Source organism: Cupriavidus sp. FW305-F7 (assembly GCF_058782875.1).
The window spans coordinates 55,431-110,649 of record NZ_JBYSYC010000012.1 but is presented as its reverse complement, the minus strand read 5'-3'; the positions used below and the strand labels follow the sequence as shown (position 1 = coordinate 110,649).

The window sequence follows — 55,219 nt, the reverse complement described above, 5'->3', positions numbered from 1 at the left end:
CGCGGTCCACGGCCGCGCCCACCACGAACGCCGGCCGGCGGCTGGCATCGAGAGCGTCGCCGATCTGCGCCAGCAGTGCCGGCTGCACGCGGCTTTCAGTGCTGACCGTGCGCGGCAGCACCGGCTCGCATGGCCGGGCCCAGTCATCGGCGGGAATCGAGATCAGCACCGGCCCGCGCGGCGGCTGCATGGCGATGTAGTAACCGCGCGCAATCGCCAGCGGCACGTCTTCGGCCCGCGCCGGCTCGCAACTCCACTTCACGTAGGGCTTGGGCAGTTCGGTGGCCTGAGCCGAGAACAAGAAGGGCTCGAACGGCAGGATCGAGCGCGCCTGCTGCCCGGCCGTGATCACCATCGGGGTGCGGTTCTTGTGGGCGGTGAAGATGCTGCCCATGGCATGGCCGACGCCGGCCGCCGAGTGCAGGTTGACGAAGGCCGCATTGCGGGTGGCCTGGGCATAGCCATCGGCCATCCCCACCACCACGGATTCCTGCAGGCCGAGGATGTAGCGGAAGTCGTCGGGGAAATCGAGGAACAGCGGCAGCTCGGTCGAGCCGGGATTGCCGAAGATGGTGGTCATGCCGAACGCGCGCACCAGGTCCAGCACCGCGGTGCGCACGGTGGTGGGAGTGGCGGAGGCGGCAGGCGAGGCAGAACTGGCCATGGTCGAGGAAGCTCCAGTGCGGAATTAGAGACAAAGCTTGCCGACCAGTATGGACAATCAGGCCTTGCCCAGAAATTGCCGTTTCGGGGCAAAGTCATTACGATTCGGCATGACCCTCGATCTGCGCCAGCTTCTTGCCTTCCTTGCGGTGTGCGAACACGGCAGCCTGGGCCGTGCGGCCACACAGCTGAACGTGACCCAGCCGGCACTGAGCCGCACCATCCAGCGGCTGGAAGCCCAGCTGGACGCGCCGCTGTTCGAACGCTATGCCACCGGCATGGTGCTGACCGCCTGCGGCGAGGCCCTGCTGCCGCACGCCAACCTTTTGCGCCACGAGGCCGAGCACGCCACCGAGGCCGTGCGCGCGCTGCGCGGGCTGGCCGCCGGCACCATCCGCGTGGGCACCGTCGCCAGCGTGGCCAGCGTGGTGCTGCCGGAGGCGATCGAGGCGGTGCTGGCACGCTGGCCCGGGCTGCGCGTGCGCATCGTCGAAGGGGTGGGAGATTTCCTGGCCGATGCGCTGCTGCGCCGCGAGATCGACCTGGTTATCGGCATCGCCTTGCCGGAGAACGAGGAAATCTGCGCCGTGGCGGATGTGGGCTGGAGCGACAGCAGCTTCGTGGTCGCCGCCGCCGGGCATCCGCTGATGGGCCGGCCGGCGCTGCGGCTGGCGGATACGGTCGGCTGCCGCTGGGTCATGCCGCCGCGCGGCACAGCGCCATTCGACGAACTGCAGCGGCTGTTTGCACGGGCCGGGCTGCCGCCGCCGGAGATCGTCGCCGAAACCCGCTCGATCATTGCGCTCAAGGCGCTGGTGGCACGCGCGGGCTTCCTCAGCTGGATGGCCGCGCCGATGTACGAGGCCGAGCAAAAGGCGGGCATGATCCAGCCGCTGCCCATTGAAGGCGCCCAGGCGCCGCGCCGGCTGGCGGTGTACCGGCGCCGCCAGGGCATCCTGCCGGCGCCGGCAGCGAAGCTGCTGGAGCAGTTGCGCCAGTTGACATCGGACGTGGGCTGAACGTCAGGCGGGCCGCGCCAGGTCGGCCCCTTCCATCACCCATGCGCGGAATGTGCGCAGCGCCGGCAGGTGCTGCTTCTGCTCCGGATAGCACAGGTAATAGCCCTTCTTGGCCAGCACCTGGGCCGGATGCGCCACCACCAGCGCCCCGGTGGCCAGTTCTTCCTCGATCAGGCAGCGCGGGATCAGCGCGATGCCCAGACCCGACAGCGCGGCTTGCGTGAGCAGCGAAAACTGGTCGAAGCGCGCGCCGCTCCAGGCCTCGCGGGTCGGCACGCCCAGCGTGGCGAACCAGTCGGGCCAGGCTTCGGGAACGGTGGTGTGGTGCAGCAGCGGATAGCGCAGCAGCGCGGCGGGCGTGGGCGCCACGCCGCCGGGCTCGGACGCCAGCAGGCCCGGGCGGCACACCGGCAGCACCTCGCGCCCGGTCATGTAGTCGGCCAGGCTGCCGGGCCAGACGCCGTCGCCGAAACGGATCGCGGCGTCCAGGTCCGGCTCGGAAAAATCGTAGCCCTGCGCGTGCGGCACGAATTCCAGCGTCACCTCCGGATGGCGCGCGAAAAACTGCGGCAGGCGCGGGATCAGCCACTTGGCGCCCAGCGTCGGCATGCTGGCGATATGCAGCACGCCGCCCCGCCCCTGCCGCGCCATCAGCTCGACGGTGGCGGCCTCCAGCTCGTTCAGGCTGGGGCCGATGCGCTCGAGGTAGCGCTCGCCCGCCTTGGTCAGCATCAGGCGCTGGCGCACGCGCTGGAACAGCTCCACGCCCAGGTAAGCCTCCAGGCTGCGCACCTGCTTGCTGACCGCGCCTTGCGTGACATGCAGTTCACGCGCGGCTACGGTAAAACTGTTATGACGCGCCGCAGCCTCGAAGGCCTGCAACTCGGTCAGCGACGGACATAGGCGTCGCATAAATCACCTCTACTTTACGACCAAATGGAATGAGCTAAGGATTTTATTTCGTTTGCGGCACGCTTGCCCGGGCGCGCAGAATCGTGAAATCCACTTTATTCCTCCCCTTCCCCTGGACCCCGTCATGCAACGTCGCCATCTTCTCCGACTCCTGGCCGCCGCTTCGGCCGCCGCCGCTGCCGGCATCTCCTTCAGCGCCTTCGCCCAGGCCGGCTACCCGACCAAGCCGATCACGCTGGTGGTGCCCTTCCCCGCAGGCGGCACCACCGACATCGTCGCGCGCATCGTCGCCGACAAGCTCGGCCAGCAACTGGGCCAGGCCGTGGTGGTGGACAACCGCGGCGGCGCCGGCGGCAGCATCGGCACCGCTTTCCTGTCCAAGGCGGCGCCGGACGGCTACACGCTGGGCATTGCCACGGCCTCGACCCATGGCATCAATCCGGCGGTCTACCCGCGCCTGTCCTACGATGCAACCAAGGACTTCACCACCATCACCAACCTGGCCTCGGTGCCCAACGTGATGAGCATCAACCCGGCGGTCAAGGCCACCGACATGAAGTCCTTCATCGCGCTGGCGCAGTCGCAGCCCAACAAGCTTGCCTATGGCTCGGCGGGCAACGGCAGCGTCTCGCACATGATGGGGGAACTGTTCAAGATGAGCAGCAAGACTGAACTGCTGCACGTGCCCTACAAGGGCGTGGGCCCGGCGCTGAACGACGCGCTGGCCGGCCAGGTGCAGGTGCTGTTCGACAACCTGCCGTCGTCGCTGCCGTTCATCGAAGGCGGCAAGCTGCGTGCGCTCGCCGTGGCAGCGCCCAAGCGCGTGGCCGCGCTGCCCAACGTGCCGACCTTTGCCGAACTGGGCCTGGGCGAAGTCAACGACGCCGCCTGGTTCGGCCTGATCGCACCGGCCAACCTGCCGGCGGATATCCAGACCAGGCTCCACACCGCCGCGGTCAAGGTGCTGGCACTGCCGGAAGTGAAGGCCAAGCTCGAGAAGCTGGGCGCGACCCCGGTGGGCGATACGCCGGCGCACTTTGCCGCCCAGATCAAGAGCGAAGTGGCCAAGAACAAGCGCGTGGCCGCCGCCGCCAAGATCTCGCTCGACTGATTCCACAGCAACACCATGACCGACACCGACCGAACCACCGCGGACAGTCCGTTCTACCTGTACCAGCCCGAGGGCGAGCCCGCGGCGCTGTTCCTGGACTCGCCGCACAGCGCGACGACCTACCCGACGGACTTCCGCCCCGACCCCGCGCTACCGCTGGAACTGCTGCGCCAGGCCGAAGACACCTTTGTCGACGAGCTCTACGCCGGCGCCCCGGCGCGCGGCATCCCGCTGCTGTGCGCGGGCTTCCCGCGCAGCTATCTGGACGCCAACCGCGCGCTGGAAGAAATCGACGAAGCCCTGCTCGACACACCGTGGCCCGGCGCCAGGCAGGAGACCTCCAAGACCCGGCTGGGCAAGGGCCTGGTCTGGCGCGTGCTGGACACTGGCGAGGCCATCTACGACCGCAAGCTGAGCGTGGAAGAAGTGCAGGCGCGCATCAACCGCTGCTACCTGCCCTATTACGCGCAGCTGCAGAAGCTGGCCGACCGCGCCGTCGCCAGCCACGGCAGCGCCTGGCATATCAACTGCCATTCGATGCCGAGCCACGCCGCGCCATTCGCCACCGAGTTCCCGGGGCTGGAGCATCCGGACTTCGTGGTGGGTGACCGCGACGGCACCACCTGCGACAAGCGCTTCACCGACCGGGTCGAGGGCGTGCTCAAGGAGATGGGCTACGACGTCTGGCGCAACCACCCGTACAAGGGCGTGGAGATCGTGCGCGTGGTGGGACAGCCCCAGGCCGGCTGCCACAGCCTGCAGCTGGAGGTCAACCGCAAGCTCTATATGGACGAGGTGGGCCTGACGCATACCGCGGGCTTTGCCAGGCTGCGCCATGACCTGAACCTGCTGCTCGACGAGCTGCTGCGCTTTACGCGCTCGATGCCGTCGCGCGTGGCCTGACCCGGGCCGGGGCTGCGCCACGCAGCCCCGCATACGCTGCGGGTTCACCGCAGTTGTGCGAGAGAAGGGATTCCTGCTAGTGCACAAGTCACTTGCTGCACGACCTCAAGCCTTGGAAGAATGGGTAACAAGATTTAGGAACTTTGTCAGATAGGTTTCCTCTATCATGGCATTCCTTGCGAACCCATCTTGCCTGCCGGCCCCTGCGGCCCCGCGGGCAAAACCCAAGAACGCACACACCGCTCACACCGTGATCCGACGAATCTCCGAACTGCTCGGCAGCCGGCTCCGCATGGTGGCTGCCGCAGTGGCCGGTGCGATCGCGCTGGCAGGCTGCGCCAATATGCCGGCCGATGATGCCAGCGCCGGCCCTGCCCCGGCACCCACCGCCGCGCCCGCCCGACCTGCCGCCGCCCCGGCACCCGCCACTTCCACTCCGCCCACCAAGACCGTCACCCTGCCCGACCGTGGCCGCGTCAGCCTGTCCGAGTACCGGACCCGCATGCGCGAACAACTGATGAAGACCGAGAACGCCACCAGCGACGTGGCGGACTGCGCCGCCCACGCCAGCTGGGTGGTGCCGCGCTCGGCCAGCTACGATGCATTGAAGATCCCCACCGGCGCGCTCGCCGCGGGACAGGCCACGACCGAGCCATGGAACGGACGCTTCTCGCCCGGCAAGCAGGCCGTGCCGGTCAGCTCGGTGGTCACCTTCGCCGCTACCGCGCACAAGCGCCGCGGCAGCGACGACTGGCAGCCGGTGAAGGTGCGCTGCGGTTATGACGACGGCATGATGCTGGCGTATGAGCTGCTGGACAGCGGCGGCGCCACCATCAGCGAACCGGCTGCCGAGCCGGCCGTGCCTGCTGCTACGCACACTTCGGCAAGCAAGAGCCGCAAGGGGGCCAAAGGCAAGAGCACGGCGTCGAAGTCGGACAAGGCGTCGGCGTCCAAGTCGTCGAAGTCAACGACCGCCAAGTCCACCTCCGGCCCGGCCAAGACGACCAGCAAGACCAAGAAGAAGCAATAGGCGCAAAGCGGGCGCACCGCGTCCGCGCCAAGGCCGTTCCGGCCCACCCGGTTTCGTCCGGTTGGGCCGTTTGCGCTGGCTCAGCCCAGGTAGTCCAGGATCGCCTGCAGCATCGCCGTCCCCAGCAGCGCGCTGCGCGCGCCGTTCCAGCCGACCGCCGGATCCGGCAGATCGGCATTGTCCTTGAACGGCATCTCCAGCGTCAGCGCCAGGCAGCCGAAGGTATGGCCGATGTACTTGGACGCCAGCTTGAGTGCATCCGCGTTGTACTTGCTGGCCGCGTAGCCGTGCACATCCTGGAAATCCGGCGAGGCCCGCTTGAAGGCCTCGATAAAGCGCTGCTGCTCGCGCCGGCGCGCCTCGGTAAAGCCCGGCAGCATCTCGCTGCCGGCGACGAAGTTGTACGGCAGTCCCTCGTCACCATGGATGTCGAAGAACATGTCGCAGCCGCTGGCCTCGATGGCGCGGCGCACGTGGTAGACCTCGGGGCTGGTATCCGGGCTCGGCGCCATCCACTCGCGGTTCAGGTTGGCGCCGGCGGCATTGGTGCGCAGGTTGCCGCGCGCCGAACCGTCCGGGTTCATGTTCGGCACGATATGGAAGACCGCGCGCTCCAGCAGCTTGCGCGCGACCGGGTCGCCCGCCCACATGCCGGTGCCGGTCAGGCGCTGCAGCACGCCTTCGACAAACCATTCGGCCATGCTCTCGCCCGGGTGCTGGCGCGCGATCATCCAGACGGTCTTCTTGCCGGGGCCGGGCTGGCCCAGCGTGACGCGGGTCATGTCGCGCCCGTCCACGGTGCTGCCCAGGTGCGACAGCCGCGCCAGCGGCGAGCGCTGGCAACTGGCCAGCAGCGACAGGTGGCGCTCATCCGGATACGGCTCGAAATACGCAAACCAGATGCTGTCGTGCTCGGGCGTGCATTCCACCGTCATCACCTGGCCGTCGAAGCGCGTCGGCACGCGGAACCAGTTGGCGCGGTCGTACGAGGCCACCGCGCGGTAGTCGCGCCATCCATCCGGATAGGTGCAGTCGCCGGCGTTCAGGAAGTGCATCCGGCACGCCTGCCCCGCCGCGCCCTGCAGGCGGAAATGGAACCACTGGCGGAAGTCGGCGTGCGAGTCGGCGCGGATGCGCAGGCGGATATCGTCGGCGCGGTCGAGTGCCTCGACCTCGATGGCGCCGGAGTCGAATTGCGAAGAGATATGCATGTCGGCAGGCATGGCTGGCAGTCTCGTGGCGATGGGTTTCAGTCTTCCAGGCGGCGGCGGAACACCCAGCGGGTGGCATCCGAGGCCGCGGCGTCGAAGGCGTAGCCGTCCTCGGCAAAGCGCTTGAGCTTTTCCGGCTCGGTCACGCGCTGCGTCACCGCGTAGCGTGCCATGGTGCCGCGCGCGCGCTTGGCGTGGAACGAAATGATCTTGTAGCGGCCGCCCTTCCAGTCCTCGAACACCGGCGTGACGATGCGCGCCTGCAGCACCTTGGCCCGCACCACCTTGAAATACTCTTCCGAGGCCAGGTTGACCAGCACCGGCGCGCCTTCCTGCTTGAGCGCGGCCATGTCGGCGTTGATCATCTGCGTAACATCGTCGCCCCAGAACGCGTACAGGTCCTTGCCGGCAACGTTATCGAGGCGCGTCCCCATCTCCAGACGGTAGGGCTGCATCCAGTCCAGCGGGCGCAGCACGCCGTACAGGCCGGACAGGATGCGGATGTGCTTCTGCGCAAAGCCGAGGTCATCGGCCGACAGCGTCTTCGCGTCCAGGCCATCGTAGACGTCGCCATTGAAGGCCAGCACCGCCTGCTTGCTGTTGGCCGCGGTGAACTCCGGCGACCAGTCGCCGTAGCGCGTCACATTGAGCACCGCGAGCTTGTCGGAGATGTCCATCAGCGCGCCCACATCCTGCGGCGCCAGCTTGCGCAGGCGCTCGATCAGCGTGGCGGAACGGTCGATAAAGCGCGGCAGCGTATGGGTCTTGAGGCGCGGAGGAGTCTCATAGTCCAGCGACTTGGCGGGAGACAAAACGATGAGCATGGCAAAATCGCGGCAGTAGCCAAGGACAAACAAGCCAAGATTGTAGCGAATGCGCCTCGACACCACCGGAACCACCCTCTTCGCCAGCCCCGCCGGCGTCACATCAGCGCCGCGCGTGGTGCTCGACTCCAACATCTGGGTGGACCTGCTGGTCTTCCGCGACCCCCATGTGGAGCCGATCCGCACCGCGCTTGAGGCCGGCACCATCGCCCCGGTGATCCGCGCCGACTGCCGCGAGGAACTGCGCCGGGTGCTGGCCTATCCGCAATTTGCCCGCTTTGACGTCGATATCGATGCCGCGCTGGCCACTGTCGACCGCCTCGCCAGCCTGGAAGCCGCGCCGCCGCAGGCCGACTACGACGCCATCAGCCTGCCGCGCTGCAAGGACACCGACGACCAGAAGTTCATCGAGCTGGCCCACTTTGCCGGCGCCGCCTGCCTGGTATCGAAGGACAAGGCCGTGCTCAAGCTGCGCAGCCGCCTGCGCCGCAGCAGCGGCGTGGAAGTGATGACGCCACCGGCCTTCGGCGCCTGGCTGGCCGCGCTTGGCGCCGCCAGCGCCGCCGATCCGCTTTAGAATGTCGGCTCCCGGCGCCGCCTACGTGGTGGCGCCGCACGCCTGATCGCACCCCGTCCCCACCGCATCGACACGTTCGCATCATGTCCGCAGACACCACCCACACCCAGTTGACGCCGCTGACCCCGCCGCCTTCGCGCCTGCCCGCCGTCGGCACCACCATCTTCACCGTGATGTCCGCGCTGGCCACCGAGAAGAACGCCGTCAACCTGGGCCAGGGCTTCCCAGACTTCGACTGCGACCCCAGGATCGTCGATGCCGTGACCGCTGCCATGCGTGCCGGCCATAACCAGTACCCGCCGATGGCTGGCGTGCCGCGCCTGCGCCAGGCCATCGCCGCCAAGATCGCCAGCCTCTATGGCCACCAGTACAGCTGGGACACCGAGATCACCGTCACCGCCGGCGCCACCCAGGGCATCCTGACCGCGATCCTGTGCGCGGTGCATCCGGGCGACGAGGTGATCGTGCTGGAGCCGTGCTACGACAGCTACCTGCCCGCGATCGAGCTGGCCGGCGCCACCGCCGTGCCGGTCACGCTGGAAGCGCCGGAATTCCGCGTGCCCTTCGACAAGCTGGCCGCCGCGATCACGCCGCGCACGCGCATGGTCCTGATCAACACGCCGCACAACCCCACCGGCACGATCTTGCGCGCGGCCGACATGGACCAGCTGGCGCAGATCCTGGCCGGCACCGACATCCTGCTGCTCTCGGACGAGGTCTACGAGCACATGGTCTACGACGGCCAGCAGCACGCCTCGGTCTCGCGCCATCCTGAGCTTGCGCGCCGCAGCTTCGTGATCTCGAGCTTCGGCAAGACCTACCACGTGACCGGCTGGAAGGTCGGCTACGTGGCCGCGCCGGCCGCGCTGATGGCCGAGTTCCGCAAGGTGCACCAGTTCAACGTGTTCACCGTGAACACGCCGGTGCAGCACGGCCTGGCCGACTACATGGCCGATCCCGCGCCCTACCTGCAGCTGTCGGCGTTCTACCAGGCCAAGCGCGACTTCTTCCGCGCCGGGCTGGCCAACAGCCGCTTCAAGCTGCTGCCGTCGGACGGCACCTACTTCCAGTGCGTCGACTACTCGGCCATTTCCGACCTGAGCGAGGCCGACTTCGCCATGTGGCTGACGCGCGAGATCGGCGTGGCCGCGATCCCGGTCTCGGCCTTCTACACGCAGCCGCGTGAATCGGGCGTGGTGCGTTTCTGCTTTGCGAAGAAGGAAGAGACACTGGCGCTGGCGCTGGAGCGGCTGGGCAAGCTGTAGGCGCAGGCCTGGCCTCTGCGCCAACGAAAAACGCCCGCGATCCAATCGCGGGCGTTTTACCTTGTGCCGCCGGTTTTGTGGCCGGCTTGTTGCCGGTTACTTGTTGCTGCGGCTCGCCATCAGCTCAAGATTGGCCTTGCGGTCGGCATTGACCTTCTGCACCGATTCGCGCGCCGACAGCGTCTTCAGGTAGTCCTTGACCGGCAGGTCGGCCAGCAGATCGGTGCCGTAGATGATCTTGGTGCACGACGACACCAGCGGCAGGTGCGCCGCGGCGGCGCAGTCGGCCAGCGTGAAGGTGTCGCCGGCGATATACGGCGAGAACTTCGCCAGCTTGGCGAAGGCGGGGACATAGCGCGTCAGCAGCTTGTGCTGGCGTTCCTTGACGCCATCGCTGACCTTGCCGCCGAAGAATGCCTCGGGGTACAGTTCGCGCGCGGTCAGCTCCAGGTACAGTTCCATGAAGACGACGATCTCGCGCACCTTGGCGGCCTGGTACGGGTCGCCCGGCAGCAGCGGCGTCTGCGGATAGGCCGCCTCTACGTAGTCGACGATGGCTTCGGACTCGCACAGCGGGCCGGATTCGGTGATGATGTAGGGCACCTTGCCCGCGGGCGTGGCTGCCGGGTCGGTCTGGCCGATCCAGGCCAGCACCTCTTCGAACGGCACGTTCTTTTCCAGCAGCGCCAGCTTCACTTTGTTGTAGTAGTTGCTGGCGGCAAAACCGCAGAGCTTCAGCATGTCGTCTCTCTCCGTTATTGGAATGATCCCCGCATCGCCCGGTGCGGATGTCGGGTGATTGTGGACCATCCGGGGTCTGCAGTGTACCGGCTGGCCGATCAGCGCACGCCGCCTGCCCCGCTGGACTGTCGCGGAAGGTGCAAAAAACGTACGATCGTGCTAATTTAACCACAACTTCTGGGACGAATGATGAGCACTTTCACCATCGATACGCTGGGTATCGTCGGCACCGGCGCCATGGGCCGGGGCATCGCGCAGATCGCCGCGCAGGCGGGCCTGACCGTCAACCTGTACGACACCAACCCGCAAGCGGTGGCCGCCGCGCGCCAGTACCTGCAGGACACGCTGGCGAAGCTCGCCGACAAGGGCAAGATCAGCGCTGCCGACGCCGAGGCCACGCTGGCCCGCGTCAAGCCCTGCGGCACGCTGGAAGACCTGGCCGGCTGCGACATGGTGCTGGAAGCCATCGTCGAGAAACTGGAAGTCAAGCGCGACCTGATCGCCAAGCTCGAAGCGGTCCTGCGTGAAGACGCCGTCATTGCCTCCAACACGTCGTCGCTGTCGATCACTGCCATCGCAGTCGGCGCCAGGCACCCGGGCCGTATCGCCGGCTACCACTTCTTCAACCCGGTGCCGCTGATGAAGGTGGTCGAGGTCATCGACGGCCTGTCGGGCAACCCCGCGGTGGGCGACGCGCTGATGGCATTGTCGCGCCGCATGGGCCATACGCCGGTGCGCTGCAAGGACATGCCGGGCTTTATCGTCAACCATGCCGGCCGCGGCATGAATATCGAAGGCCTGAAGGTCGCGCAGGAAGGCGTGGCCGGGTTTTCCGACATCGACAACATCATGCGCGAGCAGGCCGGCTTCCGCATGGGGCCGTTTGAGCTGATGGACCTGACCGGGCTGGACGTGTCGCACCCGGTGATGGAATCGATCTACAACCAGTTCTACCAGGAACCGCGCTACCGCCCCTCGCCGATCACCGCGATCCGCGCGGTCGGCGGGCTGATCGGCCGCAAGGCGGGTGCTGGTTTCTATTCGTACGCCGATGGCCAGAAGAAAGTGCCGGCCGCTGCCGCGGTGCCGGGCGCGCGCCCGTCGAGCGTGTGGGTCAGCCACGCCAGCGAGCGCGGCCACGCCATGGTGAGCAAGCTGCTGGGCGCGCTGGGCGTGACCCCGGAAGGCGGCAACAAGCCGTCGGCCGATGCGCTGATCATCGTCACCCCGCTCGGCCTGGACGCCACCACCAGCGCGCTGCAACAGGGCCTGGACCCGGCCCGCACCGTCGCCATCGACACGCTGCTGCCGTTCGAGGCCACCAAGCGCCGCACGCTGATGACCACGCCGGCCACCAGCGCCGCCGCCCGTGATGCCGCGCACGGCCTGTTTGGCAGCGACGGCGTGCCGGTCACGGTGATCCGCGACTCGGCCGGCTTCGTCGCGCAGCGCGTGCTCTGCTGCATCATCAATATCGCCAGCGATATCGCGCAGCAACGCATCGCCACGCCGTCGGACATCGACCTCGCCGTCAACCTGGGCCTGGGCTATCCCAAGGGCCCGCTGGCGCTGGGCGATGCGGTCGGCCCGCAACTGGTGCTGGAGACGCTGCGCAACATGGAAGCGCTCACCGGCGACATGCGCTACCGCCCGAGCCCGTGGCTGTGGCGCCGTGCCGGCCTGGGCCTGTCGCTGCTGGCCGAAGAGCAGTAAGCCCGCCACCGCCCCACCGACCGAGCCACGCCCATGCCCGCACAGTTGCTTTCCCACCGCGTCGATTCGACGCTGGTGCTGACCATCTCGAACCCCGAGGCACGCAATGCGCTGCACCCGGACATCTACGCGGCCTCGCAGCAGGCGCTGGATCAGGCTGCGGCCGATGACTCGGTGCGCGCAGTCATCATCACCGGCGCCGACGGCATTTTCTGCGCCGGCGGCAACCTGAACCGGCTGCTCGGCAACCGCAGCCAGCCGCAGGAGGTGCAGGCCGCCAGCATCGCCCTGCTGAACGGCTGGGTCGAGTCGCTGCACGCCTTTCCCAAGCCGATCATCGCGGCGGTGGAAGGCGCGGCCGCGGGCGCGGGCTTCTCGGTGGTGCTGGCGTGCGACTTTGTAGTGGCGGCCAGCAATGCCAAGTTCGTGATGGCCTATGTTTCCGTGGGGCTCACGCCCGACGGCGGCGGTTCGTACGAGATCGCACGCGCGCTGCCGCGCCCGCTGGCCAGCGAACTGATGATGGAAGGCAAGCCGGTGGACGCGGCGCGGCTGGCGCAGTTCGGGCTGGTCAACCGCGTCACCGAGCCGGGCCAGGCCCTGGACGAGGCCCTGCGCCTGGCCGCCGGCCTTGCCCGCCAGTCGCCGCACGCCGTGGGCCGCATCAAGGATCTGATCAACCACGCGGCCACCGCATCGCGCGCCGAACACCTGCTGGCCGAGCGCGACAGCTTCGTCGCCGCGCTGCATCACCCCGACGGCGGCGAAGGCATCAGCGCCTTCCTGGAAAAGCGCAAGCCGCAGTACCGCTGAAGCCGGGCGCCGGACGCCTGGCTTTACCCGAACGGCCAGCCCGCGGCAGACGGGCATGCCGGCACAATGCAAGGAGACAACGCATGGAATTGCCGCCGTCCTCGCGTCGCCGCATCTACCTGATGCGGCATGGTGCCGTTTCATATTTTGACGAGGCCGGGCGCCCTGCCCTGCCCGAGATGGTGCCCCTGAACGAGACCGGCCGCATGCAGGCCACCGCCGCCGGGCGCGCCTTTGCCGCCGAACAGATTCGCTTCGACCGCGTCATCGTCAGCGGCCTGCCGCGCACCGTCGAGACGGCTGAGCGCGTGCTGGCCGAACTGCCCGGGATGGACGACGTGGTGCCGGAAGTCTGGCCCGCGCTGCAGGAAATCCGTGGCGGCGACCTGTCCACCATCGCCGACCACGACCTGCGCGACGCCTTCGTCGGCGCCTTCGAGGGCGAAGTCCCCGAAGACAAGCGCTTCCTCAACGGCGAGACCATCGGCCAGTTCCTCGACCGCGTGCTGCCCGCGCTGGAGCGCCTGCGCGCCGATCCCGACTGGGACACCGCGCTGATGGTGCTGCATGGCGGCACCAACCGCGCCATCCTGTCGCAGGCCATCACCTGCGGACGGCGCGTGTTCTTCGGCTCGCTGCTGCAGACCGCGGGCTGCATCAATGTGCTCGACATGGGCGACGATCCGCTCGACTGGGTGGTGCGCATGACCAACTACTCGCCGCCCACGCCCGTTCACAGCGGCACGCGCCACACCACCATGGAAGTGCTGCTGCACCAGTATTTGCGCGGACGCCAGCCGCAGGGCTGAGTGCGCCGCGGACTTGATCGAATCCCAACCGATACCGAACAGAAAACCAACGGAGACAGCATGACGAGCAACGTATCGCACTTCGAGGGCACGCGCCCGGTGGCGGACCAGCAGCGCTTCGACACCGACGCGCTGGAAGCCTGGATGCGCCAGCACGTGGAGGGCTTTGCCGGCCCGCTGACCGTGGAGCAGTTCAAGGGCGGCCAGTCCAACCCGACCTTCAAGCTGGTCACGCCGGGCCAGACCTACGTGATGCGCGCCAAGCCCGGCCCCAAGAGCAAGCTGCTGCCTTCGGCGCACGCGATCGAGCGCGAGTACCGCGTGATGGCCGCGCTGGCCGGCAGCGACGTGCCGGTGGCGCGCATGTACGCGCTGTGCGAGGACGAGTCCGTGATCGGCCGCGCCTTCTACATCATGGAGTTCGTCGCCGGCCGCGTGCTGTGGGACCAGTCGCTGCCGGGCATGAGCACCGCCGAACGCAGCGCCATCTACGACGAGATGAACCGCGTCATCGCCGCGCTGCACACGGTCGACTACAACGCCATCGGCCTGGGCGACTACGGCAAGCCCGGCAACTACTTCCAGCGCCAGATCGAGCGCTGGACCAAGCAGTACAAGCTGTCCGAGACCGAATCGATCCCGTCAATGGACGCGCTGATGGACTGGCTGCCGCAGCATATCCCGCAGGAAGACGCCGACCTGACCTCGATCGTGCATGGCGACTACCGGCTGGACAACCTGATGTTCCACCCGACCGAGCCGCGCGTGCTGGCGGTGCTGGACTGGGAACTGTCCACGCTGGGCCACCCGATGGCGGACTTCAGCTATCACTGCATGAGCTGGCATATCGCCCCGGGCCAGTTCCGCGGCATTGCAGGCGTGGACTTCGCCGCACTGGGCATCCCCGACGAAGCCAGCTACCGCCGCCTGTACGAGCAGCGCACCGGCCGCCCGATCACCGGCGACTGGAACTTCTACCTGGCCTTCAGCATGTTCCGCATCGCCGGCATCCTGCAGGGGATCATGAAGCGCGTGGTGGACGGTACCGCGTCGTCGGCGCAGGCGCTGGACGCGGGCAAGCGCGCGCGGCCGATGGCGGAGATGGGGTGGCAGTACGCGCAGAAGGCGAAGGGCTGACGCAGCAACGGCTGCGGCAAGAAAACGGGCGCCGAGGCGCCCGTTTTTCATCCGCGTCGCGCGGCGCTCAATCCCCCAGCGCCACCCCTTCCCGCCGCGGGTCCGCACCACCCGCCCACACCGCCTTGCCGTCAGGCCCCTGCTTGCGCATGATGGCCTGCGTGCCGCTGGTCATCTCGATCTCGGCCACCTGGTGGCCGCGCTGCTGCAGTGCCTGCACCAGGCCCGGCGACACCAGCCCCTTCTCCACCTCGGTCGGGCCGTTGCGGCTGCCGAAGTTGCCCATGCCGATGGCGGCCTGCACGTCCATGTTCCAGTCCAGCATGCCGACCAGGGTCTTGGACACGTACTCGATGATCTGCGAGCCGCCCGGCGAACCGACCGTGGCGACCAGCTGGCCGCTCTCGCGGTCGAACACCAGCGTCGGCGCCATCGACGAGCGCGGGCGCTTGCCCGGCTCCACGCGGTTGGCCACCGGCTTGCCGTTCTCGCTCGGCACGAAGGAGAAGTCGGTCAGCTGGTTGTTCAGCATGAAACCGCGCACCATCAGATGCGAGCCGAAGTACGACTCGATCGTGGTGGTCATCGAAATCGCCCCGCCGCGGTCATCGACCGCAACGATCTGCGAGGTGGAAACGCGCGGCGGCGAACGGTCGGGCGCGTAAGCCATCGCCGTGCCCGGCGGCACCCCTGGCTGGGCCTTGCCCATGCTCTTGTCGCCGATCAGCTCCGCGCGCGTGGCAAGGTAGGACGGGCTGACCAGGCCGGTCACGTTGACCGGCACGAAGTCGGTATCGGCCACGTACAGGCCACGGTCGGCATAGGCCAGGCGGTCAGCTTCGGAGATCGCGTGGACCGCGTCGGGATTGGCCTCCATCACCGCCGGCGTGTTCACGCCCTGTGGCTTGAGCGCGGCCAGCGCGTACTTGGGATTCTTGGTTTCGAGCGCCTGCAGCGTGCCCAGGATCTGCGCGATGGCGATGCCGCCCGACGACGGCGGCGGCATGCCGCAGATCTTCCAGCGCTTGTAGTCGGTGCAGACCGGCACGCGCTGCTTGGCCCGGTAGCTGCCCAGGTCAGCCAGCGACAGCGAGCCGGCATTGCTGCCATCGTTCACCTTGGCGACGATATCGCGCGCGATCGGTCCGCTGTAGAGCACGCCGGCACCGCGCCGGGCGACATCGCGCAGGGTCTGCGCCAGCTTCGGGTTCTTCAGCACCGTGCCGGCCGGCTTGGGCTTGCCCTGTGCATCCAGGAAGTACGCGGCCATCTCCGGCGAATTGGCCAGGAACTTGTCGGCCGCCACTTGCGTGTACAGCCGCTCCGAGATCGGGAAGCCCTTCTCCGCCAGGTCGATGGCGGGCTGGAACAGCTTGGCCCAGGGCAGGCGGCCGTGCTTCCGGTGCGCCATTTCCAGCGCGCGCATCACGCCGGGCGTGCCGACGGAGCGTCCGCCAATCTGGGCCTCGCTGAACTCCATGGGCTTGCCGTCGGAACGCAGGAACAGGTTTTCGGTGGCGCCGGCAGGGGCGGTCTCGCGGCCGTCGAAGGCCTGAACGTTCTTGCCATCCCAGTACATGATGAAGGCGCCGCCGCCGATGCCGGTGGCCTGCGGCTCGACCAGCGTCAGCACGGCCTGCATCGCGATGGCGGCATCGATGGCCGAGCCGCCCTGGCGCAGGATGGCGCGCCCGGCCTCGCTCGCGAGCGGGTTGGCCGCGGCCGCCATATGGCGCTGCGCGTAGGCCGTGGACATGCCGGGGCGATAGCCGGACGACACTTCCGGTGCCGGCGGCATGGCGGCCGGTGGCGTGGTCGCGGTCGGGGCGGCAGGCGCGGCCGGCGTGGCGGTCCCTCCGCCCTGGGTACCACAAGCACCGAGCAGCGCCGTCAGGGCAAGGGCCAGCGCGCCGCGCCACGCCATCGAAGAGAGGTCAGGGTGAGCCATGCGATATCTCCTGGGGGAAGGATCAAACGATTGTAGTGGCGATCGGCGCATTCTGGGGCAAGAAAGTCTGACTGCCGCCACATGCGGGGGCCACATGAAGGCGCAGCAAAAAATTCTCCCGGTTTAACCCCGATCGCTAATCTGCGCCGTTTCATCGACAGGCCGTCATGACCGGGAACCCGCCCCGCGGCCGCTCAGGAGAAAAACATGCAACTTCGCGCACCGGCCGTCATTTCCAGTCTTGCTGCCGCACTGGCGCTGTCGGCCTGCGGCGGGCATTCGCCGTCGCTTCCCCAGGAAGTGGCACAGCCTGTGCCGCCACCCGCAGCGCCGGCGCCCACGCACGACCAGGCCGCCAAGGCTGGCCAGGCAACGCCCGCCATGGAATTGCATGCCGTCGCCCCGCGCGCCGCGCTGGCCATGCCCTACCACCTGCCGCCGCCTGCGCCGGCCGAGCGCGAACGCTACGGCGTCATCGAGGAAAACGGCGTCAGGCTGGTGGCGCAGGCGCCGGTATCCACCTTCAGCATCGATGTCGATACCGGTAGCTACAGCAATATGCGCCGCATGCTCAATGCCGGGCGCGTGCCGCCGGCCGATGCGGTGCGCGTGGAAGAGCTGCTGAACTACTTCCCCTATGACTATGCCCAGCCCGCCGACGGTCGCCCGTTCGCCGTGCATGCCGCGCTGGCGCCCGCGCCCTGGCACCCGGCCAATGTGCTGCTGCGCATCGGCATCAAGGGCAAGGACATGGCCAGCGGCGCGCTGCCGCCTGCCAACCTGGTATTCCTGGTGGATGTATCGGGTTCGATGAACTCGCCGGACAAGCTGCCGCTGCTGAAGTCTTCGCTGAAGCTGCTGGTGAACAAGCTGCGCCCGCAGGACCGCATCACGCTGGTCACCTATGCCAGCGGCACGCGCGTGGCGCTGCCGCCCACGCCGGGCAGCGACAAGACCGCCATCAGCGCCGCCGTCGACCAGCTCGTGGCCGGGGGCAGCACCGCCGGCGCCAGTGGCATCGCGCTGGCCTACCAGGCCGCGCAACAGAGCTTTATCGCCGGCGGCATCAACCGCGTGCTGCTGGCCACCGACGGCGACTTCAACGTGGGCGTGACCGACTTCCGGCAGCTCAAGAGCATGGTGGAAGAGAAGCGCAAGTCCGGCGTGTCGCTGTCCACGCTCGGCTTCGGCACCGGCAACTACAACGAGCAGCTGATGGAGCAGCTGGCCGATGCCGGCGACGGCGCCTATTCGTATATCGACAACCTGATGGAAGGCAACAAGGTGCTGGTCAGCGAGATCAGCTCGACGCTGGCCACCATCGCGCGCGACGTGAAGATCCAGGTGGAATTCAATCCGGCAACGGTGAAGGAGTATCGCCTGATCGGCTACGAGAACCGCATGCTGGCGCGCGAGGACTTCAACAACGACAAGGTCGATGCCGGCGATATCGGCGCGGGCCACACCGTGACGGCGCTGTATGAGCTGACGCTGGCCGGCCAGCCCGGGCTGGTCGATCCGCTGCGCTACCAGCTGGCCGCACCCGTGCCGGGGCGCGACGGCGAACTGGCGCACATCAAGCTGCGCTACAAGCTGCCCGCCGCCAGCACCAGCCAGTTGATGGACATCACCGTCGCGCGGCAGGCCATCCGCCCGCTGGCGCAAGGCGATGACGACTTCCGCTTTGCCGCGGCGGTGGCCGGTTTCGGCCAGGTGCTGCGCGGCGGCAAGTTCACCGGCGACTGGCGCTACGCAGATGCCCGCGCGCTGGCCCAGGGCGCCCGCGGCACCGACCGCTTTGGCTATCGGGGCGAGTTCCTCAAGCTGGTGGACCTGGCACAGAGCCTGGGCACGGCCAGTCCGACCGGCGCCAGCAGCGGCGGGCCGGCCGAGCATGCGGCACGCTGACACCAGCCCGGGCCGCGAGCCGGCGCAAGGCGGCGCGGCAGACTGTCGCGCCGCCTTGCGCTCTCCTATACTCGGGCGCATGCAGGCACCCGACCCCGTCCCTTCCGCCGCGCCCACAGCCGCCACGCCCGGCGCAGCGCTGTCGGCGCTGCCCGACCATGACCTGATGCTGCTGGTGGCGGGCGGCATCATCGAGCAGCCCGTCACCGAGCTGTTCCGCCGCCATAACGCCGGCCTCTACAACTACGTGGCCTGGCTGTGCCAGGGCAACCGCGGCGAAGCGGAAGACATCGCGCAGAAGACCTGGGTCAAGCTGATGACCCGCTGCGGCGACTACCAGCCGGACGCGGCGTTCCGCACCTTCCTGTTCCAGATCGCGCGCAATACCTGGCTCGACCAGGTGCGCAGCGCCGATGCGCGCCAGCGCGAAGCCCTGGACGACCAGCCAGCGGAGATGCCGGCCGACGACCTGTCGCCGGAAGCGGAGCTGCAGTTGCGCCAGCACGCGCACCACGTGCATCGCGCGCTGCTGCAGTTGCCCGTCGCCCAGCGCGAGGTGGTGGTGCTGCGCTTCTTCAGCGACATGAGCGTCGAAGAGATTGCGCAGATGCTCGGCGAGAAGTTCGAGACGGTGAAGAGCCGGCTGCGCTATGCGTTTGCGCGCCTGCGCGCAGACCTGGCCGGCAGCGTGCCGGGCTCGCAGGAGACGCCGTCGTGAACGCGGCCGACCGATTTATCGACGGCAAGGACCGGCTTTCGGCACTGCTGCGGGAGCTGCCCGCTTACGCGTCGTCCGCTGCGCTGGCGGAGTCGGTGCACGCGGCCGCACGTGCGGCACAACAGGAAGCGGATCGCCTGCGGGCCGGCGCGGCGGCCTTGCCCTTCGCCGCGCCGCCAACGCTTGCCACGGCGGTGTTGGAAGAAGCCGCGCGCCTGCAGGCGGCGCAGGCTGCGCGACGCGATGCGCTGCTTGCGCGCGTGGCGTCAGGCGAGCCCGCAGCGGAGATTCTGGGTGCCCCGGTCGGTGCCGCTGCCAGCGCATGGCTGCAGGCACAGGCGGCGGAGGCGGCAACACCAGCACGGGCAACACGGACCACAGCGCAGTCCATGGCAGCGCGCGCCGCGCGCGCGCGGCGCTGGTGGCGCTCGCTGGGGCTCGTGGCCAGCGTCGCGGCGGTGGCCGGGCTGACCACCAGCATCGTACTGCGGCAGATCGATGACGGCGCACTGCTGCCGGCATCGGCGCCTGAACAGGTGTCCGCCCCGGCCGCGGCACCCGCCGCAGAGATGGCAGCAGCGCCCGCACCACAAGCTGCGGCGGAGTCTGGGACCGCCGCGCCGGCAAACCCGCCGCCAGCCCCGAAAGCTGCCCCGGCCGCGCGGCGGGAAGAGCGGCCTGCCCCGGCGCACGCCGGGCAGCTCAGCCGCGCGCCGGCAACGGCCCGGGGCACGGCGCCACGCGAGGCCGCCACGCAAGCACCGCCGCAGGCGACCGAAAGCTTATCCGCCCAGGCGCCGGCTGTGGCCGCCGCACCGGCCGCTCCCGCGTATCCGGCCATGGCAGAGGCAGTCCCGCAGCCGGCAATGCCGGCACCCGCGGCACCGCCGGCGGCCGCGCCGCAGGCAGACTTCGCCCGCAAGGCGGCGCCGCCGATGGCGGCCGCACGCGCCCCCGCCGCGCACACCGCATCCAGCATGGTCGTGTCCATCCAGGACGACCCCGCCGCCACGGCTGCGCGCATGCCGGCGGCGGCATCGGTCACGCTGCTGGCGGCCGAACCGGACAGTGAGGCAATCAGGGAATGGGCAGGACGGCTCTGGCAGTCGATGCCGGCGGCACAACGCCCGCCGGTGCCATTTGCCGTGCAGGCCGACCGCACGCTGGCCCCGGGCCAGGTGCGCATCGAACTGCGCCACGGCGCGCCGCAATGAGCGCGCCGGTGCGTTGGCGAGTGCTGGTCAGCGCGTGGTGAACGACCAGCTCAGGTCCACGGGCTGCGAACCCAGCCGGCCGGTGACCCGCACGCTGTAGCGCTGCTGGCTGGCCAGCGGCGCCACCGGCGTGCAGATCGCCAGGCCGCGTGCCGCGCTGGAGAGGCCCGACGAACGGCTGTCAACCTTGAGGCAGCTGACATTGTTGCCTTGCGCGTCGGTGATGACGAAGTTGTCGGCATCGAACTGCAGCGAGGTGTTGATGGCCTGCAGCGATACCGGATAGCCCACGGTCTTGCCCTCGTAGCCCGGCGCGGGATTGGGGCTTTCCGAGTTGACCCAGCTGGCCGGCACGTCGGCCTGACCGTTGTACGGGTAGGCCACCATCTGGTTGTCGCTGCCGCCCTTCGATGCATCGGCCAGGTCGATGGTCTGGTAGTAGCTGGCCGAGGTGCCGCTGCCGTCCGGGCCCACGCGCTCGGCAAAGCCGCTGCCGGCCGAGCCGTAGCTGCCCAGCAGCGCGGCGCGGTGGAACGGCGCGTTGACCAGGTCCGACACCAGCGCGTCCTTGGGCGACATCGACAGCTGCGCATTGGCAACCGAAGTCCAGCGGTTGGCACCGGCCACGACTTCCGCGGTGGCATTGGTCGGATAGGCGGCCTGGATGCGCTCGTTGGGCGTGGCGCCGGTATAGCCCGGCTTGCCGCTGGTCTCGTCGTGCGTCAGCGTGGCGTTGGCCAGCATGTAGGCAGTGTGGTTCTGCGCCACGGTATTGAGCGGATCGCGTGCCGCCAGCGGCGGCAGGCCCACCTGCTCGCGCCGATAGTTGGCGTAGCACAGGCCGGCGGTGCGCGGCTCTTCCAGCACGCGGTAATTGCTGACCGCACTGCCGCGCGCCGGCAGCAGCGAGACGCCGCCGCCCGCCGCGGGTGCCGGCGCCGTGCCGCTGACGGTATAGCAGGCACCTGCGGTGGATGGCGTGGTCGAGCCCGAGCCGGACGGCGCGCTGGCCTGCCCGTTCGCTTGCGATGCGTTCGACGAAGTACCGCCGCCGCCCCCATCGCCCCCATCGCCACCACCGCCGCCACATGCGGACAGTGCCAGCGCCGCAGCGGCGCAAAAGGTGGTCAGGGCGAGCGTGGTGCGCCGCGCGCGTCGCGGAGGCATGGGTTGGTGATCAGCAAGCAAGCGTTTCCCGGTCATCGTTCTGAATCGTCGTGGTCATCGGAGGAAGGAACCTGCCCCGGGGGATCCGCAGGCGCGGACAGCCGGCGCGGCAACCATCGCCAGCACCGTGTGGACACGGGCTCGCGGCGGCGGCGCCGGGGGCAGAAAGACCGGACGATGGTATGGGCGCGGACCGGGAGGGTCTAGCCCATGAACAATTCCTTACGTGTGACCCGCGCGCGCCGCACCGGGGCGCCGCGCGGGGTGCTTGCGGTGCCAGCCATGCGGGCGCGGGCGCACTTAGCTGGCGGCAGCCACGTCGGCCATGCCGGTGCCGAGCGCGGCCATCACGGCCATCAGCTGCTCGCGCAGCCAGCGGTTGGCACCGTCGTTTTCGCCGCCCGCATGCCAGTACAGGTGCAGTTCCAGCGACGGCACCTTGAACGGCAGCGACAGCAGGCGGTTGGCATAGGGCTCATTGGCGATGCGCGCATAGCGCAGCGGCAGCGTGGCCAGCAGGTCGGTGCAGCTGACCACGCGGCACGCGGCCGCATAGTGCTGGCAACGCAGGCGCACGCGCCGCGTCAGGCCCATGCGGTGCAGGGCCTGGTCTTCCAGCCCGGCGCCGCGGCGGCGCGACGACACGTGCACATGCTCGGCCGCCAGGTAGCGCTCAAGCGTCAGTTCCTTCTTCACCAGCGGATGGTCGCGCCGCGCCAGCACCACCATCGGATCGGCCATGAACGGCGCGTGGTGGATGGCGGGCGAGACCGGCAGCAAGATGTCCAGCGCGGCGTCCAGCGTGCCGGCCAGCAACTCGGACTCCATCTCGCGGCGGTCGAAGCGGATCGCGGCGATCTCCACCTGCGGCGCCATTGCCGTGACACGCGCCATCAGCGGCGGCAGCAGCGTGGATTCCAGCGCGTCGCGCATGCCGATGGTGAAACGCCGCACGGTATTGGTGGGATCGAAGTGCGGCGTATCCTGCAGCGTGCGCGCGAACGATTGCAGCGCGCTGCGCACCTCGGCGGCGAGCGAGCGCGCCAGCGGCGTGGGCGCCATGCCCTGCCCGCGCCGCTCGAACAGCGGGTCGTCGAACAGCGTGCGCATCCGGCCCAGCGCATGGCTGACCGCGGGCTGCGTCAGGTTGAGCTGGCGCGCGGCCGCGGTGATGCTGCCTTCGCTGTAGATGGCGTCGAACACCACGAAGAGATTCAGGTCGATGCGGGAGAGCTGCATGCCGAAGATTCTGGCACGGAATGCAGGGAATTGATACTGGCAAATCCAGAAAATTCATTTTTCTTATTACCGGCTTTCAGATAGAGTGCATTCCATCGGCCCATGCCGCACTGATGCCGGGGCCTGCCGAGGCCAACGAGGCGCCGCCACCCACCCCGGCGTCCACTGATTCCGTAGCGAGGAGACCACATGGATTTCGAATACAGCCCGAAGGTCAAGGAAATGCAGGCCAAGCTGCTGGCCTTCTTCGACCAGCACATCTACCCGAACGAAAAGCGTTTCGCGGAGGAAATCGACGCCAATCGCCGCGCGGGCAACGCCTGGGTACCGACCAAGGTGATCGAGGAACTGAAGCCGCTGGCGCGTGCAGCCGGGCTGTGGAACCTGTTCCTGCCGCGCTCGCCGCGTGCGCCGCAAGGCCTGTCGAACCTGGAGTACGCCACGCTGTGCGAAATCATGGGCCGGGTGCCCTGGTCGGCCGAGGTCTTCAACTGCGCGGCCCCCGACACCGGCAACATGGAGACGCTGGAGCGCTATGCCTCCGAGGAACTGAAGGACAAGTGGCTCGAGCCGCTGCTGGCCGGCGAGATCCGCTCGGCCTTCCTGATGACCGAGCCGGCCGTGGCCTCGTCGGACGCGACCAATATCGAATGCCGCATCGAGCGCGACGGTGACCACTACGTGATCAACGGCACCAAGTGGTGGTCGTCGGGCGCAGGCGACCCGCGCTGCAAGGTCTACATCGTGATGGGCAAGACCAATCCCGACGCCGGCCGCCATGAGCAGCAGTCGATGATCGTGGTGCCGGCCGATACCGCGGGCATCACCATCAAGCGCTTCCTGCCGGTGTTCGGCTACGACGACGCGCCGCACGGCCATATGGAGATCGAGCTGAAGAACGTGCGCGTGCCGGCTTCGAACATCCTGCTGGGCGAAGGCCGCGGCTTCGAGATCGCGCAGGGCCGCCTGGGCCCGGGCCGCATCCACCACTGCATGCGCAGCATCGGCGTGGCCGAGCGCGCGCTGGAACTGATGTGCAAGCGCGCGCTGTCGCGCGTGGCCTTCGGCAAGCCGGTGTCCAGCCAGGGCGTGACGCAGGAACGCATCGCCGAAGCCCGCTGCGAGATCGAGATGGCGCGCCTGTTGACGCTCAAGGCAGCGTACATGATGGACACCGTGGGCAACAAGGTGGCCAAGGCCGAGATCGCCATGATCAAGGTGATCGCCCCGAACGTGGCGCTGAAGGTGATCGACTGGGCCATCCAGGTCCATGGCGCCGCCGGCGTCTCCAGCGACTTCCCGCTGGCCAACTGGTGGGCGCACCAGCGCACGCTGCGCCTGGCCGACGGCCCGGACGAGGTGCACCGCAACGCCATCGCCAAGCTGGAGCTGGCCAAGCACATGAATCTGAACCCGGACGACATCAGGATGCCGGTGGCACGCGGGTTCTGACCGCCTGGCAACGCCGCGGGGCTTCGGCCCTGCCGGCAGTATGGAAAACGCGCAGCCAGTCTGCGCGTTTTTTTCTTCTGTGCTTAAATCGCCCGGTTCGCCACGTCAGTGGTTGATGTGGCCATCCCCAACGATCGCAGCCAGGAGATCTTTTGCGATGATCGACGTCTACACCTGGGCCACGCCCAACGGCCACAAAGTCCACATCATGCTGGAAGAATGCGGCCTGGAGTACAAGGTCCATCCGATCAATATCGGCGCCGGCGACCAGTTCGGCGAGGACTTCCTGAAGATCAGCCCCAACAACAAGATCCCCGCCATCGTCGACCCCGACGGCCCGGACGGCAAGCCGATCTCGCTGTTCGAATCGGGCGCCATCCTGCTCTACCTGGCCGGCAAGACCGGCAAGTTCCTGCCCGAGGACGTGCGCGGCAAGTACGAGGCGCTGCAGTGGCTGATGTTCCAGATGGGCGGCGTGGGCCCGATGCTGGGCCAGGCGCACCACTTCCGCATGTACGCGCCCGAGAAGATCGAGTACGCGGTCAACCGCTACACCAACGAGGCCAGGCGCCTGTACGGAGTGATCGACACGCAGTTGTCAAAGCACGCCTACCTGGCCGGCGAGCAGTACACCATCGCCGACATCGCCACCTTCCCGTGGCTGCGCAGCTGGCAGAACCAGGGCGTGGACCTGGACGACTACCCGCACCTGAAGCGCTGGTTCAACGAGATCGCAGAGCGCCCCGCGGTCAAGCGCGGCGTGGAGGTGCTGGCCAGCGCGCGCAAGGCGCTGCAGGACGACAAGGCACGCGAGGTGCTGTTCGGCGCCACGCAATACAAGCGGCACTGAGCCTGGTATTGCAGCAGCCGGGACCCTGGCCCCGGCTGCCTCGCCTGGCATCAGGCCGGCGCCAGCGCGTGGCACGCAACGGCATATCCGTCCGCGCGCCGGCCGCCGCGGGCCGCAACGCCAAGGTCCGCGTCATCGCCCGGTCCGAAGCAGCACAGCAGGCCGGTGCCCGGCAACAGCCGGCATGACTCGTGCGGGTCCGGCGCGTAGAGCGTGCCGGGCTGCAGGAAGGCCATGTCCCCGCCGGCCCGCACCAGCGCGCCATGCCAGTGCAGGCCGATGGCGCCGCGGTAGCACAGCGCCCAGCGCAGCCCGCGCGCCTGCAGCCGCTGCGCCCAGTCTTCGCCTGACTGGTCGAGCCGGATGAACTCCGGCCGCATGCCCTGCTCCGGCTGCGGGTCCTGTGCCCGCACCACCTCGGCTGGCAATACGTGCATGCCGGCCATCCCCTCTGCGCCATTGGCCTCGACCGCGGCAATGCCGCCCAGCGCGCAGTGCCATCCGCCCGCAGGCAGCGCCACCGGCCGCGAGGCATCGGCAGGCCCTTGCGGCACGGTGCGCACCAGGATGGTGTCGACCATTGCCTGCACCTGCATCGGCACGCCTGGCGCCGGCGCAAAATAGCTCGCCGCCGCCCAGCAGCAGGCAGCCGCGCCCGGGCGACCACAGCCGCAGGCCCCCGCGCAGGCAGCCCCACCATTCATGGCGGTCCGCGGCAAATTCAGCCTGGGTCTCGCCTGCGCAGAGAAAGAAGACGCCAGCCAGCTGCAGGTGGAACAATCGCGCGCGCCCTTCGGCAACCGCCAGCGCGCGGCGATCGAGGCCACCGTGCGCCATATGGCGGAGCTGACCGAGCCCGAGCTGAACCTGATGGCCGCGGTGGCACGGGCGCTGGCGGGCAAGGGCAGCTTCCGCCCGTCGCTGACTCACACCCCCAGCGCCGCATCCGATGCCAAGGGCGACAACAAAGACTAGACGCCCAGCATGCCCTGCCGTTCGATAAAGCGGATCACCTCGTCCAGGCCCTGCCCGGACTTGACGCTGCCCATCACGAACGGCCGGGCGCCGCGCATCTTGCGTGCATCGCTCTCCATCACTTCCAGCGATGCCCCGACGTATGGCGCCAGGTCCGTCTTGTTGATCACCAGCAAGTCGGACTTGGTGATGCCCGGCCCACCCTTTCTCGGAATCTTCTCACCGCCGGCTACGTCGATGACGTAGATCGTCAAATCAGAAAGTTCTGGACTGAAGGTGGCGGCGAGGTTGTCGCCGCCGGACTCGATGAAGACCACGTCAGCATCCGGGAAGCGCGCCAGCATGCGGTCCACCGCCTCCAGGTTGATCGAGGCGTCTTCGCGGATCGCGGTGTGCGGACAGCCGCCCGTTTCCACGCCCATGATGCGTTCCGCCGGCAGCGCGCCGGAGATCGTCAGGAGGCGCTGGTCTTCCTTGGTGTAGATGTCGTTGGTGATGGCGACCAGGTCATAGCGGTCGCGCATCGCCTTGCACAGCATCTCCAGCAGCGTGGTCTTGCCGGAGCCAACCGGGCCGCCGACGCCGACGCGCAGCGGAGGGTTCTTCTTGGTACGGGCCTGGGTCATGGTGCGGTATGAGTTCAGGATCGGAACAGCCGGGAGTACTGCGTTTCGTGGCGCGCGGAAAGCAGGCCCAGCATCGGGGAAAAGGTGGAGAGTTGCGGCGGCGTGGCTTCGGCGCGGCGCGCGGCTTCATCGACCGTGTCGAGCACCGCGCCGTGCAGGCGCCGCAGCATGTGCTGCCCCGCCACCTGGCCCAGCGGCACCGCCTTGATCGCCGCGGCGACCTGGTTCTCGGCCCAGTTAAAGCAGTAGGCGGCGAGGCCATCGCGCGCCTCGACCTGAAGCGCCACGCATGCCGCAGTGAACGCCGTCGGCAGGCAGACCGGTGACAGCGCCGCCAGCGTCTCGCGTAGCACCGGCGCGCCCCACTCCATCTGCGCAATCAGCCTGGACAGCGACCAGCCCATCTGCTCGGTCTCAAGCCGCAACTCGGAAGTCTCGCGCGTGGCGCGGAACCAGTCGTTCCACGTCCGTACTTGCCCAGCGTCGCCGGCCAGCCAGTGACGATGCAGCAGCAGCCACAGTGGCGCTTCGCATTGCGCCTGCACATGCAGCAGGTTGTCGCGAATCCAGCGTTCGGCGCTCGGCGCATCGTGCACGCTGCCACAATCGATCGCAGCTTCCAGTCCTTGTGAATAGCTGAAGCCGCCGATCGGCAGGGATGGCGATGCCAGATGTAGCAGCGAGATCAGTTGGGGCAGGCCGGTCATGGCACGCAATCAATGCTTGTGTCCGCAATGCTCATCGTGGACATGGTGCGGATCACCGTGATCGTGGGAATGACCATGTCCGTGCGAAGGTCCATGCGAATGCCCGTGGTCGTGCCCATGATGCTCATGAAACACCGCCTGCGCCGCCGCATAGTCCTCCGCAAACGTCGCATCGTGCCCATGCTTGTGCCCGCCGCCATAGGCCCCCGCCTCCGGCTCGAACGGCAGCTCGGCACGCTCGGCGCGCACGCCCAGGCGCTGCAGCATGTCGGCAAGCACCGGGTCGTATTCCAGCCGCAGGTAGTCGCGCCCGATCTCCACCGGCGTATGGCGGTTGCCGAGGTGATAGGCCGCACGCATCAGCGCATGCGGGTCTTGCGCGCGCACTTCCAGCACTGCCTCGGTAGCGGCCTGCACTTCCACGAAGCTGCCGTCTTCAGTCACCAGCAGGTCGCCGCCGCGCAGCACGGTGCCGCGCGGCAGGAACAGCGCGGCTTCGTCGCCGTTGTCGAGCACCGCGCGCAGGCGGCTCTTGCTGCGTTCGGCGAAGGGCAGGATCAGCTTGGGCGCGCGGCGCACCAGCACGGGCGCGATGCCGTGCGGGGCGCTCAGGAGTTTGTCGATCTTCAGCATGGGCGATGCGGGGCGCGGGCGCCGGCCAGTCAGAACAGGAAATAGCGTTGCGCCATGGGCAGCTCGGTGGCGGGCTCGCAGGTCAGCAACTGGCCGTCGGCAACGACCTGGTAGGTCTCCGGATCGACCGTGACATGCGGCTGCCAGTCATTGTGCACCATGTCGCGCTTGCTTACCGTGCGCGTGCCGCGCACCGCCGACAGCGTCTTGGCCAGCCCGTAGCGCTCGCCGATGCCGGCCGCCAGCGCCGCCTGCGACACAAAGGTCAACGACGAACGGTGCAGCGCCCCGCCGGCCGAAGCAAACATCGGCCGGTAGTGCACCGGCTGCGGTGTCGGGATCGACGCATTGGGATCGCCCATCGCGGCCGCGGCAATCATGCCGCCCTTCAGGATCAGGCTGGGCTTGACGCCGAAGAACGCCGGACGCCACAACACCAGGTCGGCCCACTTGCCGACTTCAACCGAGCCCACTTCATGGGCGATGCCGTGCGTCAGCGCCGGGTTGATGGTGTACTTGGCGACATAGCGCTTGACGCGGAAATTGTCGTGCCCGCCGCGCGCATCGTTGGGATCGCCCGGCAGCTTGCCGCGCTGCAGCGCCATCTTGTGCGCGGTCTGCCACGTGCGGATGATGACCTCGCCGACGCGCCCCATGGCCTGCGAGTCGCTGGAGATCATCGAGAACGCGCCCAGGTCGTGCAGGATGTCTTCGGCGGCGATGGTTTCGCGGCGGATGCGGCTTTCGGCAAAGGCAATGTCCTCGGCAATCGACGGGTCCAGGTGGTGGCACACCATCAGCATGTCGAGGTGCTCGTCCAGCGTATTGACCGTGTACGGGCGCGTCGGGTTGGTCGACGACGGCAGCACGTTGGCCTCGCCGCACACCTTGATGATGTCGGGCGCATGGCCGCCGCCCGCGCCTTCGGTGTGGTACGTATGGATGGTGCGGCCCTTGAACGCGGCGATGGTGGCCTCGACAAAGCCGGCTTCGTTGAGCGTGTCGGTATGGATCGCCACCTGGGTGTCGGTCGCGTCCGCCACCGACAGGCAGGTGTCGATCGCCGCCGGCGTGGTGCCCCAGTCCTCGTGCAGTTTCAGGCCGATGGCGCCGGCTTCCACTTGCTCCAGGAGCGGCCCCTGCTGGCTGGCGTTGCCCTTGCCCAGCAGGCCGATATTCATTGGATAGGCATCGGCCGCCTGCAGCATGCGCTCCATATACCACGGCCCCGGCGTCACGGTGGTGGCGAAGGTGCCGGTGGCCGGCCCGGTGCCGCCGCCGATCATGGTGGTGACGCCGCTCATCAGCGCCTCTTCGATCTGCTGCGGGCAGATAAAGTGGATATGGCTGTCGATGCCGCCGGCGGTGACGATCATGCCCTCGCCCGCGATCACCTCGGTGCCCGGTCCGACCACGATGGTCACGCCCGGCTGGATATCCGGATTGCCGGCCTTGCCGATCGCCGCGATGCGCCCGCCCTTCAGGCCGATATCGGCCTTGACAATACCCCAGTGGTCAACGATCAGCGCATTGGTGATGACGGTGTCGACGCAGTCCTTCGCCATGCGCTGGCTCTGCCCCATGCCGTCGCGGATCACCTTGCCGCCGCCGAACTTCACTTCCTCGCCATAGATGGTGAAGTCTTTCTCGACCTCGATGATAAGCCCGGTATCGGCCAGCCGCAGGCGGTCGCCGGTGGTCGGGCCGAACATCTCGGCATAGGCCTGCCTGGAGATCTTTGCCATCACAGCGCTCCCATGATCTTGCCGTTGAAGCCGTAGACGATGCGGTCGCCGTCCAGTGCCACCAGTTCCACCGTGCGCGTCTGGCCGGGCTCGAAGCGCACCGCGGTGCCGGCGGCGATATTCAGCCGGAAGCCGCGTGCGGCTTCGCGGTCGAACGCGAGCGCGGTGTTGGTCTCGTAGAAATGGAAGTGCGAGCCGACCTGGATCGGCCGGTCGCCGGTATTGGCCACCGTCACGCTGACCGTGGCGCGGCCGGCATTCAGTTCGATCTCGCCGTCGGCGGGCATCAGTTCACCGGGGATCATGACCATTCTCCTCAGGCCACCAGCAGGCTGGCGCCGTACAGCGCCACGCCGGCACCGGCCGCGCGGGCCAGCCAGCCGGCATGGCGGCGCAACAGCGTGCCGGCGCCGATGCCCAGCAGGTGCAGCGCCATGGTGGCGGCGGCAAACCCGCCTACGTATGCGAGTACCGCAGGCAGCGCGCCAGCGGTGGCGGGCAGTTCGGCCCCGTGGGCATAGCCGTGGAACACGGCAAAGCCGCCGACCAGCAGCGTACCGGCCCACGCCGGCAACTTCGCGCGCAGCGCCAGCAGCAACCCGATCACCAGCAATGAGGCCGCGATCATCGGTTCGACTGCGGGCAGCGCCACACCGGACAGGCCGATTGCAGCCCCCACCAGCATCAGCGCCACGAAGGCCAGCGGCAGGCGCAGCGTATCGGCAGCCGAGCGGGCAATCAAGGCGCTCCACACGCCCACCGCCGCCATCGCCAGCAAATGGTCGGCGCCGGTGAAGGGGTGCGCCAGGCCGGCCCACAGGCTGGCACTGACGGTGGCGGCATCGTGGCCTGGATGTGCCAGGGCGGCGCCGGCGGCAACGGTCAGGGAAGTGCCCAGGGCAAGACGCAGGCAGGCGGTACGGTTCATGTCGGCTCTCGGGTTGGTCTTGTTATCGTGGTCAAAATCGGGGAACGGTCATGTTCAGACAATGGGATGGTGGACGGTCACCAGCTTGGTGCCGTCCGGAAAAGTGGCCTCCACCTGGATCTCGGGGATCATCTCGGCCACGCCATCCATCACGTCCTCGCGGCTCAGCACGGTGGTGCCCTCATGCATCAACTCGGCCACGGTGCGGCCATCGCGCGCGCCTTCCATGATGGCGGCGGTGATCAGCGCCACCGCTTCCGGGTAGTTCAGCTTCAGCCCGCGTGCCTTGCGCCGCTCGGCCAGCAGCGCGGCGGTGAAGATCAGCAGCTTGTCTTTCTCTCGCGGCGTCAGTTCCATCTCTTGTTCCTGGTTCTTGGGTTCGGTTGTCTCTGTTGGCCGCCTACGTGGCCCACAGCCGCAGCGGCCGCGCCGCGACACCGTGGATCGGCATGCGCAGCGCCTGCCAGCTGTCGACCATGACGTGGCGCACGGCTTCCATCTGCCGGCCCAGCACGCGCAGCAGCAGCATCGACTGGCCGTTGGCGGCCAGGCAGGTCACGCCGGCGCGCAGCTCCGGCCGATAGGGCAGCTGTTCGGCCAGCGCTTCGGCCAGTTCCTGCGTCGCGCCCTCGCCTACCGCCCACAGCGTGCCCAGCACATTGAGTCCGTCGAGCCCGGCCACCGCGGTGCGCAGTGGCGACGCGGCCTCAAGATGCGATTGTTCGATCCACAGCGCGCGTTCACCGGCGCCGATGCGGGTATCCAGCCACAGCGCGCCGCTGGCCCACTGCTCGCCAGATGCCTGCCGGCCCAGCACCACCGCATCCCAGCCGATCGCGCTGCCGCCGGGCGCGACGTCGAGCACGGTCGAAATCCGCGCACGGGCGTCGTCGAAGACGATGTTCTCCTGCGGCAGCCAGTCCAGCCGCGCGCCTGCGCCCACCGACAGGCGCACATGCTGCGCCGCCTCGCGGCCAAGCGACTTGTACCACTTGGTGGCGCCCGGCGTGGCCAGCACGGCGTGCGCGCCAGCCTCCACTGTCACGTCGATATCCAGGCTGTCGCCGCCTGCCACGCCCGCTGGCGGATGCAGGATCACCGCATGGCAGATGCCTCCTTCCGGGTACAGCGGCTTCTGCACCAGCAGCGGCCCCTGGTGGCGCCGCTCGGTCAGCGCGGTGCGTTCGCCGCGCTGCGCAAAGCGCAGCCGCAGGGTGGCCTGCCATGCGGCCGGCACGGCGAGGGCGGAAGGAAAATCGGGATGGCGCATGGCAAGGACAGCCGGCGGTGGGGACGCGCGCAAGGGCGGGAGTTGCAAGCAATCATAGCGCGCTGTCCGCCTTGGCGGAAGCAGCGTATGGCCCACAAATCCCGGCGCTGCCGCGCAGCCGCCCTACACGGCGATCAGCTCCCGCACGCCGTCCTGCTCCATGCTGGCGCCGGCACCCCGCGCCACCACTTCGCCGCGGCTCATCACCACGTAGTGGTCGGCAATATGCCGCGCGAACTCGTAGTACTGCTCGACCAGCAGCACTGTCATGCCGAACTCGTCAACCAGCAGGCGCAGCGCCCGGCCGATGTCCTGGATGATGGAAGGCTGGATGCCCTCGGTGGGCTCGTCCAGGATCAGCAGGCCCGGCTCGCTCATCAGCGCGCGCCCGATCGCCAGTTGCTGCTGCTGGCCGCCGGACAGGTCGCCGCCGCGGCGCAGCCGCATGGTGCGCAGCACCGGGAACAACTGGTAGATCCGGTCCGGCACGCCGGACGGCCGCGCCCGGCTGGCGGCGCCGATCAGCAGGTTTTCTTCCACCGTCAGCCGCGGGAAGATCTCCCGGCCCTGCGGCACATAGGCCAGCCCGGCAGACACGCGTTCATACGGCGCCTTCTTCTCCAGCGCCTGCCCTTCCCATTGGATGCTGCCGCTGCGCGTGGGCACCACGCCCATCAGGCACTTGAGCAGCGTGCTCTTGCCCACGCCATTGCGGCCCAGCAGCGTGGTCAGCTTGCCGGCGGGCACGTCGAAGCTGACATTGCGCAGGATATGGCTGCCGCCGTAGAACTGGTTCAGTGCATTGACCTGCAGCATGCTTATCTTCCCAGGTAGGATTCGATCACGCGCTCGTCGCGCTTGACGCTGTCGAGCGTGCCTTCGGCCAGCACGCTGCCCTCGGCCAGCACCGTGACCTGGCCGGCATCGCCTGCGAGCGCGGCGACGAACTCCATGTCGTGCTCGACCACCATCATCGAGCAGCTGCCGCGCAGGCCGTTGAGCAGCGCCGCCAGCTGCATGGTCTCTTCATCGGTCATGCCGGCCACCGGCTCGTCCAGCAACAGCAGCTGCGGCTGCTGCATCAGCAGCATGCCGATCTCCAGGCGCTGCTTCTGCCCGTGCGACAGCAGCCCGGCGGGCCGGTAGGCCTCGGCCTCCAGTCCGGTCAGCGCCAGCGTTTCCTCGATGCGGCGATGCCCCTCTGCCGTCAGCCGCGCGCGCAGCGACGACCACCAGCGCTTGTCGGCCTTCATCGCCAGTTCCAGGTTCTCCCACACCGCGTGCTGCTCGAATACCGTCGGCTTCTGGAACTTGCGGCCGATGCCCACCTGCGCGATGCGCGGCTCGGTCATCCGCATCAGGTCGATGGTCTGGCCCAGGAACACGCGCCCGCTGACATTGGCATTGCGCGGCCCGGTCTTGCCGGTGATGACATCCATCATCGTGGTCTTGCCGGCACCGTTGGGGCCGATCACGCAGCGCAGCTCGCCATGGTCGATCGACAAGGTCAGCTTGTTCAGCGCGCGGAAGCCGTCGAACTGCACCGTCAGGTCTTCCAGGTACAGGATCGGCCCGTGCGAGACATCGATGGTGCCAGGCTCGACGATGCGGCCCAGGCCGGTGGCATCGCCGCTTTCGGCCTGGCCGTGCTGGAGTGCGGCATTCATGCTTCACCTCCGGTGCGGCCTGCCACGGCAGGCGCGGAAACAGGGTCTGCAGCGGCTGGCGGTGCGGCCGCACGCCGCTCGCGCAGCCGGTTCCACAGCCCGGTCACGCCATCGGGCAGGTACAAGGTCACCAGCACGAACATCGCACCCAGCAGGAACAGCCAGTATTCGGCGAAGTGGGCGGTGAACAGGGTCTTGGCGCCATTGACCAGGAATGCGCCGATCACCGGCCCGATCAGCGTGCCGCGCCCGCCCACGGCAACCCACACCGCCATCTCGATCGAGTTGCCGGGCGACATCTCGCCAGGGTTGATGATGCCCACCTGCGGCACATACAGCGCACCCGCGATGCCGCACAGCACTGCCGAGAAAGTCCACACGAACAGCTTGTAGCCCAGCGGGTTGTAGCCGGAGAACATCACCCGCATCTCGGCATCGCGCACTGCGGTGACCACGCGCCCGAGCTTGGACGTGACGATGTAGCGGCAGGCGATGAAGCCCGCCAGCAGCGCCAGGAAGGTCAGCACGAACAGCGCCGTGCGCGTCTGCGGCGCCGCAATCGCAAAGCCGGCAATGCGCTTGAAGTCCGTGAAGCCGTTGTTGCCGCCGAAACCGGTCTCGTTGCGGAAGAACAGCAGCATCGCCGCATACGTCATCGCCTGCGTGATGATCGACAGGTACACGCCCTTGATGCGCGAGCGGAAGGCAAAGAAGCCGAACAGCCACGCCAGCACGCCCGGCACCAGCACCACCAGCAGCAGCGCGTAGCCCAGGTGCTCAGTGCCGTGCCAGAACCAGGGCAGCTCCTTCCAGTCGAGAAACACCATGAAGTCCGGCAGCTCGCTCTTGTACACGCCCTCGCGCCCGATCGCCCGCATCAGGTACATGCCCATGGCGTAGCCGCCCAGCGCGAAGAACAGCCCGTGGCCCAGGCTCAGGATGCCGCAGTAGCCCCACACCAGGTCCAGCGCGATCGCGGCCAGCGCAAAGCACATGATCTTGCCGACCAGCGTCAGCGCATAGGCCGACAGGTGCAGCGGATGGCCCTCCGGCAACACCAGCGCGCACACCGGCACGCCGATGCCGACGATCACCGCCAGCGCCGCCAGCGCCATCCAGCCGCGCCGCGAGAACAGCGCCTGGCGCTCAGGCACGGCAAGCCGGAACGGGGTAGCGGAAGAATTCGATTGGAATCGCTGCATCATGCCTCCGCGCTGCGCCCCTTGAGCGCGAAAAGTCCCTGCGGCCGCTTCTGGATAAACAGCACGATCAGCACCAGGACAAAGATCTTGGCCAGCACCGCGCCATAGAAGGGCTCGATGAACTTGTTGATGATGCCCAGCCCGAAAGCGCCGACGATGGTGCCCGCCAGCTGCCCCACCCCGCCCAGCACCACCACCATGAAGGAATCGATGATGTAGGCCTGACCCAGGTCGGGACCGACATTGCCGATCTGCGACAGCGCGCAGCCGCCCAGCCCGGCAATGCCGGCGCCAAAGGCAAAGGCGTAGCTGTCGACCTTCCAGGTGCGCACGCCGACGCAGGCCGCCATGGTGCGGTTCTGCGTGGTGGCGCGCACGAACAGCCCGAGCCGCGTGCGGTTCAGCACCGCCCACGCCACCGCCACCACCGCCAGCGCGAACAGGATGATGACGATGCGGTTGTAGGGAATCACCAGGCCCGGCATCCACTCGATGCCGCCGCTCATCCACGCCGGGTTGGCCACTTCCACGTTCTGCGCGCCGAACAGCGTGCGCACTGCCTGCATCAGCAGCAGGCTCACGCCGAAGGTGGCCAGCAGCGTTTCCAGCGGGCGGCCGTACAGGTGGCGCAGCACCAGCCGCTCCAGCACGAAGCCCACCACGGCTGCCGCCAGGAACGAGGCCGGCAGCGCCGCCGGCAGGTACCAGTCGAACGCACCCGGCGCGTAGGCGCGGAACAGCGACTGCACCACGTAGGTGGCATAGGCGCCGATCATCAGGAATTCACCGTGCGCCATGTTGATGACGCCGATCAGGCCATAGGTAATGGCCAGCCCCAGCGCGGCCAGCAGCAGCACACTGCCCAGGCTCAGCCCGGCGAACAGGTTGCCGATCAGCTCGGCGCGGCGCTGGTCGCTGCGCAGCGTGTCCAGCGCCTGCTGCGCGGCCAGGCGCACGTCGGCATCGGGCTCGCGGTAGTTGCCGGCACTGTCGCGCTCCACCAGCGGCGCCAGCTTCTGGCGGCTCTGCGGGTTGCTGTCGCTGCCGAGGATGCGGATGGCTTCAAGCCGCGCGTCATGCGCTGCCGGATCGGCCGGCTCGGCCAGCACCAGGTTGGCCCAGATCACGTCCAGGCTGGTGCGCAGGCCGGCATCGGCCTCGTTCTTGCGCGCGGCTTCGACCGCGGCGCGCGAGGCGCTTTCCGGCTGGGCGCGCAGCGTGGCGACCGCCTGCGCACGCACCGCGATGTCGGGTGACTGCAGCAGCAGGCTGCTGGCGGCGCTGTCGACCAGCGCACGCAGGCTGTTGTTCAGGGTCAGGGACTCCAGTTCGTCGGCTTTCACCGCGACCGGCTTGCCGGTAATGGCATCGACGGTCTTGTCGCCGTCCTGGCGCACCATGCCGACCGATGGTGCATATTGCAGCGCGTCGTCCTGCAAGGCTTTCAGGATCGGGCCGGCTTCCGCCGGGGGTGCCTTGGCTAGTGCGGCCAGCGCGGCGGTCTTGGCATCGAAATCGTCTTCGGCCAGCGGCTTCAGGTCGGCCTGCGTCAGCGCCGCGGCCCACGGCGCAGCCGCCAGCAGCAGCGCCGCCAGCAAGGCGCGCAGCCATGGCATGGCCATTGTCGGAAGTAGTTTGGGCATAGTGGCTGGCGCAGTGGCGGCGCTTCAGCGCCTTGTTGTTCTGGGTGTGCGAAAGGGGGCGATGCGCTCCCCTCCCCCGCCTTGCGGGAGAAGGAAGCCATCGTCAGGGGCCGGACTGGCGTCCGCTTACATCACCTTGTCCGGCTTGCCTTCATTACCCGCGATGAACGGGCTCCACGGCTGCGCACGCACCGCCTTCGGCGTCTTCCACACCACCGAGAACTGGCCATCACCCTTCACTTCGCCGATCATCACCGGCTTGTACAGGTGGTGGTTCTCGCCCATGGTCAGGGTGAAGCCGTCCGGTGCCTTGAAGGTCTGGCCGTACATGGCGGCGCGCACCTTGTCGGTGTCGGTGGTGCCGGCCTTCTTCACGGCCTGCGCCCACATGTGAATGCCGACGTAGGTGGCTTCCATCGGATCGTTGGTCACGCGTTTGTCGCCGCCGGGCAGATTGTTGGCCTTGACCCATGCCGCCCACTGCTTGCGGAAGGCATCGTTCTCGGGGTTCTTGACCGACATGAAGTAGTTCCATGCGGCCAGGTGGCCCACCAGCGGCTTGGTATCGATGCCGCGCAGTTCCTCTTCACCCACCGAGAACGCCACCACCGGCACGTCCTTGGCCTTCAGCCCGGCGTTGCCCAGCTCCTTGTAGAACGGCACGTTGGAGTCGCCGTTGATAGTGGAGATCACCGCGGTCTTGCCGCCCTGCGAGAACTTCTTGATATTGGCGACGATGGTCTGGTAGTCGCTGTGGCCGAACGGGGTGTAGACCTCTTCGATGTCCTTGTCGGCCACGCCCTTGCTCTTCAGGAAGGCGCGCAGGATCTTGTTGGTGGTGCGCGGGTAGACGTAGTCCGTGCCCAGCAGGTAGAAGCGCTTGGCGCCGCCGCCTTCCTTACTCATCAGGTATTCCACCGCCGGGATCGCCTGCTGGTTGGGCGCTGCACCGGTGTAGAAGACGTTCTTCGACATCTCTTCGCCTTCATACTGCACCGGGTAGAACAGCAGCGAGTTCAGTTCCTCATAGACCGGGAGCACCGACTTGCGCGACACCGAGGTCCAGCAGCCGAAGGTCACTGCGACCTTGTCCTTGGTGATCAGCTGGCGCGCCTTTTCCGCGAACAGCGGCCAGTTCGAGGCCGGGTCCACCACCACCGGCTCCAGCTTGCGTCCCAGCACGCCGCCGCTCTTGTTGATCTCATCAATGGTCATCAGGGCCACGTCCTTCAGCGACGTCTCCGAAATGGCCATGGTGCCGGACAGCGAATGCAGGATGCCGACCTTGATCGGCTCCTTGGACTGCGCCAGCGCCAGCGGGCTGGTACCGATCATCGCCGCGGCGGCTATCGCCGACAGCTTCAGCATGTCACGTCGTTGCATTTTGCAGCTCCCGTTTATGGTGTTGGTCAGGGACTACGCTCCCCGGGTGATGCTTCTGCAACTAGCGTGCCATGGAGGCAAACGGCCTGATACCCACTGCGCCGGCGGCAGACGGCCTGCTGGCGCGGCGCGCAGGCGCTACCGCTGCCGGCGATCGCGTATCCGCACCAGGGCAGTGCGGGCGGCGCGCGCACCACTCCCGTGCATCGGTGCAATTCCGTGCGGGCGGCATGCGAAAGGCGCCAGGCGCTGCGCGCCCCGCACCAGGGCCGGGCACCATGCCCCAAGGCTGGCATGGGCAAAAAAAAGGGCCCCTTCCGGGGCCCCGCTTTCGATGCCAGGACGCTGGGTCCTTACATCACCATCATGTTGGCGTTCAGGTTGTGCATGATCCACAGCGAACCCGCCACCACGATCACCAGGATCAGCGCGGTGAACAGCAGCGCGATCACGTTGCTGCGCTGCTCAGACGACGTGTCCAGGTGCAGGAAGTACTTCAGGTGGACCAGCATCTGGACCACGGCCATGCCGAGGATGATCCAGAGGATGGTGCCCTTGTCCATGCTGCCGTCCATCACAAGCTTGAACGGGATCACGGTCAGGATCACGGCCAGGATGAAGCCGATCGCGTACGACTTGAAGCTGGCGTGGGTGTCGTGGCCCGCGTGCGAATCGTGCGAGTCGTGGGCGCCGTGCGCCGCCGGTGCGTTGTGTTGTGCCATCACAGATGTCCCATCAGGTAGACCACGGTAAACACGCCGATCCAGACCACGTCCAGGAAGTGCCAGAACAGCGACAGGCAGGTCAGGCGCTTGGTCAGGGTCGGGGTGATGCCCTTCTTCGACAGTTGCCACATCAGCACGATCATCCACAGCATGCCGCTGGCAACGTGCAGGCCGTGGGTGCCGACCAGGGTGAAGAATGACGACAGGAACGCGCTGCGGCCCGGGCCGGCACCTTCGGCGATCAGGTGATGGAACTCGTTGATTTCCATCGCCATGAAGGCCAGGCCCAGCAGGAACGTGACGCCGAGCCACACCTGCACGCGGCTCAGGCTGCGGTTCTGCAGCGAGATCATCGCCATGCCGTACGTGATCGAGGAGAACAGCAGGATGAAGGTCTCCACCAGCACGTAGTTGAGCTCGAACAGCTCCTTCGCCGACGGGCCGCCTGCCAGCTCGCCGCGCAGCACGGCGAAAGCCGCGAACAGTCCGGCGAAGATGATGCAGTCGCTCATCAGGTAGATCCAGAAGCCATACACCGTATTGGCACTGGTATCGTGGTGCGCATGGTCATGGCCGTGCGCGTCGGCGTGAGCCGAGGCGCCTGCCTGCGCGGGGATGCGGTCTAGGACTTGAGTCGACATGGTTCTCAGGCTTGCGAAGCAATGCGCTGCAGTTGGCGCGTTTCGATCTGCTCGACCTCGGTGGCCGGCACGTAGTAGTCGATGTGGTCGTCGTTGCTGCGGTGGATGAACGCCCAGATCATGCCCACCAGGCCAACCGCGGCCATCCACCAGATATGCCAGGTCAGGGCAAAGCCGAACACCAGGCTGAAGGCGCCGATGATGAAGCCCGCGCCCGTGTTCTTGGGCATGTGGATCTTCTCGTAGCCTTCGGTCGGCAGGGTCTCGCCGCGGGCCTTCATGTCGGCGAACGCGTCCAGGTCACGCACCACAGGGGTGTGCGCGAAGTTGTAGAACGGCGGCGGCGACGAGGTGGCCCACTCCAGGGTGCGGCCGCCCCACGGGTCGCCGGTCACGTCGGCCAGCTTCTTGCGGTCGCGGATCGACACCACGATCTGCAGCACCTGGAAGAAGATGCCCAGCGCCACGAACACCACGCCGACCACGGCCAGGTACAGCCACGGCGTCCAGGCCGGGTTGTCGGTGTGGTTCAGGCGGCGGGTCATGCCCATCAGGCCCAGCACGTACAGCGGCATGAAGGCGAAGTAGAAGCCCACCAGCCAGCACCAGAAGGCGTACTTGCCCAGGCGCTCGTTCAGCTTGAAGCCGAACGCCTTCGGCCACCAGTAGGTGATGCCGGCCAGGTAGCCGAACAGCACGCCGCCGATGATCACGTTGTGGAAGTGAGCGATCAGGAACAGGCTGTTGTGCAGCACGAAGTCAGCAGCCGGCACGGCCATCAGCACGCCGGTCATGCCGCCGATCACGAAGGTGATCATGAAGCCCAGCGTCCACAGCACCGGCGTGGTCATCTGGACCCGGCCGCGGTACATGGTGAACAGCCAGTTGAAGATCTTCACCCCGGTCGGGATGGAGATGATCATGGTGGTGATGCCGAAGAACGCGTTGACGTTGGCGCCCGAACCCATCGTGAAGAAGTGGTGCAGCCACACGATGAACGACAGCACCATGATGGCGGCGGTCGCGTACACCATGCCCTTGTAGCCGAACAGCTTCTTGCCCGAGAACGTGGCGATCACTTCAGAGAAGATGCCGAACGCCGGCAGGATCAGGATGTACACCTCGGGGTGGCCCCAGATCCAGATCAGGTTCACGTACATCATGGCATTGCCGCCACCATCGTTCGTGAAGAAGTGCATGCCGAGGTAGCGGTCCAGGCCCAGCAGCGCCAGGGTCACGGTCAGCACCGGGAAGGCGGCCACGATCAGCACGTTGGTGCACAGCGCGGTCCAGGTGAACACCGGCATGCGCATCAGGGTCATGCCCGGGGCGCGCATGCGCAGGATCGTCACCAGGAAGTTCACGCCGGTCAGCAGCGTGCCCAGGCCTGAGATCTGCAAGCTCCACAGGTAGTAGTCCACGCCCACGCCCGGGCTGAAGTCCAGGCCCGACAGCGGCGGGTAGGCCAGCCAGCCGGTCTTGGCGAATTCACCGACGCCCAGCGAGATATTGACCAGCATGGCGCCCGCGACGAACAGCCAGAACGAGAGCGTGTTCAGGAACGGGAAGGCCACGTCGCGCGCGCCGATCTGCAGCGGCACGACCAGGTTCATCAGGCCGGTCATGAGCGGCATGGCCACGAAGAAGATCATGATTACGCCGTGGGCGGTGAAGATCTGGTCGTAGTGCTCAGGCGGCAGCACGCCGGTCGCGCCATTGGTGGCGAGCGCCAGCTGGGCGCGCATCATGATCGCGTCGGAAAAGCCGCGCAGCAGCATGATCAGGGCGACCAGGCAGTACATCACGCCGATCTTCTTGTGGTCGACCGAGGTGAACCACTCGTTCCAGAGGTAGCCCCACTTCTTGAAATAGGTGATCGCGCCTAGCAGCGCGGCCCCGCCCACGGCGACGCCGGCCAGAACGACCATGATGATCGGCTCATGAAACGGAATCGCCGACAAACTCAACTTGCCAAACATCATTGCTCCTAGGATTGCGCGCCCAGCGCCAGCTTGGCCGGCGTGGTCATCGACAGCTGCTCTTCACCGAGGGTGTTGCGCGACGTGCAGATCGGGCCGCCCTTGAACCCGTCGGCGGCGACAGCCGTGCCGCTGTGGTCCATGTACTTGTGCAGGATGTTGCGGAAGAGCTGGTCTTCCACCTTGCCGTAGTACGTGACCGGCTCCTTCTCGCTGGGTTGTGCCAGCGTCTTGTAGCCTTCAACGCCCAGTTCGGTGGACGAGGCGCGAACCTTGGCGACCCACTGGTCGAACTCGTAGTTCGACATGGCCATCGCCTTGAACTTCATGCCCGAAAAACCACCGCCGCTGTAGTTGGCGGACACGCCGTCGTAAGAACCGGCTTCGTTGGCGATCAGGTGGAGCTTGGTCTCCATCCCTGCCATGGCGTACACCTGGCTGCCCAGTTGCGGGATGAAGAACGAATTCATGATCGAATCCGAGGTGATCTTGAAGTTCACCGGGGTGTCGACCGGGAAGGCGATCTGGTTGACCGTGGCGATCTTCAGTTCCGGATAGATGAACAGCCACTTCCAGTTCAGCGCCACCACCTCGACGGTGACCGGCTTCTTGCTGGATTCAAGCGGCTTGTACGGGTCCAGATCGTGCGAGGACTTCCAGGTGATGATGCCCAGCGCAATGATGATCAGGCAGGGGATCAGCCATACCACCACTTCGATCGCGGTGGAGTGCGACCAGTCCGGCTCATAGCGCGCCGAGGTATTGGACGCGCGGTACTTCCAGGCGAACACCAGCGTGAGCACGATCACCGGCAGCACCACCAGCAGCATGAGCCACGTAGCGATCAGGATGATGTTCTTGATGTCGACGCCGACCTGCCCTTTCGGGTCGAGCAGCGTCATGTTGCAGCCGGCGAGCAGGAGCAGGCCAAGGCAAGGCAGGAACCGCGTCCAACGCGGCAGTATGGGTTTCTTCATGTCACGACTGGTTTGGTTACACCGCGCTTCGGGCAAAAGCGCGGCTAAACCGCCTGATGCTCGCGCAAGAGGCGTGGGGCTGAGGGAAAACCGGAAGGACGTGTCCTTAGCTGGCGTTGCGGTCGGGCGGCGGATCGATCGCCGAGGGACCATGCGGCCTTGCAACGCCATGAACACGGAAGGACAACTGACTGCGTGCGCTGCAGGCCCTGTAGGACCTTGCCGGCGCTGCGGCACCTGGCCGAAACCGCGAACGGTCCCGGCTCAGTACAGCGGCCGGGTAGCGTTGGAATACGAAGTTTTTGCACTTCCCGACGGACTTGCCTTCATGGCAAGCGCGGTTTTCGGCCGGGGAGCGCAACACGTAAAACATCGTGGGCGCGACTGTACCGCAACGCAACATTAGGGGTAAACCCAACGGCACAAAACACAGTGTCCGTTTTATCGGACAATCGACCTCGAGAATGGCTTTCCGTGCATTGACCGGCGTCAAGCGCACAAATTCGGCTTTGAATATGCAGAAAGCCGCGCATGCGCGGCTTTTCGGGGTGCGACAACACTATGTGGCATATTGTCGCACTGCGTCAGAACCCTTGGCGCGGATCAAGCCGCAGTTCATCCATATCGGCGCGAAATCGACTCCGCCACGCACACCGGACGGTCGCTGCCCTCGCGCTCGATCGTCACTTCCCAGGTGGACTGAGCGCCCACCAGTTCAGGAGACTTCGGCAGCGGATCGAGCCGATCGACCTTGAGCAGCTTGATTCGTGCCCGCAGTTTGCTGCCTACCGGCACAGGCGCCGTGAAGCGCACGCGGTTCAGGCCGTAGTTGACGCCGATCTTCGATGGCATGTGCAGCGCGTTGTGCATGAACTTGGGCAGCAGCGACAGCGTCAGGAAGCCGTGGGCGATCGGGCCGCCATAGGGCGACTCCTTCTTTGCGCGCTCCACGTCGATGTGGATCCACTGGTGGTCGCCGGTGGCATCGGCAAACTGGTTGACCTGCTGCTGGGTCACCTCGATCCAGTCGCTGACCGCGACTTCCTGGCCCTGCAGGCCTTCCAGTTCTTCAAGCGATGCGATGGTGCGCATGTCGGTTGTCTCCTCGATGGTGGGTTGAGTGTTCTCAGGCGGGCCGGCGGCCGTACATGCCCATGCCCTTGACGGTGCAGACCAGTTCACCGCGCTGGTTGGTGGCTTCCCACTGGGTGTGGACCACGCCGCGGTCCGGCTTGGACTGCGACGGCCGGGTATCGAGCACATTCAGCACGACGCTGAGCGTGTCGCCGGCATAGACGGGCTTGAGCCAGCGAATCTCATCCACACCAGGCGAGCCCATGCTGGCTGACTTGCCGGTGCTGCTCAGCACCAGCAGCCGCATCATGATCGAGCACGTCATCCAGCCGCTCGATATCACACCGCCATAGATGCTCCTGGCAGCGGCCTCCTTGTCGATATGGAACGGCTGCGGATCGTACTGGCGCGCAAAAGCCAGGATCTCTTCCTCGGTGACGAGGTACGAACCCAGTTCGCGGCGGCTGCCGACTTCAAAGTCCTCGAAATACAGCATCGGTTGTCTCTCTGTAGTGATTGGCGCCAGGGCACTTTGTCCAGGCAATGATCGCATGGCCGCCGGGGGCTGGCGTCCGTATTTGCCGAACCCGCCCCTAACGGTCTCCAAAGAAAAAAACCGCGCCTGGACTACAGCGCGGTTTTGACTGGACGGGCAGGATCAGGCAGCTTCCTGGAACCCGGGCTGGGCAGCAAACCTGCCCAGGTGGTGATCCACGTCACCGAAGGTCGTGTTGATCAGCGTCAGCCGCTTGAACATGTGCGCGGCCGGCAGTTCGTTGGTCACGCCCATGCCGCCGTGGATCTGCACCGCCTCCTGGCCGACCGTGCGCGCTGCCTGCCCCACGCGCGCCTTGGCGGCGGAGACATAGCGGCGCCGCTCTTCCGGCGTTACTTCTTCGAAGCGGGCAGCGGCCAGCAGCGTTATCGAACGCGACTGCTCGGCGTGGATGAACATCTCGACCATGCGGTGCTGCAGCGCCTGGAAGCGCGCGATCGGCTGGCCGAACTGCTGGCGCGTCTTGGCATATTCCAAAGTGGCGGCATTGAGCGTATCCATCACGCCCACGGCCTCGGCGCACAGCAGCACGGCGGCGTAGTCGGCCACTTGCTCGATCACCGGGAAGGCCTTGCCGGCTTCGCCCAGCAGTTGCGCGGGGGCATCCTGGAAGGTGATGTCGGCCGCGCGCAGGTTGTCGATGGTGCGGTAGTCCTTGATGCTGACGCCGGCGCCCTTCGCATCCACCAGGAACAGCGAGATGCCATCCCGGTCGGCTTCGGCACCGCTGCTGCGGGCCGACACGATCAGCTTGTCGGCCTGGCCGCCATGCACCACCACGACCTTGCGGCCGCTGAGCTTGCCGTCGCGGGCGGTGACGCGCACGTTGTTCAGCTCGTAGCGCGCCTGCGGCTCGTTGAAGGCCACGGCCAGCTTCAGTTCGCCGCCGGCGACCTGCTCCAGCAGTGCATCCTGGCCACCGGCCAGGCCCAGGGCGTAGGCGCCGACCACCGTGGCCAGGTACGGCTCCACGATCAGGCCGCGGCCCAGTTCCTGCTGCACCACCATCATGTCCAGGGCCTTGCCCGCGAAACCGCCCTGCGCTTCCGGCACCGGCAGCGCGGTCAGGCCGAGCTCGACCAGCGAGCCCCAGGCGGCGCCGCCGTAGCCGGCGGCGCTTTCGTAGTTCTTCTTGCGGGACTCGAAGCCGTAGTCCTTGTCGATGAAACGGCGGACGGCGTCGGCCAGCTGCTTCTGTTCGTCGCTGAGATTGAAGTTCATGTTGCGTGTCTCCTCACAGCCCCAGAATCATCTGGCTGATGATGTTCTTCTGAATTTCGTTGGACCCGCCATAGATGGAGGTCTTGCGATAGTTGAAGTAGTACGCGGCCAGCGGCGCGGCGTCGTCGTAGCCGGTCACGGCGTGCTCGGTCTCGCACTCCAGGTAGGCGGTGTCGAACGGCTGGGCGTACGGGCCGACGGCCTCGACCATCAGCTCGGTCAGCAACTGCTGGATCTCGGTGCCCTTGATCTTGAGCATCGAGGCCTCGGGGCCGGGGCCCTTGCCTGCCGCTTCGCTCGAGACCACGCGCAGCACGGTGATTTCCAGCGCCATCAGTTCGATTTCCAGCGCGGCCACCTTGGCGCCGAACACCGGGTCTTCCAGCAGCGGCTTGCCGTTCTTCTGCTGCTGGCGCGCCACGCGCTTGAGGAAGCCCAGCTCGCGCTTGGAGTTGCCCACGCGGGCAATGCCGGTGCGCTCATGGCCCAGCAGGTACTTGGCGTAGGTCCAGCCGCGGTTCTCGTCGCCGACGCGGTTCTCGACCGGCACCTTGACGTTGTCGAAGAAGACTTCGTTCACCTCATGCTCTTCGTCGAGCATGATGATCGGGCGCACGGTGATGCCCGGGGTCTTCATGTCGATCAGCAGGAACGAGATGCCCTCTTGCTTCTTGGCTTCGGGATCGGTGCGCACCAGGCAGAAGATCATGTCGGCGTGCTGGCCGAGCGTGGTCCAAGTCTTCTGGCCGTTAACGATGTAGTGCTTGCCGTCCGAAGTCAGCTCGGCGCGGGTCTTCAGCGAGGCCAGGTCCGAACCCGAGCCCGGCTCCGAATAGCCCTGGCACCACCAGTCGGTGCAGTCCAGGATGCGTGGCAGGTAATACGACTTTTGCGCCTCGCTGCCGTACTTCATGATTACCGGCGCGACCATCGCCACGCCGAACGGCAGCACGCCGGGCGCGCCGACGCGGGCATTCTCTTCATCCCAGATATGGCGCTGGGTGGCGTTCCAGCCGGTGCCGCCATACTGGACGGGCCAGTGCGGTGCCGACCAGCCCTTGCCGGCCAGGGTCTTGTGCCAGCGCACCAGGTCGTCGCGGTTCGGACGCCGGTGGTTGAGAATCTTGCTGCGGATGTCCGCCGGCAAGTTGGCTTCGAGCCAGCTACGCACTTCCTCGCGGAAGGCGTTGTCGGACGCCGAGTAGTTGAGATCCATGCCCGTCTCCAGTGGTGCCGGCTTGGCGTGGGGCCGCCGGCGGTTGTTCTGCCTGCACGTCAAGCGCCGACAGCAACGGGCACAAGACGCAATTCAGTGAGCCGTCTGCTTCAGCGCATCCGGCACCACGAGCGGGAAAGTCTCGATGCCCTCTTCGGCCAGCGCCTGCACCTCCTCCGCCGAGGCCGAACCGCGAATGCCGCGTTCCGGCGCCTCGTCATAGTGCATGCGCCTTGCCTCTTCGGCAAAGCGCTCGCCAACGTCCTCGGTCTGTGCCAGCACCTGCTTCACTGCCTTCATATAGAGCGCTTGCAGTGTCGCCGGTGCGGCAGCCGGCTGCGCCGGCCTGGCGCCGCCTTCGCGTGCGGTCGCGCCCGACAGGTTCAGGCGCGGCGCGCTGGGCAGCCGCGTCACGGCGTGGTCGCCACAGACCGGGCATTGGACGAGGTCACGCGAGATTTGCGACTGCGCATCTTCCTCCGAGGCAAACCAGCCCTCGAAACCATGGTCATGCGCGCAGCGCAGGTCGAGCACCTTCATGATCTTTCCAGCCCGTCAAAAGCTATATTATCCGCGAATCGAAATTTTGTGAACGGTCGTGCTAAATTTTTTAGAACGACCGTTCGTGAACAACCGCATGGCGCAGAATCCACGCGGCTCACTACTCACTATACGGCGTAATGCGGCAGCGGCTGTTCGCCCGGTTGCCAGGCACCCGAGATCACTTTTTCCAGCCAGAACGCGCCAATGATGGTTTTTACGTCGGTGATGCGGCCGCTGCGGACCCAGTCGATCACCTGCCCCACCGGTGTGATGAAGGTTTCCAGGAACTCGCCGTCGTCGAGCTGCGCCTCGCCGTGCGTCAGGTCGCGCGCCAGGAAGACGTCGATGAACTCGGTGGAATAAGAGATAACCGGGTGGATGCGCGTCAGGTAATCCCAGCGCGCCGCGCTGTAGCCCGTCTCCTCCAGCAGCTCGCGTTCGCCGCAGCGCTGCGCGCCCTCTTCCGGATCGAGTTTGCCGGCAGGGAATTCCAGCATCACTTCGCCGATCGGATAGCGGAACTGGCGCTCCATCAGCACGGTGCCGTCATTGAACAGCGGGATCATCATCACCGCGCCCGGATGGACTACGTACTCGCGCCCGGTCTGCTTGCCGTCCGGCAGCCTGACGATGTCTTGCTTGAGGGTAAGGAACTTGCCGCGATGGACCGTGGCCGAGGCGACGCACACTTCCTTCAGTGCGTCGTCGTTCCCGGTAGGTTCATCGGTAGACGAGGTGCCGCGTTGGATCTTGTCGGTCATGGACGCTCCGGATCAGGCAGGGCCCGGCGCCGACAAGACCGGCTTCAGGCCGTGCGGTGTTTGACGAGGTATTGCCAGGTGAAGCCCGGGAAGGCAAACACCAGCATCATGCAGGCGGTGATGGCGTAGAACTGCCAGCCCTGCGGGAAGGCATTGCCAAGGCTGGCCTCCACAGCAAAGCCGGCGGCGCCGGCCACCGCGAACCAGACGATCAGTTCCAGCAGGCGCAGCCACAGCGGCTTGCGCGCCTGCCGCAGGGGGATCAGCGCGAACAGGCGCTGGTTCACAAACGGCAGGTTCGCACTGATCAGTGCCAGCAGGATGACAAACCAGCCGCTTGCGGATGCGCTCATGGGGTGTGGCGGATCAGGAACCCAGCGTCGAGCGGATGGCCTGGTAGCACAGGTTCATCAGCGCGGCCGGGAAAATGCCCAGCAGGATGACCGCGGCACCATTCACACTCAGCATCGAGCGCAGGCCAAAGGTCGCTTCCAGCTGCTCTTCGCCCACCGGTGCATCGAAGTACATCAGCTTGACGATGCGCAGGTAGTAGAACGCGCCGATCAGCGAGAACATCACGGCCACCACGGCCAGCCAGGTCATGCCTGACTTGACCACCGCATCCAGCACCGCCAGCTTGGCATAGAAGCCCACGGTCGGCGGGATGCCGGCCAGCGAGAACATCATCACCAGCATCAGGAAGGCAAACCACGGGTTGCGGCGCGACATGCCCTTCAGGTCTTCCAGGGTCTCGGCCTCGAAGCCCTTGCTGGTGCGCAGCAGGATGATGCCGAAGGTGCCCAGCGTGGTCAGCAGGTAGGTCACCGAGTAGAACATCGCCGAGCTGTACGCATCGGCGGCGCCGTCAGCCTTGTTGGCCACCACGCCCGACAGCAGGCCCAGCAGCACGAAGCCCATGTGCGAGATGGTCGAGTACGCCAGCATCCGCTTCAGGTTGCTCTGCACGATGGCGGTCAGGTTGCCGATGGCCAGCGAGATGATCGACAGCACCACCAGCATCATTTGCCAGTCGCTCGCCAGCGGGAGCAGGCCTTCCACCAGCACGCGGATGAACAGCGCGAAAGCAGCAACCTTGGGGCCGCCGGCGATCAGCAGCGTCACCGCGGTCGGCGAACCCTGGTAGATGTCCGGGATCCACATGTGGAACGGCGCAGCACCCAGCTTGAACGACAGGCCGGCAACGATAAAGACCACGCCAAAGGCCAGCATGGTGGTGTTGACGCGGCCCGACTCGACCACGCGGAACACCTCGCCCAGGTTCAGCGAACCGGTGGCGCCATACATCATCGAGATGCCGTACAGCAGGAAGCCCGAAGCCAGCGCGCCCAGCACGAAGTACTTCATCGCCGATTCCGAGGTCACGCGCGATTCGCGGCGCAGTGCCACCAGTGCGTACGACGACAGCGACAGCAGTTCCAGGCCCAGGTACAGGGTCAGGAAGTTGTTGCCGGTGATCATCACGATCTGGCCGCCCAGCGTGAACAGGGCCAGCATGTAGAACTCGCCGGCGAACATGTCGCGCTCAGCCAGGTAGCGGCGCGTGTACACCAGCGTGACGAACAGGCCCGCCGCGCAGAACGCCGATAGCACGTTGGCCATCGGGTCGATCACGACCAGGTTGGCGAACGCGTAGTGCGTCTCGCCGGCGGCGGCGTTCAGGCCAAACCACACCGTCAGCACCAGAGTGGTCAGCAGCGACAGCGGATAGGCAACGCTTTGCTTGCCCTTGCCGCGCGCAAGGTCGACCCAGTTGATCGCAGCGATGGCGATCGCCAGGAAAATGATCGGCGCCACAGGGCCGAGTGTCGAGGACGGTTGCATGTTGATTTCTCTCCCCGATTACAGCTTGGACTGTGCCGCGTGGGACAGCAGGTTCACCACGGACGCGTGCATCACGTCGGTAAAGGGCTTCGGGTGCAGGCCCATGTACAGCGTCATGATGGCCAGAAGGCCGAGCATGACGAACTCACGCTTGTTCAGGTCGGCCAGCTCGCGCACGTGCTGGTGGACGACGTCGCCGAAGATCACGCGCTTGACCATCCACAGCGAGTAGGCGGCGCCGAAGATCAGGGCGGTGGCAGCCAGCAGGCCGATCCAGAAGTCGAACTTGACCGCGCCCAGGATCACCATGAATTCGCCGACGAAGCCCGAGGTGGCCGGCAGGCCGCAGTTGGCCATGGCGAAGAACACTGCCAGCGCGGCGAACTTGGGCATGGTGTTGACCACGCCGCCGTAGTCGGCGATCTGGCGCGAGTGAACGCGGTCGTACAGCACGCCGATGCAAAGGAACATCGCGCCGGAGATAAAGCCGTGCGAGATCATCTGCACGATGCCGCCCTCCACGCCGATGTCGCTGAAGATGAAGAAGCCCAGCGTGACGAAGCCCATGTGGGCGATCGACGAGTACGCCACCAGCTTCTTCATGTCGGCCTGCACCAGGGCGACCAGGCCGATGTAGATCACCGCGATCAGCGAGATGGTGATGATGAACGGGGCCAGGTAGTGGCTGGCGTCAGGCGCGATCGGCAGCGAGAACCGCAGGAAACCGTAGGCGCCCAGCTTCAGCATGATGGCGGCCAGCACCACCGAACCGCCAGTCGGCGCTTCCACGTGGGCGTCGGGTAGCCAGGTGTGCACCGGCCACATCGGCACCTTGACGGCGAAGGCGACGAAGAAGGCAATGAACAGTGCGATCTGCTCGTTCATCGACAGCTTGGCCTGGTGCCATTGCAGGATGTCGAAGGTGCCGGTCTTGTTGTACAGGTACAGCAGTGCGATCAGCGTCAGCAGCGAGCCAGCCAGCGTGTACAGGAAGAACTTGAACGCGGCATAGACACGGTTCGGGCCGCCCCAGACGCCGATGATGATGTACATCGGGATCAGCGTGGCCTCGAAGAACACGTAGAACAGCATGCCGTCCAGCGTGCAGAACACGCCGACCATCAGGCCCGACAGGATCAGGAACGAGGCCATGTATTCCGCCACACGCTCGGTGATCACTTCCCAGGCCGAGATCACCACGATCACCGTGATGAAGGCGGTCAGCACCACGAACCACATCGAGATGCCGTCAACCCCAAGCAGGTAGTTGATATTGAAGCGCTCGATCCAGTTCGCCTTCTCGACGAACTGCATGGCCGCGGTGGTGCGGTCGAAGCGGAAGACCAGCGGCAGCGTGACGACGAAGCTCGCGATCGAGCCGAACAGCGACATCCACCGCACGAAGCCCGGACTCCGGTCCGAGCCGAAGGCGAGGATCAGCAGGCCGAAAAAGATAGGCAGCCAGATTGAGAAAGACAGAACCATTTCTATGTATTCCTTACTTGGTGCCTATCACTTGGTGCCGATCACGCCCGTGACCGTCAGCGTCAGCAGCACCAGCATGCCGACGATCATCGCGAATGCGTAGTGGTAGATATAGCCCGACTGCAGGTAGCGGCTTGCCGAAGCAAACGAAGCCACCACGCGCGCCGCGCCGTTGACGAACAGGCCGTCGATCAGGCTCTGGTCGCCGCCCTTCCACAGGCCGGTACCGAGCAAGCGTGCGCCGCGGGCGAACACGGCCTGGTTGATGGCGTCCATGTAGTACTTGTTGTCGAGCAGCTTGTACAGGCCCGAGAAGCGGTTCTTGATGGCCTCGGGGATGTCCGGGCGCTTCATGTAGAAGAACCACGACAGCACGACCCCGGCGATGGCCAGCCACAGCACGGGCGTGGTCAGCGAGTGCAGCGCCATCGGCACCCAGCCGTGGAAGGCTTCCTCCAGCTCGGCCATGGCGTGGTGGTTCTCGCCGACGAAGATCACGTCCTTGAAGGCGATGCCGTGCTTGAAGAAGTTGCCGAACAGCATCGGCTCGATCGCGATCGCGCCGATGATCACCGACGGGATCGCCAGCAGCACCAGCGGCAGGGTCACCACCCACGGCGACTCGTGCGGCTTCTCGCCGGCGGCCAGGCCATGGTGGTGGTCGAGCGTGACTTCCTCGTCCTCGTGGTCGCCCTCATGGTGCTGGTGGGCATGGTTCTGGCCCCAGCGCTCCTTGCCGTGGAAGACCAGGAAGTACATGCGGAACGAGTAGAACGCGGTGACGAACACGCCGGCCAGCACGGCGAAGTAGGCAAAGCCCGAACCGGCGATATGCGACTCGGCCACGGCCTCGATGATCGAGTCCTTGGAGTAGAAGCCCGCGAAGAACGGCGTGCCGATCAGCGCCAGCGAACCCACCAGCGAGGTGATCCAGGTGATCGGCATGTACTTGCGCAGGCCGCCCATATTGCGGATGTCCTGGTCGTGGTGCATGCCGATGATGACCGAACCGGCGCCCAGGAACAGCAGTGCCTTGAAGAACGCGTGCGTCATCAGGTGGAACACGGCCACCGAGTAGGCCGAAGCGCCCAGCGCCACAGTCATGTAGCCCAGCTGCGACAGGGTCGAATACGCGACCACGCGCTTGATGTCGTTCTGGATGATGCCCAGGAAGCCCATGAACAGCGCCGTGATGGCACCGATCACCAGCACGAAGGACAGTGCGGTATCCGACAGCTCGAACAGCGGCGACATGCGCGCGACCATGAAGATGCCGGCGGTCACCATGGTTGCCGCGTGGATCAGTGCCGAGATCGGGGTCGGGCCTTCCATCGAGTCAGGCAGCCAGACGTGCAGCGGGAACTGCGCCGACTTGCCCATCGCGCCGATGAACAGGCAGATGCAGGCCACGGTGATCATCAGCCAGTCGGTGCCCGGGAAGATCACGGTCGCCAGCTGGTCGCGCGCGGCGAACACTTCGGTGTAGTTCATGCTGCCGGCGTAGGCCAGCAGCAGGCCGATGCCCAGGATAAAGCCGAAATCGCCGACGCGGTTGACCAGGAAGGCCTTCAGGTTGGCGAAGATGGCCGTCGGGCGGGTGTACCAGAAGCCGATCAGCAGGTACGACACCAGGCCCACCGCTTCCCAGCCGAAGAACAGCTGCAGGAAGTTGTTGCTCATCACCAGCATCAGCATCGAGAAGGTGAACAGCGAGATGTAGGCGAAGAAGCGGTTGTAGCCGGGGTCCCCGTCCATGTAGCCGACGGTGTAGATGTGCACCATCAGCGAGACGAAGGTCACCACGACCATCATCATCGCGGTCAGCGAGTCGACCAGGAAGCCGACCTCCATCTTCAGGCTGCCGATGGCCATCCACTCGTAGACGGTGCCGTTGTAGCCGGCGCCGTTCATCACGTCGAGCAGCACCATCACCGACAGCACGAAGGAAATGGCAACGCCCAGGATCGTGGCCGTATGCGCCACGATCCGGCCGCCGCGCGACTCCGAGGAAAACAGGTCGAAGAACTTGGTACCGAACAGGCCGGCGATCGCGGAGCCGACTAGCGGCGCCAGCGCAATCGCAAGCAGCAGGTTGGGGTTGAGCGTGGTTGCCATAGGACGCTTAGTGGTGTGCGGTCGGTGAGTCTTGGGTATCTACGTAGTGCGCCACGGATCAGCCCTTGAGGGTATCCATGTCGTCCACGTTGATCGTATCCAGGTTGCGGAACAGCACAACCAGGATGGCGAGACCGATTGCCGACTCGGCGGCGGCCACCGTGAGGATGAAGAAAACGAAAACCTGACCAGCCAGGTCGCCCAGGTAATGCGAGAAGGCGACGAAGTTGATATTCACCGCAAGCAGCATCAGTTCGATCGCCATCAGCAGCACGATCACGTTCTTGCGGTTCAGGAAGATGCCGACGATGCTGATCGCGAACAGGATCGCAGCGAGGACGAGGTAGTGAGCGAGAGAGAGCACAGCGTTTCTCCGGGCTTTAGTTCTTATTGGCGGCAGCCGCGGCTTCCGTCTGCTGGGTCTGGCCTTCGGACTGCATCGGCACCAGGCGCACGCGGTCGTCGCGGCGGGTGCGCAGCTGCGCCGATACGTCCTGGGCCTTGACGTCCTTGCGGCGGCGCAGGGTCAGCGCCACGGCGGCGATGATCGCCACCAGAAGGATGATGCCGGCCACTTCGAAGGCGTAGATATAGTCGGTGTAGATCAGCTTGCCGAGCGCGGCGGAGTTCGAGTAGCCCGGGTCCTGCGAACCGCTGGCGGCCACCGGCGTGGTGGTGCCGATGAAGTTGCGCACCAGCACGATCGCCATCTCGGCGATGATCAGCGCGCCCACCACCGAGGCCATCGGCACGTAGGTCCAGAAATCCCGCCGCAGGTGCTCGATGTCGATATCGATCATCATCACCACGAACAGGAACAGCACCATCACCGCGCCGACATAGACCAGCACCAGCAGGATGGCGAGGAATTCCGCCTTGAGCAGCATCCAGATCGCCGCGGCCGTGAAGAACGACAGCACGAGGAACAGTGCGGAATGCACCGGGTTCTTCGCAGTGATGACTTTCAGTGCGGAGAGCACCAGCACCAGCGCAAAGACGTAGAAGATGGTGGTCGTGAGTTCCATGGTCCCTATCGGATCCTCTCTGGGCCGTCCGGCACAAGCCATCCCCTCGGGTGGCCCGCTCCTGCGGCATCCTTGCATTGGCCCCTTGCATTGCAGGGACCGCATTCAAATTCGGTGGCGGCGGCTGCCAGGTCTGCTGCTTGCGGCAGCCGCCAACCGGCGTTACTTCTGGCCGAGATTTCCGGCCGGTGATTCAGCTTAGCGGTACTTCGCGTCGGCAGCCTTGGCTGCGGCGATCTGCGGCTCGTAGCGGTCGCCCACTGCCAGCAGCATGTCCTTGGTGAAGTACAGGTCGCCGCGCTTCTCGCCGTGGTACTCCAGGATCTGCGTTTCCACGATGGCGTCGACCGGGCAGGCCTCTTCGCAGAAACCGCAGAAGATGCACTTGGTCAGGTCGATGTCATAGCGGGTCGTGCGGCGCGTGCCGTCGGCGCGCGCGTCGGACTCGATCGTGATGGCCAGCGCCGGGCACACCGCCTCGCACAGCTTGCAGGCGATGCAGCGCTCTTCCCCGTTCGGGTAGCGGCGCAGCGCGTGCAGGCCACGGAAGCGCGGCGAGATCGGCGTTTTCTCTTCCGGGAACTGGACGGTGATCTTGCGCGCGAAGAGATAGCGGCCGGTCAGGGCCATGCCCTTGAAGAGTTCCTTCAGGAGCAGGCTGTTGAAGAAGTCCTTGATGGCGAGCAGCATGATGCTTCCTAGTATTTCCACACGGTGCGCGCCACGGCGCGCACCGTCGTTTGGCCGTTCAGTGCCAGATGTTCCAGGGCGACTTGATCCAGATCGCCACGATGATCAGCCACGCCACCGTCAGGGGGATGAACACCTTCCAGCCCAGGCGCATGATCTGGTCATAGCGGTAGCGCGGGAACGAGGCACGGATCCAGATGAAGACGGACAGCAGCAGGAATACCTTGATCACCAGCCAGAAGAAGCCCGGGATCGCGTTGGTCAGCACGCTATCGACCGGGGGCGCCCAGCCGCCCAGGAACATCAGCGCGGTCATCGTCGAGATGATGATCATGTTGATGTACTCGGCCAGGAAGAACAGCGCGA

56 protein-coding genes (2 of these 56 only partly in view) are annotated in these 55,219 nt (G+C 66.6%); 16 read left to right on the top strand and 40 right to left on the bottom strand.

The features are described 5' to 3' along the window. Nucleotides 1-664: the start of a benzoylformate decarboxylase gene (mdlC, locus tag AC3WL8_RS13800; protein WP_013956073.1), read on the bottom strand. 941 nt of this gene lie to the left of the window's left edge; the window shows 664 of its 1,605 coding nt (coding positions 1-664); it begins with the start codon at nucleotides 662-664; its stop codon lies off the left edge, out of view. 109 nt (nucleotides 665-773) lie between these two features. Between mdlC and AC3WL8_RS13795 the strand changes: the two genes are divergently transcribed. Continuing rightward, complete coding sequence (locus AC3WL8_RS13795) at nucleotides 774-1,682, top strand: LysR family transcriptional regulator (RefSeq protein ID WP_249221257.1); 909 nt, start codon at nucleotides 774-776, stop codon at nucleotides 1,680-1,682. 3 nt (nucleotides 1,683-1,685) lie between these two features. Here the strand turns inward: AC3WL8_RS13795 and AC3WL8_RS13790 are convergent, their stop codons facing one another. Continuing rightward, entirely contained in the window at nucleotides 1,686-2,594 is a 909-nt protein-coding gene (locus tag AC3WL8_RS13790) for a LysR substrate-binding domain-containing protein (RefSeq protein ID WP_013956071.1), read from the bottom strand. Between the two features lie 124 nt (nucleotides 2,595-2,718). Between AC3WL8_RS13790 and AC3WL8_RS13785 the strand changes: the two genes are divergently transcribed. The 3 genes from AC3WL8_RS13785 to AC3WL8_RS13775 all read left to right on the top strand — a co-directional run bounded on the left by AC3WL8_RS13785 (nucleotide 2,719) and on the right by AC3WL8_RS13775 (nucleotide 5,638). After that, the gene (locus AC3WL8_RS13785) at nucleotides 2,719-3,705 is read left to right on the top strand and encodes a Bug family tripartite tricarboxylate transporter substrate binding protein (protein ID WP_013956070.1); all 987 of its coding nucleotides are present in this window, start codon (nucleotides 2,719-2,721) and stop codon (nucleotides 3,703-3,705) included. A 15-nt stretch (nucleotides 3,706-3,720) separates the two neighbouring features. Then, a complete protein-coding gene (locus AC3WL8_RS13780; RefSeq protein WP_013956069.1) occupies nucleotides 3,721-4,608 on the top strand; it encodes an N-formylglutamate amidohydrolase in 888 nt (295 codons plus the stop codon). Nucleotides 4,609-4,858: 250 nt separating this feature from the next. Further along, nucleotides 4,859-5,638, top strand: coding sequence for a BspC domain-containing protein (locus tag AC3WL8_RS13775; protein WP_371827391.1), 780 nt, complete (start codon nucleotides 4,859-4,861; stop codon nucleotides 5,636-5,638). 80 nt (nucleotides 5,639-5,718) lie between these two features. On the opposite strand, the gene AC3WL8_RS13770 is transcribed toward AC3WL8_RS13775, so the two are convergent. Continuing rightward, on the bottom strand, nucleotides 5,719-6,861 hold the full coding sequence (locus AC3WL8_RS13770) for a M14 family metallopeptidase (RefSeq protein ID WP_013956067.1): 1,143 nt from the start codon (nucleotides 6,859-6,861) through the stop codon (nucleotides 5,719-5,721). 26 nt (nucleotides 6,862-6,887) lie between these two features. Further along, on the bottom strand, nucleotides 6,888-7,673 hold the full coding sequence (gene yaaA / locus AC3WL8_RS13765) for a peroxide stress protein YaaA (protein ID WP_041228327.1): 786 nt from the start codon (nucleotides 7,671-7,673) through the stop codon (nucleotides 6,888-6,890). Nucleotides 7,674-7,722: 49 nt separating this feature from the next. Between yaaA and AC3WL8_RS13760 the strand changes: the two genes are divergently transcribed. Beyond that, nucleotides 7,723-8,250: a PIN domain-containing protein gene (locus AC3WL8_RS13760; protein WP_013956066.1), complete on the top strand. Its 528-nt coding sequence runs from the start codon at nucleotides 7,723-7,725 to the stop codon at nucleotides 8,248-8,250. Nucleotides 8,251-8,333: 83 nt separating this feature from the next. Beyond that, nucleotides 8,334-9,515: a pyridoxal phosphate-dependent aminotransferase gene (locus AC3WL8_RS13755; protein ID WP_153955618.1), complete on the top strand. Its 1,182-nt coding sequence runs from the start codon at nucleotides 8,334-8,336 to the stop codon at nucleotides 9,513-9,515. A 96-nt stretch (nucleotides 9,516-9,611) separates the two neighbouring features. Here AC3WL8_RS13755 and AC3WL8_RS13750 read toward each other — a convergent pair whose 3' ends face one another. Beyond that, on the bottom strand, nucleotides 9,612-10,256 hold the full coding sequence (locus AC3WL8_RS13750; RefSeq protein WP_013956063.1) for a glutathione S-transferase: 645 nt from the start codon (nucleotides 10,254-10,256) through the stop codon (nucleotides 9,612-9,614). 189 nt (nucleotides 10,257-10,445) lie between these two features. Between AC3WL8_RS13750 and AC3WL8_RS13745 the strand changes: the two genes are divergently transcribed. From AC3WL8_RS13745 to AC3WL8_RS13730, 4 genes are all read left to right on the top strand, one after another. Next, on the top strand, nucleotides 10,446-11,969 hold the full coding sequence (locus AC3WL8_RS13745; RefSeq protein WP_013956062.1) for a 3-hydroxyacyl-CoA dehydrogenase: 1,524 nt from the start codon (nucleotides 10,446-10,448) through the stop codon (nucleotides 11,967-11,969). A 33-nt stretch (nucleotides 11,970-12,002) separates the two neighbouring features. Beyond that, the gene (locus AC3WL8_RS13740; RefSeq protein ID WP_013956061.1) at nucleotides 12,003-12,782 is read left to right on the top strand and encodes an oxepin-CoA hydrolase, alternative type; all 780 of its coding nucleotides are present in this window, start codon (nucleotides 12,003-12,005) and stop codon (nucleotides 12,780-12,782) included. Between the two features lie 83 nt (nucleotides 12,783-12,865). Further along, a complete protein-coding gene (locus AC3WL8_RS13735) occupies nucleotides 12,866-13,591 on the top strand; it encodes a histidine phosphatase family protein (protein ID WP_013956060.1) in 726 nt (241 codons plus the stop codon). A gap of 60 nt (nucleotides 13,592-13,651) precedes the next feature. Then, complete coding sequence (locus AC3WL8_RS13730; protein WP_010809084.1) at nucleotides 13,652-14,728, top strand: phosphotransferase; 1,077 nt, start codon at nucleotides 13,652-13,654, stop codon at nucleotides 14,726-14,728. Nucleotides 14,729-14,795: 67 nt separating this feature from the next. Here AC3WL8_RS13730 and ggt read toward each other — a convergent pair whose 3' ends face one another. Beyond that, entirely contained in the window at nucleotides 14,796-16,676 is a 1,881-nt protein-coding gene (gene ggt / locus AC3WL8_RS13725; RefSeq protein ID WP_013956059.1) for a gamma-glutamyltransferase, read from the bottom strand. Between the two features lie 207 nt (nucleotides 16,677-16,883). Between ggt and AC3WL8_RS13720 the strand changes: the two genes are divergently transcribed. The 3 genes from AC3WL8_RS13720 to AC3WL8_RS13710 all read left to right on the top strand — a co-directional run bounded on the left by AC3WL8_RS13720 (nucleotide 16,884) and on the right by AC3WL8_RS13710 (nucleotide 20,516). Next, nucleotides 16,884-18,584, top strand: a complete 1,701-nt coding sequence (locus tag AC3WL8_RS13720) for a vWA domain-containing protein (RefSeq protein WP_153955106.1) — start codon at nucleotides 16,884-16,886, stop codon at nucleotides 18,582-18,584. A gap of 79 nt (nucleotides 18,585-18,663) precedes the next feature. Continuing rightward, the gene (locus tag AC3WL8_RS13715) at nucleotides 18,664-19,302 is read left to right on the top strand and encodes a sigma-70 family RNA polymerase sigma factor (protein WP_013956057.1); all 639 of its coding nucleotides are present in this window, start codon (nucleotides 18,664-18,666) and stop codon (nucleotides 19,300-19,302) included. Then, nucleotides 19,299-20,516 carry a hypothetical protein gene (locus tag AC3WL8_RS13710; RefSeq protein WP_211980869.1) on the top strand — a complete coding sequence of 406 codons (1,218 nt, stop codon included), beginning with the start codon at nucleotides 19,299-19,301 and terminating at the stop codon, nucleotides 20,514-20,516. The genes AC3WL8_RS13715 and AC3WL8_RS13710 overlap by 4 nt, the downstream gene beginning before the upstream one ends. Nucleotides 20,517-20,543: 27 nt before the next feature. Here the strand turns inward: AC3WL8_RS13710 and AC3WL8_RS13705 are convergent, their stop codons facing one another. Together AC3WL8_RS13705 and AC3WL8_RS13700 are read right to left on the bottom strand one after the other, a co-directional pair. Then, a complete protein-coding gene (locus AC3WL8_RS13705; RefSeq protein WP_153955105.1) occupies nucleotides 20,544-21,719 on the bottom strand; it encodes a CAP domain-containing protein in 1,176 nt (391 codons plus the stop codon). A 264-nt stretch (nucleotides 21,720-21,983) separates the two neighbouring features. After that, the gene (locus AC3WL8_RS13700) at nucleotides 21,984-22,922 is read right to left on the bottom strand and encodes a LysR family transcriptional regulator (protein ID WP_013956053.1); all 939 of its coding nucleotides are present in this window, start codon (nucleotides 22,920-22,922) and stop codon (nucleotides 21,984-21,986) included. Nucleotides 22,923-23,111: 189 nt separating this feature from the next. Here AC3WL8_RS13700 and AC3WL8_RS13695 point away from each other — a divergent pair, with 189 nt between their 5' ends. Together AC3WL8_RS13695 and AC3WL8_RS13690 are read left to right on the top strand one after the other, a co-directional pair. Continuing rightward, nucleotides 23,112-24,374, top strand: a complete 1,263-nt coding sequence (locus AC3WL8_RS13695; protein WP_013956051.1) for an acyl-CoA dehydrogenase family protein — start codon at nucleotides 23,112-23,114, stop codon at nucleotides 24,372-24,374. Between the two features lie 157 nt (nucleotides 24,375-24,531). Next, entirely contained in the window at nucleotides 24,532-25,224 is a 693-nt protein-coding gene (locus AC3WL8_RS13690; RefSeq protein ID WP_013956050.1) for a glutathione binding-like protein, read from the top strand. A gap of 50 nt (nucleotides 25,225-25,274) precedes the next feature. Here the strand turns inward: AC3WL8_RS13690 and AC3WL8_RS13685 are convergent, their stop codons facing one another. Then, nucleotides 25,275-25,820, bottom strand: a complete 546-nt coding sequence (locus AC3WL8_RS13685; protein WP_492378353.1) for a hypothetical protein — start codon at nucleotides 25,818-25,820, stop codon at nucleotides 25,275-25,277. Nucleotides 25,821-25,926: 106 nt separating this feature from the next. Here AC3WL8_RS13685 and AC3WL8_RS13680 point away from each other — a divergent pair, with 106 nt between their 5' ends. Continuing rightward, complete coding sequence (locus tag AC3WL8_RS13680) at nucleotides 25,927-26,199, top strand: hypothetical protein (RefSeq protein ID WP_249221255.1); 273 nt, start codon at nucleotides 25,927-25,929, stop codon at nucleotides 26,197-26,199. Here the strand turns inward: AC3WL8_RS13680 and ureG are convergent. The 31 genes from ureG to nuoH form a co-directional block, all read right to left on the bottom strand. Further along, nucleotides 26,196-26,825, bottom strand: coding sequence for an urease accessory protein UreG (gene ureG, locus AC3WL8_RS13675; RefSeq protein WP_013956047.1), 630 nt, complete (start codon nucleotides 26,823-26,825; stop codon nucleotides 26,196-26,198). The genes AC3WL8_RS13680 and ureG overlap by 4 nt on opposite strands. Before the next feature lie 14 nt (nucleotides 26,826-26,839). After that, the gene (locus tag AC3WL8_RS13670) at nucleotides 26,840-27,532 is read right to left on the bottom strand and encodes an urease accessory protein UreF (RefSeq protein ID WP_013956046.1); all 693 of its coding nucleotides are present in this window, start codon (nucleotides 27,530-27,532) and stop codon (nucleotides 26,840-26,842) included. Nucleotides 27,533-27,541: 9 nt separating this feature from the next. After that, complete coding sequence (gene ureE, locus AC3WL8_RS13665) at nucleotides 27,542-28,165, bottom strand: urease accessory protein UreE (protein ID WP_153955104.1); 624 nt, start codon at nucleotides 28,163-28,165, stop codon at nucleotides 27,542-27,544. A gap of 29 nt (nucleotides 28,166-28,194) precedes the next feature. Beyond that, a complete protein-coding gene (gene ureC / locus AC3WL8_RS13660; RefSeq protein ID WP_269148705.1) occupies nucleotides 28,195-29,913 on the bottom strand; it encodes an urease subunit alpha in 1,719 nt (572 codons plus the stop codon). Next, nucleotides 29,910-30,215 (bottom strand): urease subunit beta, encoded by a 306-nt coding sequence (locus tag AC3WL8_RS13655; RefSeq protein WP_018313224.1) that lies wholly within the window; start codon nucleotides 30,213-30,215, stop codon nucleotides 29,910-29,912. The genes ureC and AC3WL8_RS13655 overlap by 4 nt, the downstream gene beginning before the upstream one ends. Before the next feature lie 11 nt (nucleotides 30,216-30,226). Continuing rightward, a complete protein-coding gene (locus tag AC3WL8_RS13650) occupies nucleotides 30,227-30,838 on the bottom strand; it encodes a HupE/UreJ family protein (RefSeq protein WP_153955102.1) in 612 nt (203 codons plus the stop codon). Nucleotides 30,839-30,892: 54 nt separating this feature from the next. Next, a complete protein-coding gene (locus AC3WL8_RS13645) occupies nucleotides 30,893-31,195 on the bottom strand; it encodes an urease subunit gamma (protein ID WP_013956041.1) in 303 nt (100 codons plus the stop codon). Nucleotides 31,196-31,238: 43 nt separating this feature from the next. Next, nucleotides 31,239-32,108 carry an urease accessory protein UreD gene (locus AC3WL8_RS13640; RefSeq protein ID WP_013956040.1) on the bottom strand — a complete coding sequence of 290 codons (870 nt, stop codon included), beginning with the start codon at nucleotides 32,106-32,108 and terminating at the stop codon, nucleotides 31,239-31,241. Between the two features lie 123 nt (nucleotides 32,109-32,231). Continuing rightward, nucleotides 32,232-32,924 (bottom strand): urea ABC transporter ATP-binding subunit UrtE, encoded by a 693-nt coding sequence (gene urtE, locus AC3WL8_RS13635; RefSeq protein WP_013956039.1) that lies wholly within the window; start codon nucleotides 32,922-32,924, stop codon nucleotides 32,232-32,234. Nucleotides 32,925-32,926: 2 nt separating this feature from the next. Next, nucleotides 32,927-33,775 carry an urea ABC transporter ATP-binding protein UrtD gene (urtD, locus tag AC3WL8_RS13630; RefSeq protein ID WP_010809104.1) on the bottom strand — a complete coding sequence of 283 codons (849 nt, stop codon included), beginning with the start codon at nucleotides 33,773-33,775 and terminating at the stop codon, nucleotides 32,927-32,929. Next, complete coding sequence (urtC, locus tag AC3WL8_RS13625; protein WP_211982128.1) at nucleotides 33,772-34,977, bottom strand: urea ABC transporter permease subunit UrtC; 1,206 nt, start codon at nucleotides 34,975-34,977, stop codon at nucleotides 33,772-33,774. The genes urtD and urtC overlap by 4 nt, the downstream gene beginning before the upstream one ends. Then, complete coding sequence (urtB, locus tag AC3WL8_RS13620) at nucleotides 34,977-36,599, bottom strand: urea ABC transporter permease subunit UrtB (protein WP_228772524.1); 1,623 nt, start codon at nucleotides 36,597-36,599, stop codon at nucleotides 34,977-34,979. Before urtB ends, urtC begins: the two co-directional genes overlap by 1 nt. A gap of 147 nt (nucleotides 36,600-36,746) precedes the next feature. Further along, complete coding sequence (gene urtA, locus AC3WL8_RS13615; RefSeq protein ID WP_013956036.1) at nucleotides 36,747-38,003, bottom strand: urea ABC transporter substrate-binding protein; 1,257 nt, start codon at nucleotides 38,001-38,003, stop codon at nucleotides 36,747-36,749. A 353-nt stretch (nucleotides 38,004-38,356) separates the two neighbouring features. Continuing rightward, the gene (cyoD, locus tag AC3WL8_RS13610) at nucleotides 38,357-38,725 is read right to left on the bottom strand and encodes a cytochrome o ubiquinol oxidase subunit IV (protein WP_013956035.1); all 369 of its coding nucleotides are present in this window, start codon (nucleotides 38,723-38,725) and stop codon (nucleotides 38,357-38,359) included. Then, nucleotides 38,725-39,369 carry a cytochrome o ubiquinol oxidase subunit III gene (gene cyoC / locus AC3WL8_RS13605; protein ID WP_013956034.1) on the bottom strand — a complete coding sequence of 215 codons (645 nt, stop codon included), beginning with the start codon at nucleotides 39,367-39,369 and terminating at the stop codon, nucleotides 38,725-38,727. Before cyoC ends, cyoD begins: the two co-directional genes overlap by 1 nt. 5 nt (nucleotides 39,370-39,374) lie before the next feature. Beyond that, nucleotides 39,375-41,348 carry a cytochrome o ubiquinol oxidase subunit I gene (gene cyoB / locus AC3WL8_RS13600; RefSeq protein ID WP_013956033.1) on the bottom strand — a complete coding sequence of 658 codons (1,974 nt, stop codon included), beginning with the start codon at nucleotides 41,346-41,348 and terminating at the stop codon, nucleotides 39,375-39,377. A gap of 8 nt (nucleotides 41,349-41,356) precedes the next feature. Then, a complete protein-coding gene (cyoA, locus tag AC3WL8_RS13595; protein WP_013956032.1) occupies nucleotides 41,357-42,325 on the bottom strand; it encodes a ubiquinol oxidase subunit II in 969 nt (322 codons plus the stop codon). Between the two features lie 615 nt (nucleotides 42,326-42,940). Then, the gene (locus AC3WL8_RS13590; RefSeq protein ID WP_013956031.1) at nucleotides 42,941-43,417 is read right to left on the bottom strand and encodes a MaoC family dehydratase; all 477 of its coding nucleotides are present in this window, start codon (nucleotides 43,415-43,417) and stop codon (nucleotides 42,941-42,943) included. Nucleotides 43,418-43,451: 34 nt separating this feature from the next. After that, nucleotides 43,452-43,895, bottom strand: a complete 444-nt coding sequence (locus AC3WL8_RS13585) for a MaoC family dehydratase (RefSeq protein WP_013956030.1) — start codon at nucleotides 43,893-43,895, stop codon at nucleotides 43,452-43,454. A gap of 162 nt (nucleotides 43,896-44,057) precedes the next feature. Continuing rightward, complete coding sequence (locus AC3WL8_RS13580) at nucleotides 44,058-45,176, bottom strand: acyl-CoA dehydrogenase family protein (RefSeq protein WP_013956029.1); 1,119 nt, start codon at nucleotides 45,174-45,176, stop codon at nucleotides 44,058-44,060. A gap of 13 nt (nucleotides 45,177-45,189) precedes the next feature. Continuing rightward, nucleotides 45,190-46,392: an acyl-CoA dehydrogenase family protein gene (locus tag AC3WL8_RS13575; protein ID WP_013956028.1), complete on the bottom strand. Its 1,203-nt coding sequence runs from the start codon at nucleotides 46,390-46,392 to the stop codon at nucleotides 45,190-45,192. A 93-nt stretch (nucleotides 46,393-46,485) separates the two neighbouring features. Beyond that, complete coding sequence (locus AC3WL8_RS13570; RefSeq protein ID WP_013956027.1) at nucleotides 46,486-46,932, bottom strand: DUF1178 family protein; 447 nt, start codon at nucleotides 46,930-46,932, stop codon at nucleotides 46,486-46,488. A gap of 128 nt (nucleotides 46,933-47,060) precedes the next feature. After that, nucleotides 47,061-47,696: an NUDIX domain-containing protein gene (locus AC3WL8_RS13565; protein ID WP_153955098.1), complete on the bottom strand. Its 636-nt coding sequence runs from the start codon at nucleotides 47,694-47,696 to the stop codon at nucleotides 47,061-47,063. A 44-nt stretch (nucleotides 47,697-47,740) separates the two neighbouring features. Next, on the bottom strand, nucleotides 47,741-48,049 hold the full coding sequence (locus tag AC3WL8_RS13560; protein WP_013956025.1) for a DUF2818 family protein: 309 nt from the start codon (nucleotides 48,047-48,049) through the stop codon (nucleotides 47,741-47,743). Nucleotides 48,050-48,062: 13 nt separating this feature from the next. Continuing rightward, nucleotides 48,063-49,538 (bottom strand): NADH-quinone oxidoreductase subunit NuoN, encoded by a 1,476-nt coding sequence (nuoN, locus tag AC3WL8_RS13555; RefSeq protein ID WP_013956024.1) that lies wholly within the window; start codon nucleotides 49,536-49,538, stop codon nucleotides 48,063-48,065. An 18-nt stretch (nucleotides 49,539-49,556) separates the two neighbouring features. Then, the gene (locus AC3WL8_RS13550; protein ID WP_013956023.1) at nucleotides 49,557-51,023 is read right to left on the bottom strand and encodes an NADH-quinone oxidoreductase subunit M; all 1,467 of its coding nucleotides are present in this window, start codon (nucleotides 51,021-51,023) and stop codon (nucleotides 49,557-49,559) included. A 27-nt stretch (nucleotides 51,024-51,050) separates the two neighbouring features. Then, nucleotides 51,051-53,138, bottom strand: coding sequence for an NADH-quinone oxidoreductase subunit L (gene nuoL / locus AC3WL8_RS13545; protein ID WP_013956022.1), 2,088 nt, complete (start codon nucleotides 53,136-53,138; stop codon nucleotides 51,051-51,053). A 58-nt stretch (nucleotides 53,139-53,196) separates the two neighbouring features. After that, the gene (nuoK, locus tag AC3WL8_RS13540) at nucleotides 53,197-53,502 is read right to left on the bottom strand and encodes an NADH-quinone oxidoreductase subunit NuoK (RefSeq protein ID WP_013956021.1); all 306 of its coding nucleotides are present in this window, start codon (nucleotides 53,500-53,502) and stop codon (nucleotides 53,197-53,199) included. A gap of 16 nt (nucleotides 53,503-53,518) precedes the next feature. Next, nucleotides 53,519-54,163 (bottom strand): NADH-quinone oxidoreductase subunit J, encoded by a 645-nt coding sequence (locus AC3WL8_RS13535; RefSeq protein ID WP_041227814.1) that lies wholly within the window; start codon nucleotides 54,161-54,163, stop codon nucleotides 53,519-53,521. Nucleotides 54,164-54,361: 198 nt separating this feature from the next. Beyond that, nucleotides 54,362-54,853, bottom strand: coding sequence for an NADH-quinone oxidoreductase subunit NuoI (gene nuoI, locus AC3WL8_RS13530; protein WP_010809124.1), 492 nt, complete (start codon nucleotides 54,851-54,853; stop codon nucleotides 54,362-54,364). 58 nt (nucleotides 54,854-54,911) lie between these two features. Next, nucleotides 54,912-55,219: the final stretch of an NADH-quinone oxidoreductase subunit NuoH gene (nuoH, locus tag AC3WL8_RS13525; protein ID WP_013956018.1), read on the bottom strand. Its footprint extends 757 nt past the window's final position; the window shows 308 of its 1,065 coding nt (coding positions 758-1,065); the start codon falls outside the window, past its right edge — the gene reads right to left on this strand; it ends in the stop codon at nucleotides 54,912-54,914.

Bases quoted from the DNA above. Each gene is read 5' to 3' on its own strand.
- AC3WL8_RS13700 (WP_013956053.1), bottom strand. From the start codon at position 22,922: ATGCAGCTCTCCCGCATCGACCTGAATCTCTTCGTGGTGTTCGACGCC.
- AC3WL8_RS13770 (WP_013956067.1), bottom strand. From the start codon at position 6,861: ATGCCTGCCGACATGCATATCTCTTCGCAATTCGACTCCGGCGCCATC.
- AC3WL8_RS13745 (WP_013956062.1), top strand. From the start codon at position 10,446: ATGAGCACTTTCACCATCGATACGCTGGGTATCGTCGGCACCGGCGCC.
- AC3WL8_RS13705 (WP_153955105.1), bottom strand. From the start codon at position 21,719: ATGACCGGGAAACGCTTGCTTGCTGATCACCAACCCATGCCTCCGCGA.
- AC3WL8_RS13795 (WP_249221257.1), top strand. From the start codon at position 774: ATGACCCTCGATCTGCGCCAGCTTCTTGCCTTCCTTGCGGTGTGCGAA.
- AC3WL8_RS13580 (WP_013956029.1), bottom strand. From the start codon at position 45,176: ATGAACTTCAATCTCAGCGACGAACAGAAGCAGCTGGCCGACGCCGTC.
- AC3WL8_RS13785 (WP_013956070.1), top strand. From the start codon at position 2,719: ATGCAACGTCGCCATCTTCTCCGACTCCTGGCCGCCGCTTCGGCCGCC.
- cyoC (WP_013956034.1), bottom strand. From the start codon at position 39,369: ATGTCGACTCAAGTCCTAGACCGCATCCCCGCGCAGGCAGGCGCCTCG.
- cyoD (WP_013956035.1), bottom strand. From the start codon at position 38,725: ATGGCACAACACAACGCACCGGCGGCGCACGGCGCCCACGACTCGCAC.
- AC3WL8_RS13730 (WP_010809084.1), top strand. From the start codon at position 13,652: ATGACGAGCAACGTATCGCACTTCGAGGGCACGCGCCCGGTGGCGGAC.
- AC3WL8_RS13585 (WP_013956030.1), bottom strand. From the start codon at position 43,895: ATGCTGTATTTCGAGGACTTTGAAGTCGGCAGCCGCCGCGAACTGGGT.
- urtC (WP_211982128.1), bottom strand. From the start codon at position 34,977: ATGCAGCGATTCCAATCGAATTCTTCCGCTACCCCGTTCCGGCTTGCC.
- AC3WL8_RS13750 (WP_013956063.1), bottom strand. From the start codon at position 10,256: ATGCTGAAGCTCTGCGGTTTTGCCGCCAGCAACTACTACAACAAAGTG.
- AC3WL8_RS13760 (WP_013956066.1), top strand. From the start codon at position 7,723: ATGCGCCTCGACACCACCGGAACCACCCTCTTCGCCAGCCCCGCCGGC.
- cyoA (WP_013956032.1), bottom strand. From the start codon at position 42,325: ATGAAGAAACCCATACTGCCGCGTTGGACGCGGTTCCTGCCTTGCCTT.
- ggt (WP_013956059.1), bottom strand. From the start codon at position 16,676: ATGGCTCACCCTGACCTCTCTTCGATGGCGTGGCGCGGCGCGCTGGCC.
- AC3WL8_RS13560 (WP_013956025.1), bottom strand. From the start codon at position 48,049: ATGAGCGCATCCGCAAGCGGCTGGTTTGTCATCCTGCTGGCACTGATC.
- AC3WL8_RS13670 (WP_013956046.1), bottom strand. From the start codon at position 27,532: ATGACCGGCCTGCCCCAACTGATCTCGCTGCTACATCTGGCATCGCCA.
- AC3WL8_RS13570 (WP_013956027.1), bottom strand. From the start codon at position 46,932: ATGAAGGTGCTCGACCTGCGCTGCGCGCATGACCATGGTTTCGAGGGC.
- ureG (WP_013956047.1), bottom strand. From the start codon at position 26,825: ATGACCCAGGCCCGTACCAAGAAGAACCCTCCGCTGCGCGTCGGCGTC.
- AC3WL8_RS13685 (WP_492378353.1), bottom strand. From the start codon at position 25,820: ATGCAGGTGCAGGCAATGGTCGACACCATCCTGGTGCGCACCGTGCCG.
- AC3WL8_RS13695 (WP_013956051.1), top strand. From the start codon at position 23,112: ATGGATTTCGAATACAGCCCGAAGGTCAAGGAAATGCAGGCCAAGCTG.
- nuoN (WP_013956024.1), bottom strand. From the start codon at position 49,538: ATGCAACCGTCCTCGACACTCGGCCCTGTGGCGCCGATCATTTTCCTG.
- urtE (WP_013956039.1), bottom strand. From the start codon at position 32,924: ATGCTGCAGGTCAATGCACTGAACCAGTTCTACGGCGGCAGCCATATC.
- AC3WL8_RS13755 (WP_153955618.1), top strand. From the start codon at position 8,334: ATGTCCGCAGACACCACCCACACCCAGTTGACGCCGCTGACCCCGCCG.
- AC3WL8_RS13740 (WP_013956061.1), top strand. From the start codon at position 12,003: ATGCCCGCACAGTTGCTTTCCCACCGCGTCGATTCGACGCTGGTGCTG.
- AC3WL8_RS13535 (WP_041227814.1), bottom strand. From the start codon at position 54,163: ATGGAACTCACGACCACCATCTTCTACGTCTTTGCGCTGGTGCTGGTG.
- nuoL (WP_013956022.1), bottom strand. From the start codon at position 53,138: ATGGCAACCACGCTCAACCCCAACCTGCTGCTTGCGATTGCGCTGGCG.
- ureE (WP_153955104.1), bottom strand. From the start codon at position 28,165: ATGCTGAAGATCGACAAACTCCTGAGCGCCCCGCACGGCATCGCGCCC.
- cyoB (WP_013956033.1), bottom strand. From the start codon at position 41,348: ATGTTTGGCAAGTTGAGTTTGTCGGCGATTCCGTTTCATGAGCCGATC.
- AC3WL8_RS13715 (WP_013956057.1), top strand. From the start codon at position 18,664: ATGCAGGCACCCGACCCCGTCCCTTCCGCCGCGCCCACAGCCGCCACG.
- AC3WL8_RS13720 (WP_153955106.1), top strand. From the start codon at position 16,884: ATGCAACTTCGCGCACCGGCCGTCATTTCCAGTCTTGCTGCCGCACTG.
- AC3WL8_RS13790 (WP_013956071.1), bottom strand. From the start codon at position 2,594: ATGCGACGCCTATGTCCGTCGCTGACCGAGTTGCAGGCCTTCGAGGCT.
- AC3WL8_RS13780 (WP_013956069.1), top strand. From the start codon at position 3,721: ATGACCGACACCGACCGAACCACCGCGGACAGTCCGTTCTACCTGTAC.
- AC3WL8_RS13690 (WP_013956050.1), top strand. From the start codon at position 24,532: ATGATCGACGTCTACACCTGGGCCACGCCCAACGGCCACAAAGTCCAC.
- AC3WL8_RS13680 (WP_249221255.1), top strand. From the start codon at position 25,927: ATGGCGGTCCGCGGCAAATTCAGCCTGGGTCTCGCCTGCGCAGAGAAA.
- AC3WL8_RS13655 (WP_018313224.1), bottom strand. From the start codon at position 30,215: ATGATCCCCGGTGAACTGATGCCCGCCGACGGCGAGATCGAACTGAAT.
- AC3WL8_RS13575 (WP_013956028.1), bottom strand. From the start codon at position 46,392: ATGGATCTCAACTACTCGGCGTCCGACAACGCCTTCCGCGAGGAAGTG.
- AC3WL8_RS13550 (WP_013956023.1), bottom strand. From the start codon at position 51,023: ATGGTTCTGTCTTTCTCAATCTGGCTGCCTATCTTTTTCGGCCTGCTG.
- urtD (WP_010809104.1), bottom strand. From the start codon at position 33,775: ATGAATGCCGCACTCCAGCACGGCCAGGCCGAAAGCGGCGATGCCACC.
- urtB (WP_228772524.1), bottom strand. From the start codon at position 36,599: ATGGCCATGCCATGGCTGCGCGCCTTGCTGGCGGCGCTGCTGCTGGCG.
- AC3WL8_RS13640 (WP_013956040.1), bottom strand. From the start codon at position 32,108: ATGCGCCATCCCGATTTTCCTTCCGCCCTCGCCGTGCCGGCCGCATGG.
- urtA (WP_013956036.1), bottom strand. From the start codon at position 38,003: ATGCAACGACGTGACATGCTGAAGCTGTCGGCGATAGCCGCCGCGGCG.
- AC3WL8_RS13735 (WP_013956060.1), top strand. From the start codon at position 12,866: ATGGAATTGCCGCCGTCCTCGCGTCGCCGCATCTACCTGATGCGGCAT.
- yaaA (WP_041228327.1), bottom strand. From the start codon at position 7,673: ATGCTCATCGTTTTGTCTCCCGCCAAGTCGCTGGACTATGAGACTCCT.
- AC3WL8_RS13650 (WP_153955102.1), bottom strand. From the start codon at position 30,838: ATGAACCGTACCGCCTGCCTGCGTCTTGCCCTGGGCACTTCCCTGACC.
- AC3WL8_RS13565 (WP_153955098.1), bottom strand. From the start codon at position 47,696: ATGACCGACAAGATCCAACGCGGCACCTCGTCTACCGATGAACCTACC.
- AC3WL8_RS13590 (WP_013956031.1), bottom strand. From the start codon at position 43,417: ATGCGCACCATCGCATCGCTTGAAGAACTGGAAGGCCTGCAGGGCCAG.
- AC3WL8_RS13645 (WP_013956041.1), bottom strand. From the start codon at position 31,195: ATGGAACTGACGCCGCGAGAGAAAGACAAGCTGCTGATCTTCACCGCC.
- nuoI (WP_010809124.1), bottom strand. From the start codon at position 54,853: ATGCTGCTCGCCATCAAGGACTTCTTCAACAGCCTGCTCCTGAAGGAA.